Source organism: Acinetobacter sp. AHP123 (assembly GCF_023757925.1).
GTDB lineage: Bacteria > Pseudomonadota > Gammaproteobacteria > Pseudomonadales > Moraxellaceae > Acinetobacter > Acinetobacter oleivorans.
Genome location: NZ_CP092454.1, coordinates 1211102 through 1268772, shown reverse-complemented (window position 1 = coordinate 1268772; position 57671 = coordinate 1211102). Strand labels below are relative to the sequence as shown.

Genomic DNA, 57671 nt, shown 5'->3' with positions numbered 1-57671 from the left:
TTCAGACTGTACGTGGAACAGGCTACCGTTTCTCAACACGTGCAGATTTAGCCGCAGGTTAAGCAAGATTTATGTATGAACCCTACCCCGTCCCCGAACAGGTACGTGAACAAAAACTTTCCCGCTACAGTAGTTTATGGACGTTTGCCAAACAAGATTTACGGCTCTTATTATTTTTTCTAATTATTGCCGGTTTAGTCGGTTTAGGCGTTGGGTATTTCTGGAGCTGTATTTTTATCGCCTTCGTGGTGTTTTTTACACTCCAGTTGCGTTCTTTATATCTGGTCAATGACTGGATTGCGAATAAGCCTTATGACGTTCCTCCAAATCTTAATGGTATTTGGGGGGCATTATTATTTAATGTTTACCGTGCTCAGCGCCAAGAACGAATTGTTCAGGCGGAAATGGTCGGTTTAATTGACCGAGCTCAGTCTTCGTTAGTTGCACTTGCTGAAGCCGTTGTTCTAATTGATGACCAACATCAAATTGAATGGTGGAACCCTGCTGCCGAACGTTTGCTAGGGATCAGCCCTCTCGATCGTGGTCGTAACTTATTAACGATTTTACGTCAGCCGACCTTTATTGAATATTTTAACAATATTGATCAGGCACCCGACGGGATTAAGCTGCACTCAAATTTTGATGATGACCGATATGTACAGGTCAAGCTCACAAGATTTGGTGGAGAAAGTCGCTTATTGGTAGCTTACGACGTGACTCGTATGCACAACCTTGAGCAAATGCGTAAAGATTTCGTCGATAATATTTCGCATGAACTTCGTACACCATTAACTGTACTGAGTGGTTATATCGAGACATTTACCGATCAGGAAGATATTAGTCCGCGCTGGAAACGTGCCTTTGATCAGATGCAATCACAAACCAAACGTATGAATGCTTTGGTCAATGATTTACTGCTGTTATCAAATTTAGAAAATAACAAGAAAATTGCAAAAAATCAGATTATTGAAATGCCGAGTTTAATGAGTCAACTCTTTGATGATGCTCAGGCCTACAATGCCGATTATGGACACACGCTCAATTTACACATTGATAGCCACTGTGACCTAATTGGTTCAGACATGGAAATTGCCAGTGCATTTAGTAACTTAATTACCAATGCCATTAAGTACACGCCAAAAGGTGGAACGATTACGATTGGCTGGCATGATGACGGTGAACATGCGTACTTTAGTGTACAAGACACAGGCATTGGAATTAACCCTAAACATTTACCACGACTAACTGAACGCTTCTATCGTGTTGACAGTGACCGTAGTCGTCAAACAGGTGGTACAGGTTTAGGTCTTGCGATTGTAAAACACGTGCTGATGCAACACGGCGCGTATTTAGATGTGCAGTCTAAAGAAAACGAGGGATCAACATTTACCGCAGTTTTTCCGAAAGAAAGACTATATAACATGACCTAAAATTATCCTTTGTACATATAAAAAAGCCGACTTATGAAAAGTCGGCTTTTTTATATTAGTTAAACCAATTTACTTAAAATTAGAGCAATACGATTTCGTCTGATTTTTTTCTATTACCTTTAAAAAGCTAATGGCAAACGTATTGCTCTGGCGTAATGCATCACGGTGATCTCCGCCATCAATCGTTTGATATATAGTTGGTTTTTTTAATTTACATAGCTGCTGATAATAAGCAGATGTGCCTCTCGGGTCGACTAAATGATCTTTAGAGCCTTGAACAATCATTAATGGCACGGTAGGCACCATATTTTCAATCGACTGTTGTTTCAGATAAGCCAAAAGAGGTTTTAAATCAGCATCAGATCGAAATATGCTAGAAGGAGATTTCTTTAAGTCAGATTGAAGTTCAGATAAACAACGACTGCGCCCTTGAGTCAGTACTGCATTCATTTCTGGACTGACTAAATTTTCAGGAACAATACTTGGTTCTGCTGCTTGTGCTCCTAATAAAACAATCGGGAAAAATGCTGCCACACTAGGTTCTGGGTTCGGATTAGTTTTCACATATTCTGCGATGCCTTCATATTGATAGCCGCCTGGCGCAAGAGCCATTGCCCCTTTTAAATCTAATTCGGGAGCGTCTTTTTGACCATAGGCAGACACTGCAATTGCCGCAGCTCCACCTTGACTGTGCCCCATCACCAACCACTGTTTACTAAAGCTCTTGGGCTTAAGCAAATGTAATGCACGCACTGCATCAACTACCGTATGCAGTTGGCTCTTTGCATTCATGTAAGGATGCCCACCCGGTGTACCTAAACCCTGATAATCAGGTGCAACAACTGCATAGCCACGTGCAAGCCAACCATCTAAAGCTTTAGAAGCAACTTCTTGATATGAATGGACTGGCCCACCAACATAATCACCCGAAGGTGCACAAGTATCGGCTACTCCAGTCGTGCCATGCGCCCAAGCGAGTATCGGCCAGCCATTTTTTGGCGGAGTGCCTTTCGGTAATAAAATAAAAGCCGATGCCACAATGGGCTCGCCCTGAATCCCTCGACTACGATAATTAACTAACAAACGCTGATCAGCATGAGGAAATAAATCCGTCACATCTTGCTGTTCTAGAGACAGTATTGAACCCGGTTTATCGCTCACAATTTGCTTACCCAAATCTGTAATGGGAGCAGCCATAGCAGAACCAGACACCAAACAAGCGCTGCTAAATAAAATTTTTAAAAAAGAATTACTTTTTTTAATCAAGGGATTACTCCTCTATTATTTACATTACATATATTTAAACAATTAATTTATAAAATATAAATTACCATAAAATCTTCTATATTTATATTTAACTCAAAATAATTTACATTTATATTTATCCACCTAAAATTTAATTAAAATATATTTTAAAGAAATGTATTATAAATATCGTTGCAAAAATTAATCCCATTTAATTAATAAAAAAATATATGCTGATATTTTCTTAATTACTATAGCGATTAAAATGTCAAAACAATATAAATTTATACCGTACCTGATTTGTCTTATTCTCGGTTCTCTACCCATCCATAGTTTTGCAGACGTACAAGTGTATGGTCCTGGTGGGCCAGCACCCGCCATGAAAGAAGCAGCTAAACAATTCACCAATAAGACTGGCATAGCAGTCCATGTAACGTCTGGGCCTACTTCTCAATGGTCTGACAAAGCGAAACTAGATGCGGATGTTATCTATAGTGGTTCAGAAGCCATGATGTCTGATTTTGAAAATGCTTTTTCTGAGCAAATTATAAAAGACTCGGTGGAACCTTTATATTTACGCCCCGCGGCCATTTTAGTACGAAAAGGAAATCCTAAAAATATTAAAGGATTTAAAGACCTAGCTAAATCTGGCGTTAAAGTTTTAGTTACTCATGGTGCAGGTCAGGTCGGTATGTGGGAGGATATCGCTGGTAGAACTGGCAATATTCAATTAACCAAATCTGTTCGAAAAAATATTGCCACCTATGCAGCCAATACAGGTATTGCCAAGAAAAACTGGGAAGAAAATAGCAGCTATGATGCTTGGTTAGTTTTTAATATTTGGGGAATTAGTAACCCAGATATTGGGCAAATTATACCTATTGAACCAGAGCTGGTTGTCTATCGTGATACAGGTGTAGCCTTAACCAAACATAGTTTAAAAGATGCTGAAGCTAAACGTTTTGTAGAGTTCTTATCGTCTCAGCAAGGCAATACTATTTTCAAAAAATTTGGTTGGACTAAATAAGTAAAAAAGGGAGCGTAGCTCCCTTTCATTTTTTTAAATCATTCACTCTAGTTCATCTAGAATATATTCATTTCAAATTAAATATATTCCAACCGCATATAAACTTCCCAGTATTAAACAAAAGGCTGAACTGATATACCAAAATAAATCACTATTACCGACAAATTTTGACTTTAACCACGGAAAAGCCAGACCACGGATAAGAAAAACCGCTGCAACAAGCGACAAAATAAGTTTAGTAAATGGTAATACCTGTATTCCCTTTGCTGCAAAGAAAGCATAAGTAGCACATACCGTTAGAATTAACCCCACAGCTATAGCTGTAAAATTAGGATACCAATGCCCTCTTTCGACCATCTGAACAATACTTTTCCCGGCCCCTAAAAACCGAAAACCATTTGCCCCCCAGAACACACAAACAAAATGAAGCAATGCGGCACATAATGTTAATAATGCAGCAATATAAAGTAGAGCGTTCGGAAGTAAGTGCATTAGATTTTATACTAATAAATATGTGTGATATTTATTATACTCAATTATAAAATATATAAAATTTATTAATAGTTGAAATGAATTTAACTTGGTATTTAATATTTTAAATACCAAGCTCAGGTCATCTCAATTATTTACTCTCAAACTCTTTAAAATCAGCTTTTCTAATTTTTGCATGAATCCCTTTGGTTTTATCTACAACTTGTGAAACTTCAAAATCAGTTGCGGCACTTAAATACGCATAAGCCGTTGCTTCATCAATACCGTATTCTTGATTTAAGAAACGAATGGCTTCACGTGTAGACTTTTTCATCGCTTCATCAAGATCTTCATCAAGTCCCAGTGTAATCCAAAACTCAGCATTTTCAGCTAAAGGTTGTTTTAGCTCTTTGCCCGGTATTTTATCTTTACCTGCTTTGAGCAAGGTAAATTTTAGTGTTGCACGTGCTGAAGCTTCGAGTGCAGTTAATGCTACTTCACCATCCCCTTGGGCGAAATGGCTATCACCCGTATAGAATAATGCGCCTTTGACCTGAACAGGATAATAGGCTGTTGAACCTGCACCTAGTTCATTAATATCAATATTTCCACCATACATTGCAGGGGGTACGGAGTGTACAGGCTCAGAAGTATTGGCTGCTACCCCCATAATTCCCATAAAAGGATAAAGCGGGAAACGTATTGATTTACCCGATTCTGTTTTTAATACACCTTCGTATTCACCTTTAGCATTTTTTTCAATTGGTGTGAAAATTGAGACATTTCCATAGCGTTCAGGATGCTCAGCCGATGCATTTTCTTGCTTTGCTTTTTTAGGAAATTCCCCGACTAAAGCACCTTTACCATGTCGATTTGAAATAACACCGTAAGGTACACGCGGCTCAACTTTAAGTACCTCAACTTTCAAAATATCACCGGGCTGTGCGCCTTCAATTGCAACAGGACCTGTCACAATATGTGGCCCATCTTTATGAAAATCATGCTTTAAATTTGACTGCGTAATTGTTTTTGCATCTTCCAAGATTTCATTAGATTTGACACCTTTCGATTGAAAAAACTTTTCAGCATTACGCCCTTGGTCTTCAAGCAAACCTTCATGAGAAACCGTATCAAATGTCACAACACTACCCGACGGAACGGTAAGGACGGGTTTGGCATCCCGATTCGGTAAATAACCCCATGTAATGGTATTTAAAGTAGATGGAACGTAATAATTACCTTTATATTCGCCACTTTGAAGTTGAGTAGGCTGTTTTGAAATTTGATTTAAAACTTTAAAATCATTGGCATGGCTGAGTGAAATACAAAGTACAGATAAAACCGAAGCTGTCAGGCGTTTAACTTTTAACATGATTTCAGAACCCAAAAAATATGAAAATTACAGTAAGGTCCTGAATAGTTAGCAAGCATTGTGCCAAGGCTAAAGTTTGTGCAATATCTAAAAAGCGCTTCATATTTATAAAATTAAATAATTTTTTTAGTTTTAACAACTTATCTTCAAATAAAATTAAAATTACGACTTAAGTCTAACTTAAATATTTCTTTTTATTTTTATTTATTAATTTTCAATCATATTAATATTTTTGCTCTCTTCAGACACATATTTATAGACTAGCTTCTATAACGTCCTATTTCAGATCACTTAATAACAATTATATTTCCATATAATATAAATACAAACATAGTTATATATTTTACGTTTATATAATTTAAATCAAAAAAAACCCTGAATAATTAAAGTCAGGGTTTATTTATCTTATAGGCGTTATATCGTTTACTAAACTGTATGTCCCATACGCTCGCCCATTACAACTACAGACTCAGCTTTAAAACGTTGTTCCCATTCAATCTTATCTTTTTCAAATAAAATAACCGCTGTAGAACCTAAATAAAAACGTCCAAGCTCAGCACCTTTCTCTAGCTTTAACTGATGATGCTGTAATTCAATACGACCTGAAGGTTTCACTTTACCTGTCGCCACAGTTTCAATACCAGCAACAATCATTGCACCCACTAACACAACAGCCATACGGCCAAGTTCAGTATCAAACAAACACACCATGCGTTCATTACGGGCAAATAGTCCCGGTACATTTTCAGCAGTCACCTGATTTACCGAAAATAGCTCACCCGGTACATACAAAGTTTCAGTTAATGTACCTGCAAACGGCATATGAACACGGTGGTAATCGCGTGGAGATAGATAGACTGTCGCGAACTCACCTTCTTGGAATGGCTGAGCAAGTTGTGGGTCGCCAATGAGTTTCTCTACAGAAAAGCTTTGGCCTTTTGCTTGAAATACTTCACCCGCAGTAATTTTACCAATCTGAGAAATAGCACCATCAGCAGGTGAGACAATGCTATCTGCATTTTCGTCAACGAGACGCACGCCATCTTTTAAAGCACGGGTAAAAAAGTCATTAAAAGATTTATATTTCAGTGGATTGCCTTGTTCAGCAATCGATAAATCAATCCCATATTTGGTTTTAAATGCATGAATAACAGCAGTTTTCACAACTGGATTTTCACTCGCAGCAACTTTACCTACCACACGGCTTAATTGATGCTGTGGTACAAGGTTTTGTGCCTTAATAAATAATTCTTTTTTTAATCGAGATGTGAAACTCACGACGGTGATTCTCCAGTAATAATAGGACTATCGAGGCGATTGCCCCATTCACTCCACGCACCATCATAGGCTTTTGCTTCCCAGCCCAAGAGCCTAGCCAAAATATAGGCCAAGCCGGAACGGTGATGTGACTGGCAGTACACAACTACAGGTTGCTGTAAATCGAACCCAAGTTGTTCAAGGCGCTGCCGCGTGCGTTCAAGCGGGTGCAATTTTAGATGATTTTGACGATTAAGTGCAGTACTCCATTCAAAATGGAGCGCATTTGGAATGTGACCGCCGCGTCGCGCTGCTAGACGGATCCCACTATATTCATCACTCGTCCGGCAATCCCACAATTGAACATTTTCTTGTTCTACTTGTTTGCGTAGCTCTTCATAGTTCACACGGAACTGAGCGGCATGCGATAAATCAATCTGAATTAAGTCTTCAACAGGAGAAACTTCTTCGACTTCTGCTGTCGTTGGTAACCCTGCTCCTAACCATGCATGGATACCGCCATTAATTAAACTGGTACGGGTGAATCCTAAGCAATGCAAATTCCAGATTAAACGTCCAGCCCATGCTCCACCCTCATCGTCATAGACCACAACATGATGATTCGGTGAAATATTCAATTTCTCAATCAGTGCTTGCAAACCTGCTTCATCTGGCAAAATGCCAGTGGCTTCTTCGTGTTGAGACACTAACCATTTCGGCTGTAAGTGAATAGCATGTGGAATATGAAGTTGCTCATAAACAGAAGCACGGCTCAAATCTACAATGCGAATATATTCATTGCCTAAATAAGGCACTAATTCTTCTGCTTCTATTAATAAATCGAGTTTAAAATTCGGGAGTGTCATCGTCATGGTTTCTTTTTTTATACCAGCTTAATTTCATATTAGCATAAGCTTATATCTAACAAACTCTGATTTTCTGCAACTCTTTAGCAGAAAATCAGATATCAGCATTCTTACTTTTAAAAATACAAAATAGCGAGACTATTTATTACTTAAACCACTTCTTCAAGTTCTTCGATTTCAAAAACCTGACGTAAATAAGCCAAGAAAGTATCGTTATCAGTCATGGTTTTTCCGGGGCTATCAGAAATTTTCGCAACCGACTGACCATTACATTCGACTAGTTTCAACACAATATTGAGCGGCTTTTGGCCCATATCATTGGTCAAATTGGTTCCAATACCAAAACTCACCTGAAAACGATCTTTAAAGTATTGATGTAATTCCCATGCTTTTGGCAAATTAAGACCATCGCTAAAAGTCAGCATCTTGGTTTTAGTATCAATTTTTAATTTACGATAATGTGCATAGGCCTTATCGCCCCATTCGTAAGGGTCACCACTGTCATGGCGTAAGCCATCAAAGAGTTTCGCAAAATACAAATCAAAATCTCGAAGGAACGCATCCATACCAACAACGTCAGTTAGAGCAATTCCTAAGTCTCCGCGATATTCTTGAACCCACGTCTCTAAAGCCGCTTTTTGAAAGTCACGCAGTCGTACATCAAGTGCCTGAAAAGCTTGTAGGAATTCATGAGCCATGGTCCCAATTGGCGTAATGTTTAACTCTTTTGCAAGCAAGACATTACTTGTACCACGGAACACATTTGGTACTGTTTTATGAAAGGCTGCGACCACATGTTTTTGCCATACGAAGCTATAACGGCGACGTGTACCAAAATCAGAAACTAAGAATGGTGGGTCATTCGGCTTTTGTGTTTTTTCATATTCTTGAATCAATTCAAGTTTGGCTTTTAAACGGCGCTCGCCTTCAGCCCATACTTCATCGGTTTTGATACGGCTAAAATAAAGTTCATTTACAATCGCCAATACAAAAATTTCAAACATCATGGCTTGGACCATCGGACCTTCAATATGAATATCCAAACGACCTTCCGCATCGATGCTAGCTCGAATAAAGCGTCGCTTCAGTTGAAACAGTTCTAAATAATCGACAAAGTCACTTTTGATAAAGCGTAATTTACGTAAATATTGAAGCTCGTCTTCTTTATATTTAAGACTACACAAATAGTCGAGTTGCTCGTTTAAATCATCCAAAATATCTACTAGTGGATAGACAGTATCTTCTAAATTTCTACAGCGGAAATGGTAGACACTATGGGTTTGCGGGAATTTATGCAAAACCACTTGTAACATCGTAAATTTGTACAAGTCTGTATCTAGTAAAGAATGGATAATTGGAGACATAGTCAATGATTATTCGCTTGCTTCTTAGCATTAAAGCATATTTTTATAAATCAATTGCGAGCTTTTAGACCATTGTTGCAATTCCATGAAATTTCCTTTTAAAAATCATTTAATTTAAATTCTGCTAAACTAAACCAATTCAATTAATTGCAGAAATTTGCTTTAACTATGCGCGCTTTAATACAACGAGTTCTTGAAGCCAAAGTGGTGGTTGACGGTGAGACGACTGGTGAAATCCAACACGGACTACTGGTTTTTTTAGGCATTGGCCGTGATGACACTTTAGCAATTGGCCAGAAGCTTATTGATAAGATTTTGAAATATCGCATCTTTGATGATGAACAAGGCAAAATGGGTTGGAATGTCTCTCAAGCAAATGGTGGAATCCTGCTTGTTTCACAATTTACTCTGATGGCTCAAACGCAAAAAGGTTTACGTCCAGATTTTGGTCCAGCCATGCCACCAGCAGATGCCAAAGCGTTATATGAACAGTTGGTTGAATATGCCCATTCACAATTTGAAAAAGTTCAAACCGGCATTTTTGCAGCTGATATGAAGGTTCATCTCATTAATGATGGCCCCGTGACGTTCAATCTAGAAGTCGAAGCGTAGATATAAAAAAAACTCCCATTTGGGAGTTTTTTTATATCTGGCGATTAACGACCAGTTTTCTCTTTAATAAAAGCACGTGCTTGACGTACTTTCTCTTTAACTGGTTTTGGCAACTTAGGTGGAATGAGTCTAGCCACTTGGTTAAACCAAACAAGTAGGCTGAAGTCTCCTTCCATCTTAATACTGCCATTTTGCATGCCTGTCATAAATGCAGTTGGGTCACCTTTAATCAAAGTTTTTACACCCTGTTCGCTATCTGCAAACTGCAAGATAAAGTCAGCTTTTTCAGGTGCACCTGCAACAGTATCGATTTGTCCATTATTAATGATGATCTGACGTGCAACACCTAAGTCCGTACCTATCTGAATACGGAAAGCGCGGTCATGAATCAATTCAATAAACTTAGGGCTAGTACGTGCCAATTGCTTCATACGCAGCACTAAACCTGCTACCAATAAATCTAACGGGTCTGTACTGACATCAACGAGAGGTAACTTGACTACAGGTATAGAAGAAAGTTTCATGAACATTCACGCCTATTGTATTTTTATGAAAACTTTAGAGCAAAACTCAGCAAGGACATACCATTGCTTGTGTTTTGTGCATCAACTGATAATTTTTAGCTGGCAACGCAATCTAGATGAAACGTCAACAGACGCGTCTATCGTAGCATAACTGGCTATTTTTTAATAAATGCTTTGTATAATAAAAATCACGTTTCGTAAATAAAAAAGGCATGCTGTGCATACCTCTTTACCGTTAGATAACAATTTAATTATCGGCTAGAACATTGCTGCTGATCATCTTCATATACTGGCGTGTGTTCTATATATTGGCGATTTGCCAAAGCCTTTTGTGCCTGTTTATCCTCACGTAACAAAACAAATGTAACCATTACCATCGCTAGACTTAGTGCAGTTAAATAACTATATGTGACTGGCATTTCAAAAGTGACTTGAACTCCAAAACGGACCACTTCTAATAGCCCCCAAAAGAACATCCCTGCAAGCATAAAACCAAGCCAACGACGGTAAGGAGAAAAGAAAACAGCAACAAGCGCGACAGCGATCAAGCTGAATCCGGCGATAGCGGCAAAATTCGCTGTTACCATAGAAACCTCCGTCTTAATGAAAACGTCTAAAAAGATTCGGTCTTAAAAACCCGACCTCATTCCAAAAACAACTTTAATTCATAATTTGTGTTGAAGCTTAGGATGCATTATGGATGTTTTTTTTTAGAAAAAAAGACCCGTTTTTTCTTAATGCGACATACTTTGTCGCAACATTCTTTTGTCATTACATTTTTGTAAAATTCAAAAAGTTCGATTCCCTATATGGCATCAATTCTGGCGTGTCATTACAAAAAAATATGCAGTTTTTAAGGACCAAAATAAGTTTTTTTCAGATTTTTTTATTGCCTTTTTTCTGTGCATGATTTGAGCATAACATGCTTGTTTTTATGACTATTCTGCATAAAAAAAGCGCTACTCTGAAGTAGCGCTTAAAGCTTAGCCTTATAGATTAAGCACGGTTTAAATCTTTGTCATGCATACCAAGTAAATATAGAACCCCATCTAAGCCAACGCTTGAAATAGCCTGATTTGCATTTTGACGAACCAAAGGTTTAGCACGATAAGCTACACCAAGCCCTGCAATCGCAAGCATTGGTAAATCGTTTGCGCCATCGCCTACTGCCATCGCTTGCTCTAGAGAAATACCCATTTTATTTGCAAGTTCGCGTAATAACTCAGCTTTACGAGCGCCATCAACAATTGCGCCTTTCACTTCACCTGTTACGAAACCGTCTTGCACATCTAAGATGTTAGCGTGAACTTCATCAATACCAAGTTTGCCTTGTAAATATTCGGCAAAATATTGGAATCCACCAGATAAAATTGCCGTTTTATAACCAAGTGCTTTTAAGGTCGAGATGAGACGCTCTGCACCTTCAGTAATGGTTAAACGCTCTGCAATTTTAGGTAGAACAGCAGCATCTAACCCTTTTAATAATGCAACACGAGCACGGAAACTTTGCTGGAAATCAAGCTCACCTTGCATCGCTCTTTCAGTGATTTCAGCAACTTGAGCGCCTACCCCTGCTTCAATCGCTAACTCATCAATCACTTCTTGTTCAATGAGTGTTGAGTCCATATCAAAACAAACTAAACGACGGTTACGTCGATAAGCATTGTCTTCTTGAACAGCGACATCAATATTTAATTCACTTGAAAGAAGTAAACATGCTGCACGCATGGCTTGTGCATCTAGAGTTGGACCACTGCTTAAACCAAACTGTACACATGCACGACGCGGGAATGCGCTATCCTTTTCAAAGTCGACACGGCCTGATAAACGGGTAACAGTTTCAATGTTAAAGCCTTGGCTAGACACAATTTGTGTAACGGCTTGTAAGTGTGCAGCAGTGAGTTCAGGGGCTAAAGCCGTGACGATATAACGAGTACGGCCACCTTCAGTTACCCATTGATCGTATTCTGCGCCTGTGATTGGTTTAAAGCGCACTGTTAAGCCAATATCATGTGCTAAAATCAGAATTTCTTTCATTGCCAATGCGGTCGCAGTTTCATTATCGGAAGCGACTACAATGCCCAATGTGAGTTGATTATGAATAACAGCCTGACCTACATCCAGTATTTGCAATGAATGTACGGATAGTACTTGCATTAATCGGGTAAACTGGTTTGGTTGGTCTGGTCCTAAAAAGGATATAAGAATGATTTCTCGCATGAATTGACTCTAGTCTGAGTGACAACTATTGTAAGAATCATAATCGAATTTCAATATAATTGCCTTGGAAGTTTAACTTGATTGCGCCTAGACAAGGGCTATTTGCTAGCCTACTGATCGTTAGTTTTGCATTGCATACCTTTTTAATGGTGATTGCAACGACACACCAGCTCAATGAAAACCGTGCGAGTCAAGGTCAGCTCATGACCAGTCAACTCGTTGCAGACAGCTTATCTGAGCTAGAACCTGCCAATACGGTATCTTTAGCTCTGATTGCTAATCGCTATGCGACCAATCCAAGCGTTGCGTCTATTCGCATTCTTGATGCCAACAAACAAGTGCTGGCAACGAGTGGAATTTCAAAAACTCGCCAAGGTGAGATTTTTGCTCGCGATGCTCTGCAAAATGAAAAGAAAGTGGGCTCTATCGAGATTACGCTGATTCAACCAAGCATTGGTGAAATTCTGCGTACTCAATGGCTGGCAATTTTAGCTTCTCTGTTTTTGCATGTTTTATTATGGCTTGCCTATCGCGCGATTGCTCGCCCAACCCGTAGCGAATATTTGGCACGTATTAACGAAGAAAACCGTTTAAAACATGAAATTCAGCAGTTAACTCAGGCATTGGCTCTAGAAAAACAAAATACAGTAACGTTGGTTGCTCAAGCTCAACAACAAGCGAAAGGTAAACCAGCGGCTCGACCACAACCAGAGAAAACAGCAGATTCAGCTGACCAACATATGTTGGCACTCAATATTCAGTTTTATGACCCTAAACAGTTATTAAGCAGTGTTAACCAATCAGTATCTGTTCCGTACTTTAAACTCTGTCAGCTCTTTTTAAACAAGAGTATTGAGTTATGCGTGAAGCATTACCAGTTAAAGTTAGCGGACATTGAAGTCGTAAATGAATTTAATGCAGATGGCGCTACACTTGCGATTTCAACCTCGCATACTCACGCTGTAGAGTGTCTGCTTATGGTTGGAACCGTATTCCAGTTGCTCTCTGACGTTTTATATAAACGTTATCGCGAAGATAAACGCTTTGCGCTGCAAACTCGTAGTGCAACGTGTAATGCTGTAGAAGCGATGCAAATTGATGCGAAAGAAGCTGCTCAACGTTTAGCACAGCATCTTCATGCGAAAGAATCTGCTTTATATCTTGAGAATGATCAACTCAAAGCAATTCAAGACAGCTATCAACTTGTTGCGATGCCAAACCCAAGCAATGTGATGACTCGTCATGCCTTTATGATTAATGGCATGAATGCTGAGTGTGCTGAACTTGCTCAAAATATCCGCACTGAGATTTTAATGGGGAAAAAATCAATCCCACAAAATGATAGTCCAAGCAGTGCAGCTTCATAAAAAATAACTGCGCATATCAGAACCTAGCCTTTTGGCTAGGTTTTTTTTATTTAAATTCATTGTTTTTATTTTAAATTATTCCATTTTCTTATGATTTATTTGTATAAATAAAGCTGGATCTATTCTATCTCGTTGCAAAGTTGGATAAATCAGAATCATAGGCAAAATTCTCTAAACAGCGTAAACTATGCAAAATTTATTAAATAGAAATTGTCTAACGACAAAAAAAGGTGAGAGCGAATGCCGCTGAGTCGTGTTGAAGATCTTGTCGCCGATATTCGTGCAGGCAAAATGGTTATCTTGATGGATGACGAAGATCGCGAAAATGAAGGTGATCTTGTCATTGCAGCAACGCATGTTCGTCCTGAAGATATTAACTTCATGATTACCCATGCACGTGGTCTAGTTTGCTTAACGTTAAGCCGTGAGCGCTGTAAGCAGTTAAACCTTCCGTTGATGGTTGACCAAAACGGTGCTCAGCATAGTACAAACTTTACCTTATCAATCGAAGCCGCTGAAGGTATTACAACTGGTATTTCAGCAGCAGAGCGTGCACATACAATTCAAGCTGCTGTCGCAGCGCATGCAAAGCCAAGTGATATTGTACAACCGGGCCATATTTTCCCGTTAATGGCACAGCCAGGCGGTGTTCTACATCGTGCGGGTCATACCGAAGCGGGCTGTGATTTAACACGCTTAGCAGGTCTTGAACCAGCTTCTGTCATTTGTGAAATCATCAATGAAGATGGCACAATGGCGCGCCGTGCAGATTTAGAAATTTTTGCCGAGAAGCATGGCTTAAAAATTGGTACAATTGCGGACTTGATTCACTACCGCATGACCAATGAGCAAACGGTTGAACGTCTGGATCAAAAAACGATTCAAACAGAATATGGTTCATTTGAACTCTATCGTTATCGTGAGATTGGTAACCCGGACATCCATTTGGCTTTAGTCAAAGGCGAGCCAAAAGAAGGTGTTACAACAGTACGTGTACATGGTTTCAGTCCAATTCGCGATTTACTTAAGCTCAATAAAGCTGATGGTGAACCTGCGTGGAATCTAGACCGTGCACTACAGACAATTGCAGCGAGTGATCGCGGTGTTTTAGTCTGGATCGGGCAAGATCATTTGCAAGACTTGGGACCAGCGTTGGATGATTTAAATAAACCAAAACCGGTGAAATCCAATGCAGCACTTTCACACCAATATCAAACCATTGGTGTAGGCGCTCAAATTTTGCGTGACTTAGGTGTTGAAAAAATGAAGCTTCTTAGCTCACCATTACGTTTCAATGCTTTATCTGGCTTTAATTTAGAAGTAGTGGAATATGTCACTGCTGATCAAATCACAACGAAATAATCGAGGTTGCTATGGCAATTCGCCGTATTGAAGGTTTATTACATCTCGCAAGCGAAGGTCGTTATGCGATTTTAGTGGGTCGTTTCAACAGTTTTGTTGTTGAACACTTATTGGATGGTGCAATCGACACATTAAAACGTCATGGTGTAAATGAAGATAACATTACTGTTATTCATGCTCCTGGCGCATGGGAACTCCCGATTGTTGCTAAAAAATTAGCTACATCAAATCAATTTGATGCAATCATCGCACTTGGCGCAGTTATTCGTGGTAGCACACCACACTTTGACTTCGTTGCTGGTGAATGTGCAAAAGGTTTAGGTGTAGTCGCGTTAGAAAGCAGCTTGCCTGTCATCAATGGTGTCTTAACTACTGATAGCATCGAGCAAGCCATCGAACGTTCAGGTACAAAAGCAGGAAACAAAGGTAGCGAAGCTGCTTTAACTGCAATTGAAATGGTTAATTTATTAAAGGCAATTTAAAGCATGTCTCAAACACTGCAAGCCGCTTATGCAGCAAAACGCAAAGCACGTCGTTTTGCTGTACAAGGTATTTATGAGTGGCAAATGAGTCACAATCCTGTACATGAAATTGAAGCACGTACTCGTGCTGAAAATGCGATGCACAAGGTAGACTTAAATTACTATCACGAACTATTAACGCAAGTGATTGCACTACGCGACGATCTTGATGCATTACTCATTCCGGTACTTGACCGTGAACTTAGTGCACTTGATGGTGTAGAGCTCGCAACCTTACGTTTAGGTGCTTATGAGTTACGTGATCATTTAGAAGTACCTTATCGTGTAGTTCTTGATGAAGCCATTGAACTCGCCAAACACTTTGGTGGAGCAGATAGCCATAAATACATTAATGGCGTTTTAGATCGTTTAAGTTCAACACTACGTAGTGCTGAAAAACAACAAGCAAACTAATAGGTTTGAAGTTGATATGGCTGAGTTTTCTATTATTGACCAATACTTTAACAGACAATCTTACACAGATGTCACCTTAGGTATTGGAGATGACTCAGCCTTAATCACCCCTCCCCAAAATCAACAATTGGTGATCTGTGCAGATACACTAGTTGCTGGTCGTCACTTTCCTCTTAATACCTCAGCGCATGCAATTGGCTGGAAAAGTGTAGCTGTTAATCTTTCAGATATTGCTGCCATGGGTGCTAAACCCCATAGTATTTTACTTGCGTTAAGTCTCCCTACCATTGACCATGAATGGCTCGAAGGATTCAGTCAGGGAATCTATGACTGCTGTAATCAATTTGGTGTTGCTCTCATTGGTGGAGATACGACCCAAGGTCCACATCTGACCATTACTGTCACGGCTATGGGCTGGATTGAAGCTGGACAAGCGGTGTTACGTTCGGGCGCAAAAGTCGGTGACTATGTGTGTGTGAGCGGTCAAGTTGGAGATGCAGCATATGGTTTACAACACCTAGGCCATCCATTACAAAAAAGACTAGACTACCCGACGCCACGTTGTCAGCTTGGACAACAGTTAAAGGGCCTTGCTTCTAGCATGATTGATATTTCTGATGGATTAGCCCAAGATTTAGGCCATATTTTAAAAGCTTCAAAGGTCGGTGCTCGGTTATTTTTAGAAAAGTTACCAATTGATTCAACGCTAGAGAAACTACCAGAACAGCAGCGTTGGCAATATGCGCTAGCTGGTGGTGATGACTACGAATTATGTTTTACAATAACACCGCAAAATTATGAAAAACTTTTGCAAAAACAACTAGACATTAAGTTTACAATGATCGGACAGATCGTTGAGCAAACACAACTAACTTTTGAGCATTTGGGTTCGGATTACCCATTGCAAATTCATGGATACCAACACTTTGCATAAGCCGCCGATTCATTTTAAAGACATGTCTTGGTTCAACCGCTGCATCGTTTTCTGTGGAGTTGGTTTCGGATCTGGTCTCGCACCTAAAGCCCCTGGTACTTTTGGCTCTGCTTTTGCCCTACTCTTCGTTCCGATCTGGTTATCGCTTGGATTTAACTTAAGCTTAATCGCGATGATTATCATGTCCTTGGTCGGGATTTATATCTGTGGTCAAACTGCGAAAGTCATAAATGTACACGATGATGGTCGAATTGTGTGGGATGAATTTGCAGGGCAATCTATTACCTTTCTTCCTCTCATTTACTTACAACAAATGAACTGGATGTGGGTGATCGTCGGCTTCATATTATTTCGAATTTTCGATGTTTGGAAACCTTGGCCTATCCGTGTTATTGATCGTCAAGTGCATGGTGGTTTTGGTATTATGCTTGACGATATTATTGCCGGTGTATGGGCTGCTCTTTGTACACTAATTATTATCCATTTGACTTAATCATTAGAGTTATTCATGTCAACTACCGTCATTATTCTTGCTGCTGGTAAAGGAACGCGTATGCGTTCTCAGCTTCCTAAAGTATTACAACCTTTAGCGGGTCGCCCACTATTAGGGCATGTCATTGAAACAGCAAAACAATTACAAGCTAAAAATATTATTACGATTTATGGTCATGGTGGTGACCGCGTACAACAAACATTTGCTCAAGAAAATGTTCAATGGGTTGAGCAAGCTGAACAACTTGGTACAGGTCATGCAGTACAAATGACCTTACCTGTACTTCCTAAAGAAGGTGTTTCACTGATTTTATCAGGCGATGTACCATGTATTAATGCAAATACGCTACAAAAATTATTAGACGCATCGACCCAAACAGGAATTGGCTTAGTTACGCTCACTGTAGATGATGCTACAGGCTATGGTCGTATTGTGCGTCAAGATGGCAAAATTCAAGCCATTGTTGAACATAAAGATGCAAACGAAGCACAACGCCAAATTAAAGAATTCAATACGGGCATTTACTGTGTTAGCAACGCAAAACTTCATGAGTGGTTGCCTAAACTTTCAAATGAAAATGCACAGGGTGAATATTACCTAACTGACATCGTTGCAATGGCAATTGCAGATGGCTTAGAAGTTGCCTCTGTTGAACCAGAGCTTGCTTTTGAAGTTGAAGGTGTTAATGACCGCATACAACTTGCAGCTTTAGAACGCCAGTTCCAGCAAGAACAAGTCAAAAAGCTCATGCAGCAAGGTGTAATGTTCTTTGACCCTGCACGCTTTGATTTACGTGGTTCTGTAAAAGTTGGACAAGATGTTCGTATTGACATCAATGTTATTATTGAAGGTGAATGTGAGCTTGGTGATTTTGTAGAAATCGGCGCTGGCTGTATTTTAAAGAACACCAAAATTGCAGCAGGCACTAAAGTTCAGGCCTATAGCGTTTTTGATGGCGCAGTTGTAGGTGAAAATGCTCAAATTGGACCATTTGCACGCTTACGCCCAGGCGCTAAATTGGCAAATGAAGTGCATATTGGCAACTTTGTTGAAGTTAAAAACACATCGATTGGACTAGGTAGTAAAGCTAACCATTTCACATACTTAGGTGATGCAGAAATCGGTGCTGAATCAAATATTGGGGCAGGTACTATTACTTGTAATTACGACGGTGCAAATAAACACAAAACCACTATTGGCGATGCCGTTTTTATCGGTTCTAATAGCTCGCTGGTTGCTCCGGTGACCATTGGGAATGGCGCAACAGTTGGTGCGGGTTCTGTGATTACGAAAGATGTAGCCGAACAAAGTCTCTCCTTTGAACGTGCGCAACAAATTTCAAAAGCAAATTATCAACGTCCCCAAAAGGTTAAAAAATAAGAGGATTGAAGTATGTGTGGTATCGTCGGAGGCGTTGCAGAGCGTTGTGTAACCGAGATTTTAATTGAAGGTTTAAAACGTCTTGAATACCGCGGTTATGATTCTGCGGGTGTTGCTTTACTGAATAATCAACAAATTTTACGTGAGCGCCGTGTAGGTAAAGTCATCAATCTTGCAGATGCAGTTGCTGAACACCAACTTACAGGGGCTATCGGCATTGCGCATACCCGTTGGGCAACACACGGTAAACCAACTGAAAATAATGCTCACCCGCATATGTCGGGTAAGGTTGCTGTTGTACATAACGGTATCATTGAAAACTACCAAGAATTAAAAGACGACCTTCAAGCTTTAGGTTATGTTTTTACTTCTCAAACAGATACTGAAGTTGTTGCACACTTAGTTGCTGAAGCACTAAAAAGCACAGATAGCCTTTTAGATGCTGTTGAAACTGTTGTACCTCAGCTTAAAGGTGCTTACGCGCTAGGTATTATCCACAGCGACTACCCAGATGAACTCATTACTGTACGTGAAGGTTCACCTTTAGTGATTGGTGTAGGTATTGGTGAAAACTTTATTAGTTCAGACCAACTTGCACTTTTACCAGTGACTAACCGCTTTATGTACCTAGAAGAAGGCGATATTGCACGTCTTACTCGCACTTCAATTGAAGTATTCGCAAATGGCGAGCGCGTTGAGCGTCCAGTACGAGAGCTTGATGCAACCGTAAGCAGTGCATCAAAAGGTGAATACAAGCACTACATGCTCAAAGAAATTTATGAGCAACCAGAAGCAATCAAGCAAACGATTTCTCAAGCACTTGATGGCAATAGCTTACGTGATGATTTCTTGAAAAATGCTGATGCAGATTTCAACAAAATTCAAAGCGTACAAATCATTGCTTGTGGTACAAGTTACCACTCAGGAATGATTGCGAAATATTGGTTTGAGCAACTGATTGGTGTGCCTTGCCAAGTTGAAATCGCGAGTGAATTCCGCTATCGCACCCCTGTAATTGTTGAAAATACACTTTATATTTGTATTTCACAGTCAGGTGAAACTGCTGATACTTTAGCTGCACTACGTGAAACTCAAAAACGTGCGAAAGCAAACAATATCGATATTCAGACTTTGACTATCTGTAACGTTGCTACGTCTTCAATGGTTCGTGAAACTGATCATCACTTATTGACTCTTGCTGGTCCTGAGATTGGTGTTGCTTCAACTAAAGCGTTCACGACTCAGCTCGCTGCGCTTATGTTGTTAATCTTGAAAATTGGTCAAGTGAAACAACGTATTAGCCCTGCTCTGCTTGAAGAAATTACGCGTGAGCTATGGCACAGCCCGAAAGTTATTCTTGATACGCTTAAACATGATCCAGAAATTTTGCGTTTGTCTGAATTATTCGTTGAAAAAAATCACTGCTTATTCTTAGGCCGTGGTACGAATTATCCAATCGCATTGGAAGGCGCATTAAAGCTTAAAGAAATTTCATATATTCACGCAGAAGGCTATGCTGCTGGTGAGTTAAAACACGGTCCATTAGCACTCGTTGATAGTGAAATGCCAATCGTGATTCTAGCTCCAAATGATGAAATGCTTGATAAGCTCAAATCAAATATGGAAGAAGTTCAGGCACGTGGTGGTGAATTATTTGTTTTCGCTGATGAAAATAGCGGAATCAATGAAAAAGACCGTCAACACGTTGTGCATATTCCAGCAGTAAACGAATGGCTAGCTCCAATTGTTTATAGCGTACCAGTTCAGTTGTTGTCTTATCACGTTGCTGTATTACGTGGTACAGACGTTGACCAGCCACGTAACTTGGCGAAGTCAGTAACTGTAGAGTAATTCAAAAAAGATCATTATTAAGGCATCACCTGCTTAAATAACTGATTGATTAAGCCCGATATGCATTAATTGCATATCGGGCTTTTTTATTGCATTCATATCGCTACACAGCCCCTTTCCCGTGAAAGAAAATAGAGAAAACTCCCCTAGGACCCTATGTCACAATGGACTTTTACTTTTGCGCTGATTTAAAGTTTGAGAGATCATTGCGACACAGAGATAAAGGAGCTAAGCGAACTTAGCCCATTTCATTTTTATCGCAGGGTTGAATGCTGCTGAACAAGTTAGGGGCAAAGTCCTGTGGGAGAACAGGACTTTGCAAACTGGTGTGTTTTAAACGTTGTACGGTCTGAGATGAATACACCTGTTCAAGCTGTTGGCAAATACATTCGCAACTTGCTTGCATGTGTTCACCTGACAAGCAAATTCTTTTAAATTCCTGCTGAGCGTTCGCATCATCATTTGTAATACTGTAAGCACCGACCACAAGGTTTAAAACCAATATAAATTTATGAAGTTTCATATTATTCTCATAATTATTTATATCTTTAGATAAAATAAAAATATGATTCGCTTAAATATTAAAATAATTTATAAATAATAATTAATCCTCCCACAAAAATAGGAAAATAAAATAATTAAGATTTTAAAATAAAAATAATTTATAAATTTAAAATATCAGGTAGCAAAAACCCAAATTTTAAATAAATAAAATAGTTAAATGAGAGAGAAAATGAGTTTGAATAATGGCATGGCCAACTCCTTAAAAATGGAGTCCTACCACCAAATCACCGTCAATTGATTAGGGTGGCAGAACGAAAGAGGGTTAGCAGACTGACCTAGCGACCAGCACGCGCGAACGCGTCCCCCTTCCGCCCTACCATAGAGAAAAAGGGGGCACAAAGGTTCCACATGGGAAATACTCAGAAAGTATAACCCATTCGCTAGGATACGGTCTGCTAAAACCGACTGGCAATGTAGGCCAGCAACGAAATATTAATCGGTATAATAAAGAACGTCAATTTATTTTAATGAAAAAGTTTAAATATAATAATTTAATTAATGTTTATATAATATTTTCCTTATTTTATATTTATAGCTTTTAATTAAATTTAAACTATAAAACTGAGTTATATATATTTAGTTAATAAAATAGATTAATCGTTAAGTAATTTAAAAATATATTGTTATCAAAGCAACCATAACTTTGATAACTCAGCTATTAGAAAGCCTGATATGTCTTTGAAATACTTATTGGACTTTTTTATTACGGTTATAAAGCTCTAAAGCATAGTCTCTGGCTTTTATTAAGTAATTCTAATAAATACAATTAAATCAAGATGTTATATACAAAAACCAACAAAAACACTTGGATTTATATGTGAAAAATTATGGTATAAATCACGCTTCGAAATTTACTTGATAACTATTAATTTCGACAACTACAAAAACTTTCTAATTATAAGGAGTGACTTATCATGGCTAATGGATTCCCAGAAGGAAACTTTAGAATCGTTAACAAAGCGACAGGTGCATGTATCGCAAGTCAATACGGTGGCCAAACCCATGGTTTACAAGATGCAGTAACTGCGCGTGGTGAAACGGGTAAATTAGCTTACTCTCATACAAATGACCGCCTATTTACGGTACATGACAAAGTTAAAAATATAGAAGAAGAGCTTTGGTATTTTGACAGTCACGCAGACAGTTGGGGTTACAGAGTGAATATGCTATACAACAAAGTTACTGATATCCGTTCTAGTTGGGTATTAGGTGCTCATGTTGAAGCAAAGCCAGTTGCCTATAAATTATTAGATAAAGACTTAGAAAACTTTCTTGAGCTTTTACCAAAACAAGATGAACAAACCCTAGCTCACTTAAGAACCAGTGATTTTCTGGATACTGTTCATTTATTACAAACATTTATTGATATTAATGGCGAAGAAACCATTAAATCGGAACTGATTGGTAAACTTGATGATAAAAAGTTAGATGAATATTTAAATAATGCATTGGCTCATGATGCACTTCGTGGCATTGAGCAGAAGTTCCACGAATATGGTTCCTCTCCTTTTCTAGGTTTAAATATTCCTGAACTTGAAGGTTTGTCCGCAAATCCTTTCACTCAGCACAATGAACAACTCTATAAGATCATTCTTGTCTCTATTCAATTAGATATCTTGGATCAAAAAGATTGGAGTTCATATTCACAGTTCAGATTGCATTTAAGACATCAAAATATCAATCGTCTTCTAGAAAATCTTAAAAAAGATAATCTTGAGAAACTACAAAATAAAGTACAGACAGAGTTTAAAAATGTAGAAGACCCTCAAAAAGAAGCAGTAAAAATTATTCAGGAACTTAGCAAAGCCCTCAATTTAAGTACCAATGAAAAAAATATAAATACTGCCAAAAAGATTTTGCAGACAGGCTTAAAGTCAAATGAGTCTTTTGAGCAGCTCCAAACAGCATTAAACAGTACCAATGGCAAAGAATTACAAGCAGTTAATGTGTATGGTGGCGATATTTTCTTACAAGGCGCTGGCCGTCAGTACCAAACTAAGTGGGCATTTGAAGATGGCTATATCTTTGTAGAAGGTAAACCGGATGCAGTACTGACATGCTTAGGTGATACACATGTATATATCAGTCATCGATCTGATGACCCAAGTCAGCATTGGGAATTTAAATAAGTTTAATTTGAGCTAGAACATAAGATGGTAAGAGAAAGCTCTCTTATCATCTTTATAAAATTTATATTGCAATATCTTTTACAGGTAAATGCTTACCTAACAAAGAAAAACTAACATCCGCAACTTCTAACGGGTCTGAACTGGTCCAAATAATATGATTCCCCTCATTTGGACTTTCAGAACTTAAATGATATTGATTGAGCTGCCGAATTAATTGCGCTGTTACAGCTTCCGAAGGCTCAATAATTTGTATATCACGACCTACAATTTCCTGAATCGTGTCTGAAACAAACGGATAGTGGGTGCATCCTAAAATAATCGTATCGACTTTTTGTTCGACCAACGGCGCCAAAATATTTTCTAAATAATCCTTAACTTCCGCTGTATGCGCTTTACCCGTTTCAATTTTTTCGGCCAGACCAATACAAGGCACCAAAGAGACTTTAATATCTTGCGCATACGTTTCAATTAAACTTTTTAAGTTTTTGCCTTTAACCGTGGTTGCAGTTGCCAAGACAGCAATATGCTTACTTTGTGTGATTGCTACTGCTGGTTTTACCGCGGGTTCTATGGCAATAAGTGGCACACTAATTTGCGCTCTAATCGTTTCAATCGCTACAGCGGTCATGGTGTTACAAGCAACCACAATCGCTTTGCACTTCCCGTCATTTATAAGATTTGAAATTAAATGCGTGGTTCGTGAAACAATCCAGTCGCTATCCTTATCTCCATAAGGGACATATTTCGAGTCAGCGAAATAGATAATATCTTCATTCGGAAGCGCCTGCCGAATGTGCTTAAAGAGAGACAGTCCGCCTAAACCAGAATCAATCATTCCAATCGGGTTATTCTTCTGGTCCATTATTTTTCCAATTTAAAATTCTAAAAGAAACTATATTTTTCATTATTATATTATGTTTTCTCACTGTTTTTGAATCAGGTCCAACGAGGACCTGACCTAAATTTCGAATTTTATTTTAAGCTGCCGCTTTTTGTTCCTTAATCCAATTTTTAATACGTGCATCCAATATATTTAAAGGCAATGTGCCTGCATTTAAGATCATGTCATGGAACGCTTTTATATCAAAACGGTCTCCAAGCTCATGTTTCGCGAGCTCTCTTAATTCTAAGATTTTTAGTTGGCCCATCTTGTAGGCTAATGCTTGGGCAGGAATAGCAATATAGCGGTCTGCCTCTGCCTGAATATCAGGTTCATCTAAAGCAGAGTGATCTCTCATGAAATCAATCATTTGCTGACGAGTCCATTTTTTATAATGTACACCTGTGTCCACCACTAGACGACAAGCACGGAACAACTCACTCGATAGTCTTCCATAGTCTGAAAGCGGGTCTTTATAGAAACCAACATCTTTACCCAACTGCTCAGCATAAAGTGCCCATCCTTCAATATAAGCGGTGTGATTCGGCTGCTTTCGGAACATCGGCAAATTTGGCAGGTTTTGGGCAATATCAATCTGCATATGGTGGCCGGGAATTGCCTCATGGTAAGCGGTCGCTTCCATTGATATTTTGGAACGTTCAGAGAAGTCGCCAGTATTTACATATACTTGTCCGGGGCGTGAACCATCAGGTGTGCCTTGGTGATACTCCGCACCTGCCGCTTCTTTTTCTCGATATTGCTCTACAGGCAAAACTTCGACTTTATTTTTGGGCAATAAACCAAAGAGCTTCGGCAACTCTGGTTGCATTTGGGCAATATACCCGCGATAAATCTCTAAAATTTCTTCACGAGATTTTGGGAAAACCGCAGGATTTGTTTTTAAGGATTGTTGGAAACTTTTTAAGTCATTGAAACCTTGTGCTTTAGCAATTTTCAGCATTTCCGCTTCAATACGAGCAACTTCTTTTAACCCAAGCTGATGAATAGTTTCAGGGCTTTCAGGCGTGGTCGTATTGTTTTCTACATAAAAGCGATAGAGCTGATCACCTTTTGGCAAGCTCCATATTCCCTCGTGTTGTCGTCCATAGGGTAAGTAATCTTTCTGAATAAACGTGCCGAGTTTTTGATAGGCAGGCCGAACATTCTGATCTATGGCCTGTAGTATTTCACGGCTTAAACGCTCTTGTTCTGCTTTCGAAATATTGTTTGGAAATTGCTTTAATGGCGAAGCAAACACACTGTCTTTCCCTGCTGGCGTTGCAATGCTATCAATCTGTTTTGCCACCTTTTCAAGTAAATATTTCGGTGGTATCAAGCCATCTTTTTGTCCTTGTTTTGCTAACTGAATACCTTGATCAAGAATAAGAGGAATTTGTTTTAAACGAGCAATATAGTCTTGATATTGTTTAGCATTATTAAATGGAATCGAACTAATAAATCCCGGAAATTGTAAATGTAGTCCCCACATTTGATTGAAAGGCATCTCATAGAGTTTCAAATCATAATTTTTAAGTGTCTCTTTCAACTGATAAATCATTAAATCTTTATTTAATTGATCAGTTGCTGAAAACCCCGTGCTATCAATTGCTTCAAAACGTTTTAAAAAATTTTGAGTACTTTTTTTATCTTTCTCAATCTGATTTTTTGAAGACTCGGTCCAACGATTGTTGTAGCGTAAATCTCCTAAAGTCGTTGCAGTTTCAGGATTATTTTTCAAAGTGTATTCCCACTGTTCTTGTAAAAGCTGGTTTAAAGCTTTCACCCGAACAGAGACATCACTGTTTTGCTTAGATTGTGATTTTTCGATGGTATTTGTATTTATTTCGGGGGGTGTAGCATTAGAAGAATGAGACATCCAAAATAAAACACTGATACAAGCAAAATGTAAGGTTCTGTTTTTCATTTAATTATCCAGAAATATTTAACGAAGGTTAAAATAAAGACAAAACAAATTACGTGCCAAGCAGCATATAAAATAATGTAAAAATCGAGTATTTTTTAACTCAATGATTTTATAAATTAATTTTCTTTTTAATTAAATTATTTATAGTTGCTATCTATATTCCGTAGCTGACTTTAATTTACCAGAAAGTCAAAAAAAGCGCACATGAGCGATCTCAGTGCACTTTTGAATTTCTACATTAAAAATTGTTTCTCAAGAAAACAAATATTGATAAACAATGTACGCAGCCAGTTTTGCTGTTCTATTGTCTAAATCAAATTTTGGATTGCACTCAGCAATATCTAAAAGTTTGATTTTTCCAGTCTCTTGAATATGCTTAAAAATTGCTTCAAAAGTGGCTAAATCAATTCCTTTTACAGCAGGTGCACTGACTCCGGGTGCAACCGCAGCCGCGAAGACATCTAAATCAATCGTAACGTACAAATAGTCTACTTTTTCAATAAAAGCATCAACCGCTGCAAGCACGTTGTTTAGGTTAAAAATATTAACCTCATGATCGCGTAAATATGAACAATTTAGCGCATCGGCTGTATCAAACAAAACTTTAGTATTGGCATGGTTAGCGACCCCAATACATAAATAATTAAATTGTTTTTTATGCTGTTCCGAAAGTCGCGCTGCTTGTAAAAAAGGTGTTCCAGAAGTTGCATGCTCTGCTTCACGCAAATCGAAATGGGCATCGAAATTAATAATGCCTATTTTTTTATCTGGTGCGTGGGCTTGTACATATTGGAACAGACCGCTAAAGCTACCAAAAGCAACTTCATGCCCACCGCCCAATACAATTGGTTTTAAACCATTTTGTAGGCTGGTTGCGACTTGTTCAGCCAACTCAGCTTGGGCTTGCTCTAAATTGTCATATTCGCAGGTCACTGTACCCAAATCGACAATACTGACTGGATGATGAATAGGTAAATTGGCAAGCTGATTACGGATTGCATCTGGAGCATCTGCAGCACCGACTCGACCTTTGTTACGCTTCACGCCTTCATCAGAGCTAAAACCAATCAACGCAAATTCAGCATGTTGGGTTTTATTCATAATATGGTGAATACGTTGGTGTGCTTCACCTTCGCCATCATGGCGACCTTGCCATTTAAATGTGTGATTCATGTGACACCGTTTAAAAAATAACTTCTTGTCCATACTGAATGACTCGCTTAGGCAAATCTCCGCCCAGCCAGTAAACAATTTCAGATGGATGCTCAATATCCCAAGCCACAAAGTCAGCGACTTTACCCTGCTCTAAACTGCCGTGCGTTTGTTCTAAACCGAGCGCTTGTGCAGCATGAATGGTGACACCAGCTAATGCTTGCTCAGGCGTTAAACGGAAGAGCGTACTGCCCATGTTCAGCATTAAACGTACAGAAAGTGCTGGAGATGTACCCGGATTTAAATCACTCGACAGCGCAATACGCACGCCATGTTTAATCAGGCTTTCAATTGGTGGGTATTGTGTTTCACGTAATAGATAAAAAGCGCCCGGTAGTAACACAGCAACCGTACCCGACTCTGCCATGGCTTTGACATCATCTTCGGTCATGTACTCTAAATGGTCGGCTGACAAAGCATGATAACGTGCTGCCAAGCTTGAACCACCTAGCGATGAAAGCTGTTCAGCATGAAGCTTAACGGGTAGACCCAATGATTGTGCTGTTTTAAAAACACGTTCGACCTGAGCAGGTGAAAATGCTAAATGCTCGCAGAATGCATCAACTGCATCGACTAAACCTTCAGCATGCAGTTTAGGCAACATTTCTGTACAGATATGCTCGATATAAGCATCGCTTTGATCTTTGTACTCTGGCGGTAAAGCATGAGCAGCTAAACAGGTACTTTTGACCGTCATTGGTAAAGCTTCACCAATTTGACGGATCACACGCAGCATTTTGCGCTCATTTTCATAATTGAGTCCGTAACCAGACTTAATTTCGATGGTGGTTACACCGTCTTGTTGCATGCAACGAATACGCTTAAGGGCTGATTTCAGTAATTGTTCTTCGCTGGCTTCACGCGTTGCACGTACTGTACTGGCAATACCACCACCGCTTGCTGCAATTTCAGCATAACTTACGCCTTGTAAGCGCTTTTCAAACTCAACACTACGGTTACCACCAAATACACTATGCGTATGACAGTCGATGAAACCTGGGGTTACCCAAGCGCCGTTTAAATCAACTGTTTTGGAATATGTGTCGGTAGGAAGTTGTTGTTGTTTTCCAATCCACTGAATAAGATGCCCTTCTGTGACAATTGCAGCATCTTCAATGTAGGAATATTGCCCATTTTGCATGGTCGCAATGTGGCAATTCTGCCAAAGTTTTTTCATGAGCCTTTCCTCAAAACTGCCCAATAGTTAAACCATTGGGCAGTTCATTTGTTAGCTTTCTATCTCAACATTTTGCTGGATAGGATTACTTTCCTTTCCCAAGTTTTGCTGTGGTTTTACCCATATGCGATAAGCAATAGTTAAGAGTGCAAGCCATGTTATTCCGACATAAATTGCAGGACGTGAATCAGGGAAATAACCCATCATCACTAAAATAAACACCATGAAACCAATCGCGAACGCAGGTGCAACTGGCCAACCCCATACAGGGAAATCAAGTGCTTTAATTTCAGCAGCAGATAATTTACGGCGCATCGCAACTTGCGAAAGCAAAATCATGAGCCATACCCAAACCGTTGCAAAAGTGGCAATTGATGCAATGATCATGAATACATTTTCAGGAATTAGGTAGTTCAACACCACACCAATTAACAGCACGCCAGCCATAACCACAACAGTCATCCAAGGCACACCATTACGCGATAATTTTTGGAAAATGCGAGGTGCTTGACCACGGTTTGCCATACCATAAAGCATACGGCCAGCGCCAAATACATCACTATTAATTGCCGAAATCGCAGCAGTCACCACCACAATATTTAGAATATTCGCAGCAGATTTAATGCCTAAATTTTCAAAAATTTGTACGAATGGGCTACCTTGGCTACCAATTTGATTCCACGGGAAAATCGACATCAAAACAAAAATGGTCAGTACATAGAAAAGTAAAATACGTACTGGAACAGCATTAATTGCTTTTGGCAAAGTGGTTTTCGGGTCTTGTGATTCGCCAGCAGTTAAACCGATAATTTCGATACCACCGAAAGCAAATACAACTACAGATAAACACGCAACTAAGCCTGCAATGCCATGCGGCATAAAGCCATCATAAATCCATAAGTTTTGAATACCCGGTACCACACTGCTATGGTCAGCGTGGAAGCCATAGAACATTAAGCCTATTCCACCTAAAATCATGGCAACAATGGCACTAACTTTAATGATGGAAAGCCAGAATTCGAGTTCACCAAAGACTTTAACGTGAATCAGGTTAATGGCACCCAAGAACATAATCAGAGATAAAATCCAGATCCACCGTGGCACATCGGGATACCAGAACCCCATATAAATACCAAAAGCGGTGACATCGGCAATCGCGACAATCACCATTTCAAAAACATAGGTCCAGCCTGTGGTAAAACCTGCCAAAGGACTAATGTACTGTGATGCATAGTGGCTAAATGAACCGGATACTGGGTTATGGACAGCCATTTCACCCAGTGCGCGCATAACGATATAAATTGCAATCCCTGCAACGATATACGCCAATAATACTGAAGGCCCCGCCATTTTAATGGCGGTAGCCGAACCATAGAAAAGCCCAGTTCCAATTGCTGAGCCCAATGCCAAGAAACGAATATGGCGGGTGTTCAATCCCCGCTGTAGTGTGGAGTTTTGTGACATTATAATCTCCAATCCTTGAGGAAATTTAGTTAGATTCGGCCACTCCATGTGACCGTTTTATCAATCACACTTCAGATAAACTAGGGAGTAGTTTTGGAATAAGTAACTCGTTTAAACAGCCACTCGAAAGTAATTCACTTGCTTGTTCAATATCAGGAGCAAAGAAACGGTCTTCACTGTAGTAAGGAACTTGATCGCGCAAGATTTTACGAGCTTGTTCAAGTTTAGGCGAGCTTTTTAAGCCTTCACGGAAGTCTAGACCCTGACAAGCGCCTAACCATTCGACAGCTAAAATGCCACGGACGTTATCAGCCATATACCAAAGACGTTTACCTGCATTCGGAGCCATTGATACATGGTCTTCCTGATTCGCTGAAGTTGGCAAACTATCAACACTCGCTGGATGTGCAAGTGCTTTGTTATCACTCGCAAGAGCTGCTGCTGTAACTTGAGCAATCATGAAGCCTGAGTTAACGCCACCATTTGCAACCAAGAACGGTGGAAGCTGTGACATGTGGCGATCCATCATCATCGAAATACGACGTTCTGAAAGTGAACCAATTTCTGCGATTGCCAATGCTAAGTTATCTGCCGCCATTGCTACAGGTTCTGCATGGAAGTTACCACCAGAAATCACATCACCTTGTTCTGCAAAAACAAGTGGGTTATCAGATACAGCATTTGCTTCAATTTCTAAAACTTCAGCAGCCTGACGGATTTGAGTTAGACATGCACCCATCACCTGTGGTTGGCAACGTAAAGAATACGGATCTTGAACTTTGCTACAGTCTTCGTGTGAATGTGCAATTTCACTCGAATCCGTCAATAAGTCACGATAAGCCGCCGCCACATCAATTTGACCACGTTGACCACGTACTTCATGAATCCGAGCATCAAACGGTGAGCGTGAACCCAGCATTGCTTCAACACTTAAGCCACCACAAACTGTCGCAGCAGCAAATAAATCTTCAGCTTCAAACAAGCCACGTAAAGCATAAGCAGTCGAAACTTGGGTACCATTTAAAAGTGCCAAGCCTTCTTTTGCTGCTAAAGAAATTGGCTCTAAACCTGCAATTTTTAAAGCTTCAACTGCTGGTAACCATTCACCTTTATAACGCGCCTTACTTTCACCAAGTAAAATCAATGACATGTGTGCAAGTGGTGCCAAGTCACCTGAAGCGCCGACTGAACCTTTAAGAGGAATGTGCGGATAAACTTCAGCATTAATTAAAGCCAACAAAGCATCAATGACTTTACGGCGAATACCTGAGAAGCCACGTGCCAAGCTATTTGCTTTCAATAGAATAATTAAACGAACCATTGCATCATCAAGTGCTTCACCTACACCTGCTGCATGGGAAAGAACCAATGAACGTTGTAACTTTTCTAAATCTTCAGGAGCAATCTTGGTTGAAGCAAGTAAACCAAAACCTGTGTTAATGCCGTAAGCTGTACGCCCTTCATTTACAATCTGTTCTACACAAGCCACGCTTGCGTTGATTGCAGCTGAAGCACTTTCATCTAATTTAACTTTAATCGGGTTGAGGTAAGCTTGACGTAAATCAGCTAAGGTTAATTTTCCCGGTTGGATCAGTAATTCCATGTTGGCTTCCTAATTTTTTGCACTATATTCTGCTGAGACAGTGCTTTTCACAATTGCAAAAAGCACCGCCAGTTCTTCCATGTATTTTTATTGCGTAATCATTGGCAAGTTTAAGCCTTGCTCTTTCGCACAGTTAATCGCAATTTCATAACCGGCATCGGCATGACGCATAACACCTGTTGCAGGGTCATTGGTCAGTACACGAGCAATACGTGCAGCAGCTTCATCTGTACCATCACACACAATCACAACGCCTGAGTGTTGAGAGAAGCCCATACCTACACCACCACCATGGTGTAAAGAAACCCAAGTTGCGCCGCCTGCTGTATTAAGCAAAGCGTTTAATAAAGGCCAGTCTGATACTGCATCTGATCCATCTTGCATTGCTTCAGTTTCACGGTTTGGACTCGCAACTGAACCTGAGTCTAAGTGGTCACGACCAATCACAACTGGAGCTGATAATTCACCGCTACGAACCATTTCGTTAAATGCCAAACCAAGTTTTGCACGTAAGCCTAGACCAACCCAACAAATACGTGCTGGTAAGCCTTGGAAGCTAATACGTTCACGAGCCATGTCTAACCAGTGATGTAAATGTTCATCATCAGGAATTAACTCTTTAACTTTGGCATCTGTTTTATAAATGTCTTCTGGGTCACCAGAAAGCGCTGCCCAACGGAATGGACCAATGCCACGGCAGAACAATGGACGGATATATGCAGGTACGAAGCCAGGGAAATCAAAAGCGTTTTCTACGCCTTCTTCTTTCGCCATTTGACGGATGTTATTACCGTAGTCAAATGTTGGAACACCCATTTTTTGGAAATCGAGCATCGCTTGTACGTGTTTCGCCATCGACTGTTTTGCAGCTTTTACAACAGCTTCTGGTTCAGTTTTGGCACGTTCACGGTATTCATCCCAAGTCCAGCCTACTGGTAAGTAGCCATTGAGTGGATCGTGTGCACTTGTTTGGTCGGTGACCATGTCAGGACGTACACCACGGCGAACAAGCTCAGGTAAAATCTCTGCAGCATTGCCATGAAGTGCAATTGAAATAACCTTGCCTTCTTTCGTGTAACGATCAATACGCGCTAAAGCATCATCTAAATCAGTTGCTTGTTCATCTACATAACGCGTACGTAAACGGAAATCGATACTTGCTTGCTGACATTCGATGTTTAAAGAACAAGCCCCTGCAAGTGTTGCAGCTAAAGGCTGAGCGCCACCCATACCGCCTAAACCAGCAGTAAGAACCCAACGACCGTTTAAATCACCATTGTAATGTTGGCGGCCAGCTTCAACGAAAGTTTCATAAGTACCTTGCACAATGCCTTGGCTACCGATGTAGATCCAAGAACCCGCTGTCATTTGACCGTACATTGCGAGTGCTTTTGCATCTAATTCGTTAAAGTGTTCCCAGTTTGCCCAGTGCGGTACAAGGTTTGAGTTTGCGATTAAAACGCGCGGTGCATCTTTATGAGTTTTAAATACACCAACTGGCTTGCCTGATTGAACTAATAAAGTTTCGTCAGTTTCAAGATTTTTTAAAGTATCTACAATTTTGTCGAAACATTCCCAGTTTCGTGCTGCACGGCCAATACCACCGTATACAACCAACTCTTTCGGGTTTTCTGCAACGTCCGGATCAAGGTTATTCATCAACATACGTAATGGGGCTTCAGTTAACCAACTCTTAGCCGTTAATTCAGTGCCACGTGGTGCACGAATTTCTACATCACGAAATTTTGTTGTCGTTGTTGTCACAGGCGGACTCCTTCCTTTGAGCTTACATCAGCAGAACATCACTTGTTTCTGCATTTGTATAGTAATGTATTAACTTGTATATACATCCATATACTACACAAATATTTTACGACGTGAAGAGGGTTACTCATATTTTTTTAAAAAAATTGAATAAGCTTATGAATTAAATTAATTTATTTTTATTTTATGCATAAAAAAAGCACATATCTTTTCACTCGACATGTGCTTTTAAAGAAGAATTTATTTAGTTTTAACGTTGAATTAACTCAATAACATAACAAGTTTTTTCCCAATTTTTAGGGAAATGAACTGAGGTAATCGCAGTAGTTTTCTCAATTTTTAGTGTCTCGTGAACAGCAAGCTGAACGGAATGATCATCAACATGTACTTGTGTTTCACCACCCTGATTAAAAATAAAAATCAGGTCTGCCGAACTTAAAAAGGTCTGTTCTTCTGTACCCTCTACTCTCTGAAAGCGGGCATGAAACTTTGCAGGATCATAAATTAAATTTAAATCTCGAATTGCACCGTCTACCAGTTCACTTTGAACCTGACTTTCGCCATGAAAAGCAAAAATATGGCCTTGGTTCAGCGTTTTGGCAGGAAGATCATCGACATGCAGCACCAAGCCTTTTCCATCAAGCACACTAATAATTCGCTGCTTATTGGGAAATAGCGAAAATGGCCCAGAAGTGGTCACATCAGCCATCGAAATACGCCAATCGAAATCAGCCTCACCTTGGCTTCGCGCAATTTCTAAAGTGAAACCCGCACCATTTTTCCAAAGCATTTTTGTATATTGATCGGCCCTGATCAATTCAATCATGGGTTAAATTTCCCTTCGAGATAATAGCGGCTACCCGGATAAATCAAACGTGCGCTTGAAATGAGTTGTTTATTTGACCATGTACGGCGGCGAATCAGTAAGCATGGTTCAGCTTTGGTGATCTTCAACCATTTACACTCTTGAGGAGATGCTAAAACTGCCTCAACAATATGCTCACCTTCTGAGACAGGTGCTTTTGCCATGAGGTAAGCATTCGGGGTAATGGTTTTAAAATCTTGTTGTAAATAATCTGGAATGAGCGCTGCATCGACTAAACGATCTTCGACCTGAACAGGTACATCATTTTCATAATGCACAATAATCGAGTGAAATAATCTTTGCCCTTCGCGAGTCTGCATTAACACGCTTTGCTCTGCATTTGCATGAATTTGTTCTAAGACTAAAACTTCAGCGTGGTGCTTATGGTTTCGTGCAATAATCTCATCGGCAATATTATTAATCTGAAAAAGTGCAGTTCGGCCTTGTCCTTCAGCAACGAAAGAACCAACGCCCTGAATTCGAACCAACAACCCTTCAGTCGTTAATTCACGAAGCGCACGGTTTACAGTCATACGGCTACAACCGAGTTGATTAACCAGTTCACTTTCCGAAGGAATTTTTTTATTTACAGCCCATGAACCTTCATAAATTTTTTGTGAAATCAGTTGTTTTACGCGTTGATATAAAGGAACTGGACTATCAGCTTCAATCGAAAGCTCAGCATGTTCTTGTTTTGATGTTCTGGGCATAACAAATACTCAAAAAGGCGGCAGGCAAAAAGGTATTTTAGTTGACATGCTATGTATATACAACCACATACAACATGTTAATTTATGAATTAAATAGATTTTAAAAAGTTTAAAAAATAAACATAGCTCGATAAGAGCTAATTTAAAGTTTTATGTAGAGAAATTCAAATATATAAAGGCTTTATCAATATTTATTTAATAGTTATTTCTGCTATGCCCGTGCTCAACTCAAGGATGTAAAAAGTATCGTCTTTTCTGATTTACGAAATGCTGTTTAAAATTTTTATTTAAAATAACTGATCGATAGTATTCTTCTGCCACACAGTATATTAATAAAACTGGAAGCACATCGAATGCGTAATTATAAAATAGATATTCTTCGAGGAATTTCTATCCTGTTAGTTCTTTTACATCATTTTAATATTCCCTATAAACTTAAAGATACATGGTTAGGTTTTGATTTCTTAGGTGAAGCATTTAGCACAGTCATCGCAAGAAACGGAAATTATGGCGTCACCATGTTTTTTGTGATTTCGGGTTTTTTAATTACCCATCACACTTTAAAACGAGACAAACAATTTTCCGCAATTAACCTCAAGCATTTTTATATCCGACGGGCAGCGCGTATTTTACCGTGTCTGTTATTACTCATTTTAGGTGTAAGCATACTTGGGTCATTTGACTTAAAACCCTTTATGAACCAAGCACCAAATGGTATTGAGGTTTCCTATCCACTAACAATTTTTGCGGCTTTAACCTTCTGGATGAATATCCTGATTATTAAATTTGGTTGGGTCAACTACGCTTTAGGTGTGTTGTGGTCACTCTCTGTAGAAGAAGTTTTTTACTTTGTTTTTCCATTATTGTGCCTGCTCACCCGCAATAATAAGGTCTTTATTGCTGTACTGATTGGAGTAATTTTATACGGGCCTTATTTTAGGTCTCTACATTTTGGAGAAGAAAGCGGCGCCTATTTATATCATTATTTTTCAAGTTTTGATGGTATAGCAATTGGCTGTTTAATCGCTATTTTTTCTCATAAATATCAGCCAAATTGGGCCTATAAAAAACCTCTTTCGTGGTTAATTATTTTGAGCATGGTCGCTCTTTATTTATATGCGCCAATTAAAGAAGTCAGTACATGGGGTATTAGCTTATTTGCTCTTGCCACAGGCTTACTGATTTTATGTTTTCAACATCCTTCCGAAACGCAAGCGCATAACTTATTTACAAAATTTATGGTTTGGTTGGGGCAAAGAAGTTATGAAACTTATTTGTTTCATCTGGTTGTGCTGGGGCTTATGAAAGTTGCTTTTGTTCCAGCCCAAACCGACTCTAGCATCAAAATTATGCTTTTAATTGGCTATCTGATTCTGACCTTTATTATCAGCGCAGCAATTGAAAAATATTATTCCACCCCACTTAACAGCTACATTCGAAAGATTTTCATTAAAGATAAATCATAAAAAAAAGCCCCTTTTAAATAGGGGCTTTTTTAATTAAGCAATCAACATGGTTTCATCATCTTGCTTAAAAGGGTTCGACCAGCTCTGCCAAGCTTGTGGCCCTAAAGCCATTTCTTCATCATTTAATAAACAACGGTCTAAGCGTTCTATTAAAGCTTGCTCATCCATTTGCATACCAATTAGCACCAGCTCCTGACGTGCATCACCTGTTTGAGCATCCCAAACCTTTTTAATTTGTTCGATGCTGTCTAAGTCACTTGGCCAGTCTTCTTCTGCAACGGCCGCCCACCAATAACCTGCCAAGCCATGCCGCGCCATCGCACCTGCTTGTGACCAAGAATAAGCCAATGTCGGTTCAGCAGCCAACCAGAAAAAGCCTTTGGAACGAACGACACCCGGCCATTCAGCCTGTACCAAATCATAAAAACGCTCTGGATGGAAAGGTCGGCGGGCGCGGTAAACAAAGCTACTAATGCCATACTCTTCAGTCTCTGGCGTATGCTCTCCACGTAATTCTTTTAACCATCCCGGTGCTTGTGCAGCTTCAGCAAAATCGAATAATTGTGTATTTAAGATTTTATCTAAAGCGATCTTTCCAAATTGAGCAATTTCAATTCGAGCACGCGGGTTTAGAGTTTTTAAAATTGCAATGAGTTGGTCTTGCTGAGCCTGATCAATCAAGTCAATTTTATTCAGCATAATCACATCACAAAACTCAATCTGATCAATAAGCAAGTCCACCACAGTTCGCTCATCTTGTTCGCCTAAGGACTCACCACGTTGTTGCAGAGAGTCGACTGAACTGTAATCTTTAAGAAAGTTAAAAGCATCGACTACCGTGACCATAGTGTCGAGTCGAGCAAACTCATTGAGTGAGTTTCCATCTTCATCTTCAAAGGTAAAGGTTTCTGCAACAGGCAGCGGTTCAGAAATGCCAGTTGACTCAATCACCAATTGATCAAAGCGTCCTTCATCAGCTAAACGTTTAACCTCAACCAGTAAATCTTCTCGTAACGTACAACAGATACAGCCATTACTCATTTCAACCAGCTTTTCATCTGTTCTTGAAAGCTCCGCCCCACCTTCGCGTACTAATGCCGCATCAATATTCACCTCAGACATATCATTAACAATCACGGCAATACGGCGACCTTCGCGATTATTTAAAATATGGTTGAGTAAGGTGGTCTTTCCTGCACCCAAAAAGCCAGATAAAACAGTGACGGGAAGCTTGGCAAATGAGTTGGCGATTGCAGTGCGCATGGCTTGATCTCTTTGAATAATATTTAAACTGATCATGGCTGGCCATTTAAATATGGCCAGATCACAGGCGTAATCTATTTCTAAACCACAATAATGTTATGTTATAACATAACTGCTGATCAAGTTTTTATTCCAGTTTTATTTAAGCCTATTCATTTAGTCTTTGAAAAAATTGCTTTTATAGTTACTGACAAATCGATGTTCTATAGTGATGGTCAGGCCCCCATGAACGGAATCCTTGGCTATCAATATGGATTTGTCCCGAAGCATAAACACCTAGCCCCATATTAAGTGCTTGACCCTTGGTTTCCCAGAACTGACAAAGTTTAGTTTTGGTTTGTTGAATATTGAACTGGTCTAAATCGGTAGGCTGTTCTGGTCCAATTCGAAAATCAAGCGCTGCATTAAAGACATGTCGAGAAGCATCTGCACCACCCGCACAACGGTTTAAAGATAAAGCTCGATAGGCCGATGTCACTTCAAAATCGTTAATCACACCATCGTCAACCAATGCTTTTAAAATGCTAAGTGTCGGAACGATGTTGGACCAAATCTCTCTTGGTGGCACCGCATACGGCTCAACTCCACATTTTTGCCAATCGCGAGCCGAGCGTAATAACTCATGGTCTGGAACTAAATTGGCAAGCCCTTTTTGCTTAAGAAATTGCTTATAAGCTTGTACAGACTGTCCGTGATCTGCGGTTGCGATCCAAGCCACATAATCTTCGGGTTGCTGCTTTATCCTGACCACTGTTTTTTTAGGCTGCGGCAAAGTGTGGGTGTGTAGAGGAGTTGTTGGCTTGGGCGTTTGAGTACTACACGCTGTAAGAGATAATAAAATTAAACCTAAATAACGTTTCATAAATATGCTCTATCTTCGCCAAAAATGGGAAGACTGCTCATCATTAAATTGAGCAAATGTTATATTATAACAATAATAAAGTCCTTTAATTTCTGTTGCTAAATTTTAAAAATAAAAAAGGACGTATGAGATACGTCCTTTTGATAACTACACTTACGCTGTTATTAAATATCGGCTTCTACAGCAGTTAAAGACTGCTCAGCTTTTAGTTTTCGGCGTTTAAATTGATAAGCCACCATCAAACATAAGATCCAGCCAGGAATCATCATGACCGCAACACGCATATCTGGTGTTAAAGACATCACAATTAAAATGCCCAACATAAACACGATGCATAAATAGTTGCTAAATGGATACATGAAGCTTGGGAACTTCGTTGTTTGCCCTTGGCGTTGCATATATTTGCGGAATTTTAAATGCGTCCATGAAATTACAACCCAGTTAATCACAATGGCTGCAACCACGAGCATCATGAGTAAACCAAATGCTTTTTCAGGGAAAATATAATTTAACAATACACATAAAATAGTCACAGCAGCAGAAAGGATCACTGCATTGGTTGGAATGCCGCGTTTATTAATGTGTGCAAATACTTTTGGCGCATTTCCTTGCTGAGCAAGACCAAGCAACATACGGCTACTGCAATAGCTTGTACCGTTATAAACTGAAACCGCAGCAGTCAAAATCACAAAGTTCAACAACGTTGCGATCCCTTGGCTATCTAAAGAAGCAAATACCATCACAAACGGGCTTCCGCCTTGTGCCATCTGGTTCCATGGGAATAGCGAGAATAAAACAAAAAGTGTCGCAATATAGAAAATCAAAATACGGTAAATAATTTGATTCACAGCTTTAGGTAAAGTTTTATCAGGGTCACGTGCTTCAGCCGCAGTAATACCGAAAAGCTCAATACCACCAAAAGCAAAAATAATGACAGCCATTGCCATGACTAAACCTTCAACACCAAATGGGAAGAAACCACCAAGTGCCCAGAGGTTCGAAATGCTTGCTTGTGGACCTGCCGTGCCTGTTGCAAGTAAATATGAACCAAAACCAATCATTGCAAGAATCGCCAAGATTTTGACAATAGAAAACCAAAATTCCATTTCGCCAAAAAACTTAACATGTAGCAAATTAATGCCATTAATTAAGACAAAGAAGGTTAAAGCAGATGCCCACGTTGGGATTTGCGGCCACCAATATTGAATATAAAGACCAATTGCACTTAGTTCTGCCATACAGACGAGAACATTGAGTACCCAATAGTTCCATCCTGACATGAACCCTGCAAATGGTCCCCAATATTTGTAGGCAAAATGACTAAAAGACCCACTGACTGGCTCTTCAACCACCATTTCACCAAGCTGACGCATCATTAAAAAAGCAATAAATCCTGCAATGGCATAACCGAGGATGACCGATGGACCTGCTAATTTAATCGATTGTGATATACCAAGAAAAAGCCCTGTGCCAATCGCCCCACCCAATGCAATAAGCTGGATGTGCCGATTACTCAAACCATGTTTCAGGTTTCCTTGCTCTTGTGCTGACATATGATTATTCTCATCCGTGTCACGTAATTTTTTTCCAATAAATTACGTATATCATAAATTGATCAAACTTTCATAGATATTCATGAAAAAATAATTGCGTGACTTTTCTCATGACCGCGAATGAAAACAGAAAATACAAGAAATGACAATTATTATGAAATGTGTAATTAAATTATGTATTGCGTAATTTGATGAATTCAGTATTATAGAGACATGAAGCAATTGGTTGTGCTCGGTCTATATCAAACTCATAAGACAGATGATCTAAGCAAAGGTTAAAAACTTATTGAGTAGCTCAGTCCTAGACCGAACTTTTATTTGTATAAGACCCGAGATAAAGACAAGGACGCGAAAATGGAACAAAAACTAAACTCTTTTATTGAAGTTTCACCTCAATCAGATTTCACTATTCATAATTTGCCTTATGGTATTTTTAGCAAAACAGCTGATGGCGAGCGTCAGGTCGGTGTAGCTATTGGTGATTGGGTGATTGATCTCGCTGCTCTTGAAAAGCACGGTCTTTTAAAACTCTCAGAGCAAGACACATACTTTAATCAACCGACACTGAATAAATTTATCGAGTCTGGCAAAGCCAACTGGTCAAAAGTTCGTAAGACACTACAGTCTCTTCTTTCAGTTGAAAATTTAACACTTCAAGAAAATGAAGCATTACGCCAAGAAGTTTTAGTTAAGCAAGACAGCGTTACTTTGCATTTACCTCTTCAGGTGCCTGGTTATACCGATTTCTATTCTTCTAAAGAACATGCAACCAATGTGGGCTGTATGTTCCGCGACCCTAAAAATGCTTTACTGCCAAACTGGACTGAATTGCCCGTTGGTTATAACGGTCGTGCTAGCTCTGTTGTAGTCAGTGGCACTCAAGTTGTGCGTCCATCTGGACAAATTAAACTTCCAAATGAAGAGCGCCCAGTTTTTTCTGCATCGCGTAAACTCGATTTTGAACTTGAAACAGCATTTGTTATTGGTAAACCAACGGCGCTTGGTCAACCGATCTCGATTGAAAATGCGTGGGACCATATTTTTGGAATGGTATTACTCAATGACTGGTCAGCACGCGATATCCAGCAATGGGAGTATGTGCCTCTAGGTCCATTCAATTCAAAATCATTTGCCAGTGCTATCTCACCTTGGGTGGTAACACTTGAAGCACTTGAGCCATTTAAAGTTGAAGGTCCAAAACAAGAGCCGAAACCTTTAGCTTATTTACAAGAAAATATCGCCAACAGTTACGACATTAATTTGAGTGTTGAAATTCAAAGCCCGAAATCGGCACAAAGCGACGTAATCTGCAAAACCAATTTCAAATATATGTATTGGTCTATGTCTCAGCAGCTCACTCACCACACCATTGGCGGCTGTAACGTTCAAGTTGGCGATTTAATGGGTTCGGGTACGATTTCAGGTTCTACACCTGACTCTTATGGCAGTTTGCTTGAGCTTACATGGAACACCACCAAGCCTTTAACACTTGCTAACGGCGAAACTCGTGGTTTCTTACAAGACGGCGATACGCTCATCATGAAAGGCCACTGTGAGAAAAATGGTATTCGCATTGGCTTCGGTGAAGTTCGAAATACGGTTCTTCCTGCATTAACTTTCGACTTTGCAGAAACTTCGGAGCCAGACTATGAAGCTGTATAGTTACTTTCGTAGCTCTGCAGCCTACAGAGTACGGATTGGTCTAAATATTAAAGGTTTAGCTTATGAGACTGTTCCAGTTCATCTGGTAAAAAATGAACAGCAAAGCGAAGACTATTTAAAGTTAAACCGTAGTGCTCTGGTTCCGACATTAATTGACGGCGATTTAACCTTGTCTCAATCGTTAGGTATTTTGGAATATCTAGATGAAAAATATCCAGAAACCAAACTACTTCCAAATGATGTGAAAGAGAGAGCTAAAATCCGTGCTTTTGCACAGGCAATCGCTTGTGATATTCACCCGTTAAACAACTTACGCGTACTGAAATATTTAAAAAAAGACTTAAATGTTTCGGACGAACAAAAAAATTATTGGTATCAGCACTGGATTATTGAAGGCTTTCAAAATCTCGAACAGCTACTTCAAGATTCAAACGGACAATTTTGCTTTGGAAACGAAGCAACAATTGCTGATTGCTGTCTGATTCCACAGGTTTACAACGCGAAACGCTTCAAGATTGATTTATCTGCGTTTCCAAAAATTGAATCGATTTATCACCATTGTTTGTCTATCCCAGCCTTCTATAACGCGGCACCAGAACAACAACCAGATTGGGAATAGTAAAAAGGAGTTTTAATATGACATTTGCCATTAAAAAAATACATCACGTTGCATATCGTTGTAAGGATGCGAAAGAAACTGTTGAGTGGTATAAAAAAATGCTCAACATGGACTTCATTTTAGCTTTTGCTGAAGACCATGTGCCTTCAACTAAAGCCTTTGACCCTTACATGCATTTATTCTTAGATGCCGGACAAGGCAATGTTTTGGCTTTCTTTGAATTACCAACTCAACCAGACATGGGTCGAGACGAAAATACCCCACAATGGGTACAACATATTGCTTTTGAAGTTGAAGACTTAAATGCTTTGATGGCTGCGAAGCAACATTTAGAAGAAAATGGCGTCAAGGTTTTGGGCGTAACCAACCATGGCATTTTCCACTCAATTTATTTCTTCGATCCAAATGGCCATCGTTTAGAACTGACTTATAACGATGTGCATGCTGAAGAAAAAATTGCAAAAATTACAGAAGAAATGAAAGCTGAAATGCTAGAGGAATGGAGCAAAACCAAACGTGCTCCGCACCACACTCATTTCTTACATGAAGCAGAGTTAGGAACCTAATTTAAAAAGAGCAATAAAAAGTCGGCATTGGTTAGAATTGTTTGAATGAACGGTTCTGTATCAATGCCGATTTATATTATTTAAAACTACTAATTTTTTTAGAAAATCGCGCTATAAATAAGAGTGTCGGGATTTTAGAAAATTGTTGATTATTAAACATGCCAATTTCGCTAATAGAAAAAGGTGATTTCTATTTCTTACTAGGCTCAGGCATGATGTAAATCGCAGCAATTTCAATTTATATTTTGAACATCGCTGTTTAACAGCTGAAGTAACTTTATTAAGGGTATTTAAATGATTGAAGAAAAAGTATCTGGGGGGGTTCAATCACTTGAAGTCGGTTTATCTGTACTAAACGCCCTTTTAGAGCACAATCAACCTATTATTCTCAAAGATCTATCGAGCAAGCTAGAAATGCATCCAGCCAAAGTGCATCGCTATCTGGTCAGCCTTATTCGCATGGAATATGCAAAACAACTTGATGATGGGCAATATGCTTTAGGTGATCAGGCGTGGCGCTTAGGTCTCAACTGTGTTCAGCATAGCGACACACTACAGCTGGTACAGCATTTAATTTACGACCTACAAAACAAAATTGGTTGCGGTATACAAATTAGTAAATGGTCACCGAAAGGTCCTGTAGTTGTTCAATCAATTGAATCAAACCACCCTATTTCGATTGTCACTAAAGTTGGCTCGATTATGCCTTTAGTCAATTCTGCTGCGGGACGTTTATTTGCTTCTTATCTTCCAGAGCATTTTGTTCGCCCCTTAATGGAAACAGAATGGCAAAAACATCAAGAGCTTGGTCTAAACATCGCACCACAAAACTGGGAAGCGTTTACAGAGCTTAAAGAAACCATTCGCCAGCAAGAAATGTCGGCAGCAAAAGGTGACTTACTGACAGGAATTAATGCGGTGGGTTTACCTGTGTTTAACTCAAACCAAAGCATTGAGTTTTGTATTGTCGCACTGGATAGCGAAATGTTTTTACCAGTCGACCCACACAGTAAAACGATTGAAATCTTGAAAAATGAAGTGAAGCTCATCAATCAATATATTAAAAGCCGCTAATCAACAGCAATAAAAAAACCAAGAGATCAAACTCTTGGTTTTTTTAGATCAGGAATAAAGCTCAGCTTATTTAGCTTCTAGGACACCACGGCGAATCTGGTCACGTTCAATCGACTCAAATAATGCCTTGAAGTTACCTTCACCAAAACCATCATCATCTTTACGTTGAATAAATTCAAAGAAGACTGGACCAATCATGTTTTCAGAGAAAATTTGCAATAACAGTTTCTTCTGACCATCTTTAGTATTGCCATCTAGCAAAATACCACGCTGTTTTAACTCTTCAGTTGGCTCACCATGCTCAGGTAAACGTTCTGGTAGCATTTCATAATATGTATTTGGCGGCGGTGTCATAAATTTCAGACCGAGGCCTTTTAACTTATCCCAAGTCGAAATTAAGTCATCACAAATAAACGCGATATGTTGAATACCTTCACCATTAAAGTCAGATAGAAATTCTGCAATTTGGCCGTTTCCTTTGTCTGAGTCTTCATTTAATGGAATACGGATCTTGCCGTCTGGTGCTGTTAATGCTTTAGACGTTAAACCTGTATATTCGCCCTTAATATCAAAGTAGCGAATTTCTTGGAAGTTAAAGATTTTTTCATAGAAGTTTGCCCAATACTCCATACGGCCTTTGTAGACATTATGAGTTAAATGGTCAATTTCATTTAAGCCTGCACCTACTGGGTGTCTTTGAGCATCATCAAAGAAAGTAAAGTCGTTTTCATAAATATCACGGTCAACTAAGAAGATCGGCATGCCACCAATACCTTTAATTGCCGGAATGTTAAGCTCCATTGGCCCAACTTTTGAATACATTGGTTCAGCGCCAAGCTCTACTGCTTTTTGGAAAGCTTTTGCTGCATCACGTGTTTTGAAACCCATCGCACAAGCAGATGGACCATGTTCATTAAAGAAGAATGACGCATAAGATTCTGGCTGATAATTCAGGATAATATTGATATTTCCTTGACGCCATAAGTACGCTTCTTTCGATTTATGCTTGGCTACTTTTGAAAAGCCGATTGTTTCAAAAATTGGATCTAATTCATTTTCTTTTGAAACAAACTCAATAAATGCAAAACCGCATAATTCTAATGGGTTCTCTAAAATATCCATCTAGTTTCCCTCTGGTGATTACCTGTTCCGTTTATCTCTATTGCTGATGAACTCAGCTCCTTTCTCTATAGAATACGTAATCATTGGGTGAGTATTTGAACCGTCAAAATGCCTTAACCCAACGCATCCTATGAGAAAAAAACGAATCATTAAAACGAAGATATGATGAGCGTAGAGCCTTTGATGATTAATTTCCGTTCCATGTGGTGTTTGTTTTCCATACACACTGTCCTTTGTTATCTAAAAGTACGATTGAGATTTTTCAATAAACCCTTAAAAATCGTCTTTTCCTAAAAATCATTTATAGATTTATGGAGACCAACATCCTTGTTGGATCTCCATTGGCCATTTACCTTGAATTAGATGCTACTAAAAACAATCAAATTATGCAATACATAACTTAATTATGAATTGCATAATTTTGGTAATATTAAATTAAGTAATTTTAAAATTAATGGTCAGTTTTCAAATTTTGTTTATGATTTCTACAATAAGCCCTACCATCCATTTGATTTAGGAAAACTTATGATCTTAGTCAGTGCCTGTTTAATTGGTGAACCTGTTCGATATGATGGTAAATCTTGTCCAAATACTTTACTTAAGCAGCTATTACTCAATAAAAAAGCCCAATCATTATGCCCAGAGTTATTAGGAGGTTTTACGACTCCCCGCTTGCCCGCAGAAATTGTGGGAGGAACAGGTCAAGATGTACTTGATGGCAAAGCAAAAATTACCGACTCATCTGGTTTAGATGTAACAGCGCTATATTTAAAAGGTGCATACCGCACTTTAGAAATTGCACAGCAAATAAAAGCAAGCTGTGTGGTTTTAAAAGAAAATAGCCCTTCTTGTGGCAGTCAAAAAATTTATAACGGGACTTTTCAAGGTGAAAAAATTGTGGGAACTGGGATTACCACAGCACTATTGCAGCGCCATGGCTTTAAAGTAATTTCTGAAAATGAGATTGAAGATTGGTTAGTAACCCATCCTCTTTAATGGTTGTCTGCTCAATCAAAACCCTCTTAATTGCTTTCTAAAATGGAAACAAAAGGCACTCAATAGACAAGCTACTAAATAACTCAGAGCGGCCATCCACCAAAAACCATAAATTCCCATCGCAGAAATCGAGATATCCTGCCAATGCAACCCTTTATAGGCCATCCACCAACCACCGCCCAATCCGCAGCCTAGTACTACGACCAAGAAAATTAGCATCGGTAAAATCGACACATCCCAACAGCGTAACAAAGAGGTCAATAACGTCATTAAGCCATCTAGAAAGTGAGACAGACACACAATCAACAACAACGATGCTGCCAAAATCTGCACGGCCCAATCATCTGAATAGAACGTGACAATTAAGTCCCGCTCTAACCATAAGCCCAAGGACAGACTGCCACTCACTGCCATAATCACCCATACACTTTGTCTGGCAATTTTGTTTGCTTCTTCCATGTTGCCGCTGCCCATAGATCGGGACACCAAAATGCTATAAGCCGAGGCAATTGATGAAGGGAAAATAAACATGAAGCCGCCAGTACTCGCGACAATTTGATGGGCTGCTGACACCACACTCCCAAAAGGTAAAATCAGAATAGCAACCGAACAAAATGCAACGACGTCCATCAACGCCATGATTGCTGTCGGTATCCCTATTTTTAAAATCATCCGCAGACTCTGTCGGCTATCTTCAACCGAACGTTCTGGATGTTCAATAAAGATGTATCCTTTCTCTAGGAAAAACAGGTAATAAACAGCCAACATAAACCACCGTACAATGAGAGTGGCTAACAAAGCCCCTATCGCACCGAGTGGTGGAATTGAAAATAAAGCGACACCATAAATTAAAAGATAGGACAAAATAATTTTAAGAATGAAGAAAATGCTATCTGATAGTAAAACCTTATGCGCATTTTCAGTGACCTGAGACAAAGCTGTAAATAAACGCATCAGTAAATGTGCAGGTAAAATAAATACCAAAGCCCAAATACAGTTTTTAGTAATTGAAATGACATGTTCAGATGCACCAAATAATTTTGGTAAATCACGGAACAAGTAAAGCAAGCCAATACTCACCAATGCCGAACATAACATCAGCCAAATGCCTTGAATAAAAATTTGACGAATATGGGGTATGTCATGGCAACCATAAGCTTCCGAGAGCTTGAGGATCACACCTTGCAGAACACCCATCCCAATGACATAAATCACTGTATATAAAGATAAGGTCACCGATAATGCGGCGACATGGTCATTACTAAAATGCCCTACATAAGCAATATCAATCAATCCACTTAAAACTAGAATTAAATTGCTTGAGAGCATGGGAATAAATAATTTAAAAATCTGATTCATCTAGGAAATACCTTATTTTTCTTTGCGATTTATACTCATATTCACGTTATTTTTAGTGCATCAATCCAAAGCAAAAGACATACCAGTTATAAATTCAGCTCCCGTAAAATATGCTTTAAATAAGAAGGCCAAACTATTCGTTTGGCCTTCTTATTTAATGTATGTTGTGTTTATACAGTTAGTCTTGTTTGTGTTTACTTGCCCAATAAGTCGCAAGTGCAGGACCAGAAATATTGTGCCAAAGACTGAAAATCGCGCTTGGTACTGCTGTAATTGGAGAAGCAGCAAAATGTACTGCTGCGAGCGCAACACCTAAACCTGAGTTTTGCATTCCTACTTCTACGGCAATTGCTTTACTGTCTGCATAAGGCAATTTAAAGAATCGCGCTGCTGCAAAACCTAATAAATATCCGAATCCATTATGTAAGATCACTACAGCTAAAATGAGCAAACCCGACTGTAGAATGGCCGCTTTGCTTCCACCAATAATGGCTGCCACAATCGCTACAATTGCAATCACTGAAACTAATGGCATGACTTGAATATAGGATTCGACCTGACGCTTGAGCCATGTTCTTAAAATCAGACCAACCACAATAGGAAGCAACACCACCTGCAAAATCGAAATAAACATCGAAGCTGCATCAATCTTTAACCATTGACTCGCGAGCAAATAAAAAATCGCTGGTGTTAACACTGGCGCTAAAAGCGTTGATACCGATGTACAAGCGACCGATAAAGCCACGTTACCTTTGGCCATGTAGGTAATCACGTTTGAAGCAGTTCCACCGGGACAACACCCCACTAAAATAACCCCAACGGCAATTTCAGGCGGTAAGTTAAATAATTTACATAGAACATATGCTAAACCGGGCATCACCACAAACTGGGCAACCACCCCAATCAACACAGCTTTAGGGCTTTGCAATACACCTTTAAAGTCGTCTACAGTCATGGTCATTCCCATGCCGAGCATAATAATGCCCAAAATCCATGGAATGTAAGCTTTAAGCCAAACAAAAAATTCAGGCTGCCATAGCGCTAGTGCTGCAAAAACAATGACCCATAAGGCAAAAGTTTTTTGAATAAATTGGGTAAAGCGCAGTAATGCAGACATATTTCCTATCCCTAAAAATTAAAATACTAGACCAATAGACTTAGCGCCCACTCAACAGATCAGTCGATTGAATACGGACAACTCCTTGTTGCTGCATGGTTTGCCACGCGTGTTCTAACGAGCCATTCAGATCAATAGCTTTACAAGCATCTTCAACCACTAAAGTTTTAAAACCTTGTTTAACTGCATCCAAGGCAGTCCATGCCACACAAAAGTCCGTGGCAATTCCGACCACATAAACCGTATCAATACCGCGTTCTTTTAAGTAACCCGTTAAACCCGTCATTGTGGCGTGGTCTGCTTCCATAAAAGCCGAGTAGCTATCAATATGAGCATGAAAACCCTTTCGAATAATCAGTTGAGCAGTCGGAATATTTAAATTCGGATGAAATTCGGCATCGTGAGTACCCTGCACACAATGCTTAGGCCAAAGCACTTGTGGCCCATAGTCGAGTTCAATGGTTTCAAATGGCTGCTTACCCGAATGATTTTGTGCAAAAGAGATATGATTATCGGGATGCCAATCTTGCGTCAGAACAATATTTTCAAAACAATCAGCAAGTTGGTTAATCGTTGGAATAATTGTATCGGCATCGGTAACTGCTAAGTTTCCACCCGGTGTAAAACCATTTTGCACATCAACTACGATTAAAACCGCATTTTGTGGTTGTTTATTCATATTCATGTCATCTTCAATCCCAACCGGGAAAATTGCATTCTATCTTGCCATAAAAAAAGTACATATTAAGTAAGGTCCAGTCGAATCAGGCTCTATTGTTATATTTACTGGCCTCTCTCAGCTGACAATAATGAAAACATCCTATCTTTTCCTCAAGTTTACCTCGCGATTATCCGTTAGGCGTATTGTTCTTATGCGTCTGATCAGTCATAATTTGCATAATTGTCATTCAACAATCTGTTATTGTTAGAACTGGACAATCAAAATACTGCAACCATCCCACATTTTGTTTTTCTTACTTCAGATTCGGATGGATAAATAGGATATTTTTAAAAATGACTCAGCAAGCACAGACCATTCAAGGCTCAATCGTCGCAATCGTCACACCAATGTTGAAAGACGGCGGTGTAGATTGGAAGGGTCTTGAGAAGCTGGTTGAGTGGCACATAGAACAAGGTACAAACAGTATTGTAGCCGTCGGTACAACCGGCGAAGCCTCAACATTGAGCATGGAAGAGCACACACAGGTTATTAAAGAAATTATTCGTGTAGCCAATAAACGTATTCCAATTATTGCCGGTACTGGTGCAAACTCAACCCGTGAAGCAATCGAATTAACTAAAGCTGCGAAAGATCTTGGCGCGGATGCAGCTTTACTTGTGACGCCATACTATAACAAGCCAACTCAAGAAGGCCTATTCCAACACTATAAAGCGATTGCTGAAGCCGTAGAACTACCTCTTATTCTTTATAACGTACCAGGCCGTACTGGTGTAGATCTTGCAAACGATACAGCTGTACGTTTAGCAGAGATCCCTAATATTGTTGGTATTAAAGATGCGACAGGTGATGTACCTCGCGGTAAAGCATTAATCGAAGCTTTAAATGGCAAGATGGCTGTCTACTCAGGTGACGACGAAACTGCTTGGGAACTCATGCTTCTTGGCGCTGACGGTAATATTTCGGTTACTGCAAATGTTGCACCTAAAGCAATGAGTGAAGTATGCGCTGTTGCGATTGCCAAAGATGAACAACAAGCGAAGACGATTAACAATAAGATTGCAAATTTACACAATATTCTATTTTGCGAATCAAACCCAATTCCTGTGAAATGGGCACTACATGAGATGGGACTGATTGATACTGGTATTCGTTTACCACTCACTCCTCTCGCTGAGCAATATCGCGAACCTCTCCGCAATGCCCTAAAAGATGCGGGAATTATTTAATAAGAGCAATTTATGATGCAATTACGTCTTGGTTTAGTCCTTGCAGTTTCAGCCTTAAGTTTAGCTGGTTGTGGTCGCTTCGCAATTAATAATCACTCTTTAGATTATAAAAATGCCAAGCAACTTGCCCCGCTTGAGTATCCTGCCGATGCAACTGTACGACCAGCGACACCTTTGTATCCTGCACCAACTGTTGACCAGCTCGCTATCGAGCACGCGCCGAAGTTTGAAAACCAGCGTGGTAACCGTTTTGCATTGCCACGCCCTGAACAAACTCAAGGTAACAATGCAACAGCAGATGCATCTGCTCAAACGACTACCGCGCTTGGACGTCCTCAGCTTGTGACCGACGGTAATAAAAACCCATTATTAAAAGTTGATGGGAATACGACCGAGATCTGGCAATACACCAAAGCGACATTAAGTACTTTAAATTACAACATCATCGCTCAAGGCAGTAATCAGGCGACGATTAAAGTAAATGACAATACTTATGTGCTTAAACTTACTGGTGTAGGTTCAAGTCATACTCTTGCTCTATTTAATGTAGACAACACTTTTGCAAGCCCAGATGTGGCTGCTGAAGTGTTAAACCAGATTTACCAAAATTGGCCAGCCTAGTCGTTTACTAGGCATTTTTTTTAAAAGGTTCCCTCATGTTAAAACAAACCTTGCTCTATACTGGTAAAGCAAAATCTGTATATGAAACAGACAATGCCGACCATCTGATTTTAGTCTTTCGTGATGATGCCTCTGCGTTCAACGGCGAAAAAATCGAACAACTAGATCGTAAAGGCAAGGTGAACAACCTTTTTAACGCCTTCATTATGGAAAAACTTGCTGCTGCGGGTATTGAAACGCATTTTGAAAAATTGCTTTCTCCAACTGAAGTGCTTGTTAAAAAACTTCAAATGATTCCTGTTGAATGTGTAATTCGTAACTACGCAGCTGGTTCTCTATGCCGTCGCTTAGGTGTAGAAGAAGGTAAAGAGTTAACTCCTCCTACATTTGAATTGTTCTATAAAGATGACGGTCTAGGCGACCCAATGGTTAACGAATCTCAAGCAATTGCTTTAGGTTGGGCGACTGCTGAACAATTAGAACAAATGAAAGTGTTAACTTACCAAGTAAACGATGTATTAAAAGCATTATTTGCTGAAGGCAACATGATCTTGGTGGACTTCAAGCTTGAATTCGGTGTTTTCCATGACCGTATCGTGCTTGGTGATGAATTCTCTCCAGACGGCTGCCGTCTATGGGATAAAGACTCTAAGAAGAAACTCGACAAAGACCGTTTCCGTCAAGGTTTAGGCGGTGTTGTTGAAGCTTATGAAGAAGTTGCTGCTCGTTTAGGCGTAGATTTATCTGCTCTCTAATCGTTCAAACTTCATGAAAAACCGGGCTTTAGCCCGGTTTTTTTATATTTAATTATTTGAGATATTAAAAAGTAGACAGATTTGTATATTTAATTAAATTATGACTTGCACAATCTAAAAACAAAGCACTAAAATCTAAAAAAACATTAAGCACTTCACAATAATTAAATTTCAAAACTAGGGTAAAGCTATGGAAATATCTAAGCTTGAAAAGAGATTAACGAATCATCCAATCCTTTTTGGTGAAAATCCTTTGGTCTTATTAACTAACTTTAGCAATTCCGCCTTAAAACAAGGCTGGAGTCAGGCAGAAGTCGAATCTGTTATTTCTAAAGCCTCCCAAGGTGACTATATGGCACTAATCCGTACATTAAGGGCTTATACATTTCTTTAATCTTATTGCTGATAATCTGCTGCCACTTCACATTCAATTTATAAAAAGACACATAAAGCTGTTAGGAATCGACTGGATTTATCCCAAGTACTGCCTTATCAATAAATAAAAATAAGAAATATAAATTATTTATTCAGTGAGGAGTAAACCTGATGGATCATGAAATAGAGGAAAAAAAGGTCGAGAAAACCTTAAGCTGGCGTGAAAAAATGGCAGTTGAAGAACATGAAAAACTGTCACCCCGTTTGGTCTATGAAATTATCCGCCGTGATGGTGCCGAAGAGCTGGATCGTCCAACGGCTGCACTGATCTTTTCAGGGATTGCTGCGGGTTTAGTCATCAGTTTTTCATTTGTATTTAAAGCTATTATTGCTTCTTATCTCCCCACTGATGCTGTTTGGACCGATTTAATCACCAATATCGGTTATACCATTGGGTTCCTGATCGCTATTTTGGGTCACATGCAACTCTTTACAGAGAATACCATCACCACTGTTGTGCCCTTATTTAAACCCTTTACCTCCGATAAATTACGAGCAGTGGGCCGCTTATGGGGGATTGTGATTCTCTGCAATATTATTGGGACAGCGTTGGCGAGTTTATTTTTCTTAACTACTCACCTGTTTACTCCAGATATTGACAAAGCACTGGATGAACTCGCCCATCATGTCGGTTCCTTTTCTGCAACCCAGAATATGCTCAAAGGTATTATGTCAGGGCTGTTAATTGCTGCCTTGGTCTGGATGTTACCCTCAGTTAGTAATAAGTTCCTGCTCATCTTTTTCATGACGTATCTGATAGGACTGGGTGACTTTACCCATGTAGTGGTAGGTTCTACAGAAATGTCCTATCTCGTCTGGCAAGGAGAGGCTTCTATTCATGACTATCTGTTTACTTTCCTCGTCCCCACCACTATTGGCAATATTATTGGCGGCACAGGTGTATTTACACTACTGATTTATGGTCAAGTGACTGAAGAACTAGAGCAGAAGCATAAATAAACTATTGTTCCTGCTGCCATCTGCGTTGCTGTAAGCGCTCACCTTCAACCTCACGCTTGTTTCTTGCAGATTCATAGAGTTTGGTTCCCTTTAACTCTGGCGGCAAATAGTCTTGCAACACAAAGTGCTCAGGATAATCGTGAGGATAGAGATAATTAATCCCATAGCCTTGTTGCTTCATCAGCTTGGTTGGTGCGTTTCTCAAATGCAAAGGTACAGGTAAATTTGCCGTTTTTTCAGCAAGTTCTAAGGCCTTATTAATCGCTAAATAAGTACTATTACTCTTTGCACTCGTTGCTAAATAAACCGCAGTTTGACCCAAAATAATTCGAGCCTCAGGCATCCCCACCGCTTGTACAGAGCGGAAACACTCTCCTGCTAGCAATAGCGCATTAGGGTTAGAGTTTCCAATGTCTTCTGAGGCTGCAATCAGCATACGTCTTGCAATAAAAACCGGATCTTCTCCGCCTTTGAGCATACGTGCCATCCAATACAGGGTTGCATCTGGATCACTACCACGAATTGATTTAATAAAGGCAGAAACGAGGTCGTAATGCTGCTCACCCGATTTGTCATAACGCGCAATATTTTGCTGAGCGACTTTCACCACTACCGCATTGGTAATCGTGTTTTCAACTTCTGGCTCAAAGGTACTTGCGATCAGATCGAGTAAATTAAGCGCTTTACGAGCATCGCCCGCTGCAAACTGAATGAGAGCATCATATTCTTCAACATGAATATAACGCTCCTTTAAGAATTTGTCGGCTTGAAGTGCATTATTAAGGAGTGTCTGAATTGCCTCACTGTCTAAACTATTTAAGGTATAGACCTGACAGCGAGATAAAAGCGCACTATTCACCTCAAAAGATGGGTTTTCAGTCGTCGCGCCAATTAAGGTAATTTTGCCTTTTTCAACTGCACCCAATAATGCATCTTGCTGTGATTTATTAAAGCGGTGAATTTCGTCAATAAAAACCACAGGTGTCAGTAAATCACCACTTTCTGCAATCACTTCACGTAATTCTTTTACGCCCGTATTCAGCGCAGATAAGCTCACAAATGGGCGATCTATTGCTTGTGCCAAAAGCAGAGCAATTGTTGTTTTACCAACGCCTGGTGGCCCCCAAAAAATAATAGAAGGCAAATGCCCCTGATCAATCATTTGACGTAAGGGCGCCTGTTCACCTAATAAATGATCTTGCCCAATAATTTCAGACAAGTCTCTCGGGCGCAGGCGTTCAGGAAGTGGAATATGGGTGTCTGACATCTCAAATTGCTTTATCGTCTTTTCACTATAGTCTATTGTGTCTCACAGAAATCTACAATTTGAATCTATGAGACACTTCCGTTATTTACAGGCTGGTTCGTATTAAGAGGGTTTCTTACTTAGCTTCAGTAAACGCGCATTTGAGCCGTCTTCAATGACCCAAATCGAGCCATCTTGTGCTTCATGTAATCCACGAATACGTTTTTTCATATCTAATCTTTGCACTTCTTTCACGGGTTTATGCTCTAAATCCACCACAATAATTGCTTCTGAAGATAGCCCACCAATTAACGCCTTATTTTTCCATGCAGGAAATTGTTGTCCTCGATAAATGATTAGGCTCGACGGAGAGATTACGGGAGTCCAGTCAATTTCTGGTGCTTTAAATTCTGGACGAGTGTGATGGTCTGGAATAGGTTGGCCCGAATAATGGTCTCCATTTGAAACGATTGGATAACCATAATTTTCACCTTTTACGATGATATTAAGCTCATCACCACCTTTAGGCCCCATTTCCACCACCCAGAGCTGTCCTTGGCGGTCAAAAGCCATACCTAATGGATTTCGGTGTCCAAGCGACCATATTTCAGCAGTGACCCCACCTTGCTTATAAAAAGGGTTATCTAAAACTGCCGAACCATCCTCATTTAAACGCAAGATTTTACCCAAGTTACTTTTCATGTTTTGAGCAGGGTCAAACTTTTGTCTCTCACCTGAACTAACCCAAAGCTTACCGTCTGCCCCAAAAAGCATGCGATGTCCATAATGGCCTTGTCCTGAAACTTTAGGTACTTGCTGCCAAATCTGCTTTATATCGGTAAGTTTTGGCTGATTGGGGTTAGATAAATCTAATTTCGCACGCGAAATCACTGCCCCAGATCCGCCTTGCCCTTTTGTAGCGTAGCTGAGATAAACCCAATGATTCTTAGCAAAGTCAGGATGCAAAATGACATCTCCTAAACCGCCCTGTCCGCCATAATTAACCGCTGGAATGCCTTGTACATCTAAGATTTGTTTATTTTTAGGGTTAAAAATTTTTAATTTACCTTGCCGTTCAGTGACTAATAAACGCTGATCAGGTAAGCTGGTCAAAGCCCAAGGTTCATTGAATTGGGCAAATATTTCAGTTTGATAAGATTGTTTGGTTAAGGCAGTCTGCTCTGTTTTTGCAGACGTATTTTGTTCAAGATTTTTTGAATTTGTATTATTAGACCCACAAGCCATCAACAAAAAAAAGCTACTACATAATAAGGGGGTTGCTAATCGTCTCATCACTCTTATCTCCTTTTGTTTTTATTGTTATATAACGGAGATGAGCAAAAAATTTACGATAAAATGTTACTTTATAATACGTTGTAATTAAAAATGCCCATCACGAGCATATTAACGCACCCATCGTACGACATAATCTTCAAGATCATCTTCATGGACATCAACTTCAGAAAGACAACGTCCAGCAACTGACTTTTTCGCCTTAACGACGCTTTGTCTCGAACCTGTATTTAAATAATGCCAAGAAGGTAGATTTTTACCTTCATTCAAGCGCTTATAGGCACAGCTCGATGGTAACCAATGAATTGTTTTTAAAGACTCTGGGGTTAATTGCAAACAGTCAGGCACTTGCTGCTGACGATTTGGATAATCGGTACAACGTCCTGTATCACAATCGAGTAACTTACAGGCCACTTTGGTATAAGCCACCTCATGGGTATCTTCATCTTCAAGCTTGATCAAACAGCACAAACCACACCCATCGCATAAAGCTTCCCACTCAATTTGAGTGAGTTGCTCTAATGGATAGTTTTTCCAGAAGAGTGGTCGAAGTGAGGTCTCGGTAGACATAATGTTTTAGCAGCTGATGAGATGAAACAGTGAATAAGTATAACATTGAAGTCGTCTGTACGAAAAAAGAAGCTGTATTCCTAGCATCACAAAATGATTGTTTAATATACATTTCAACCACATAAACGACACATTCGGTGCAAAAAACAAGCTATATAGTTAAACAACAATGAAAAAATAAGGAGAACAGCATATGTTCCGTTGGGCTATAATTTTTGCAGTGATTGCACTCATTGCCAGTCTATTAGGGTTTGGTGGTGTTGCAGGACTATCTAAAGACTTTGCCGTGATTTTATTAGTTGTGGCTGTAATTCTCGCTGTAATTGGGTTCATTTCCCGAGGCAGAACGTAACTTAATTATGATGACTTAAAAAGAAGGAACTGGTTTCCTTCTTTTTTATTGCGTGAAGATTTCTATCTTTTGTTTTGATGTAGATTCTTACACAGTTATTTATATTACTTTTATCTTTTTATGCTTTAATCAAGCGTGTTTAAATCTCTTTAAATTTCAGGATTAAGGTTATGAGTACAGCAATTAAAACCCGTGAAATTCAATATACTGCACCAGATGGAAGCCATTTAATTGGTTACTTTGCGGCTCCAGATAGTGAAACACCTGTTGCGGGTGTAATTGTTGGTCCTGAGTGGTGGGGTCGTAACGAATATACTGAACAACGTGCACGCGAGCTTGCTGAACATGGCTATGCTGCGCTTGCAATTGATATGTATGGCGATAAAAAAGTAACTTCGACTGCCGCTCAAGCCTATGAATGGATGATGCAGACATTTGAAAATTTAGATACGGTTACCGATCGTGCCAATGCAGCGCTTCAAACTCTAGCGGCCCAACCAGAAGTAAACAGTGAAAAAATTGCTGCAATTGGCTTCTGCTATGGTGGCAAAGTCGTGTTAGACCTTGCTCGCTCAGGTGCACCACTTAAATCAATTATAACGTTCCATGCTACATTAGCTCCGAAAGCACCTGCTCAAAAAGGCAGCATTCAGGGTGAAGTTTTAGTACTACATGGTGAACTAGACAGCATGGTCACCTTAGAAGATGTTGCTAATTTTGAAAAAGAGATGCAAGCTGCTGAGGTTAAACACGAAGTAGTGGTTTTAGAAGGTGCTAAACATGGCTTTAGTAACCCGCTTGCAGATGAAAAAGCTAAAGCGAACGGTGTAGACCTTGGCTACAATAGCGAAGCGGAAAAACAGGGCCTTG

General features: G+C 39.5%; 54 protein-coding genes and 1 pseudogene (2 of these 55 running past the window's edge). 26 read left to right on the top strand and 29 right to left on the bottom strand.

What is annotated here, in order from left to right; genetic code table 11:
- On the top strand, positions 1–62 hold the end of the coding sequence (gene phoB, locus MJX77_RS06035; RefSeq protein ID WP_000650776.1) for a phosphate regulon transcriptional regulator PhoB. Its footprint begins 649 nt before the window's first position; the window shows 62 of its 711 coding nt (coding positions 650–711); its start codon lies off the left edge, out of view; the stop codon is at positions 60–62.
- A gap of 9 nt (positions 63–71) precedes the next feature.
- The gene (gene phoR, locus MJX77_RS06030) at positions 72–1430 is read left to right on the top strand and encodes a phosphate regulon sensor histidine kinase PhoR (RefSeq protein WP_005300516.1); all 1359 of its coding nucleotides are present in this window, start codon (positions 72–74) and stop codon (positions 1428–1430) included.
- Positions 1431–1499: 69 nt separating this feature from the next.
- Here the strand turns inward: phoR and MJX77_RS06025 are convergent, their stop codons facing one another.
- Positions 1500–2696: an alpha/beta fold hydrolase gene (locus MJX77_RS06025; protein WP_252060800.1), complete on the bottom strand. Its 1197-nt coding sequence runs from the start codon at positions 2694–2696 to the stop codon at positions 1500–1502.
- Positions 2697–2940: 244 nt separating this feature from the next.
- Between MJX77_RS06025 and MJX77_RS06020 the strand changes: the two genes are divergently transcribed.
- Positions 2941–3702: an AcfC family putative adhesin gene (locus MJX77_RS06020; RefSeq protein WP_252060798.1), complete on the top strand. Its 762-nt coding sequence runs from the start codon at positions 2941–2943 to the stop codon at positions 3700–3702.
- A 72-nt stretch (positions 3703–3774) separates the two neighbouring features.
- On the opposite strand, the gene MJX77_RS06015 is transcribed toward MJX77_RS06020, so the two are convergent.
- The 5 genes from MJX77_RS06015 to pncB form a co-directional block, all read right to left on the bottom strand.
- Positions 3775–4194, bottom strand: a complete 420-nt coding sequence (locus tag MJX77_RS06015) for a hypothetical protein (RefSeq protein WP_252060796.1) — start codon at positions 4192–4194, stop codon at positions 3775–3777.
- Between the two features lie 130 nt (positions 4195–4324).
- Complete coding sequence (locus MJX77_RS06010) at positions 4325–5545, bottom strand: acetamidase/formamidase family protein (RefSeq protein WP_252060795.1); 1221 nt, start codon at positions 5543–5545, stop codon at positions 4325–4327.
- Positions 5546–5971: 426 nt separating this feature from the next.
- The gene (gene asd / locus MJX77_RS06005) at positions 5972–6823 is read right to left on the bottom strand and encodes an archaetidylserine decarboxylase (RefSeq protein ID WP_252060793.1); all 852 of its coding nucleotides are present in this window, start codon (positions 6821–6823) and stop codon (positions 5972–5974) included.
- Positions 6820–7668, bottom strand: a complete 849-nt coding sequence (locus MJX77_RS06000; protein WP_191900284.1) for a sulfurtransferase — start codon at positions 7666–7668, stop codon at positions 6820–6822. Before MJX77_RS06000 ends, asd begins: the two co-directional genes overlap by 4 nt.
- A 149-nt stretch (positions 7669–7817) precedes the next feature.
- Positions 7818–9032, bottom strand: coding sequence for a nicotinate phosphoribosyltransferase (gene pncB, locus MJX77_RS05995; RefSeq protein ID WP_005300500.1), 1215 nt, complete (start codon positions 9030–9032; stop codon positions 7818–7820).
- Between the two features lie 168 nt (positions 9033–9200).
- On the opposite strand from pncB, the gene dtd reads away from it, so the two are divergent.
- Positions 9201–9644 carry a D-aminoacyl-tRNA deacylase gene (gene dtd / locus MJX77_RS05990; protein WP_005300497.1) on the top strand — a complete coding sequence of 148 codons (444 nt, stop codon included), beginning with the start codon at positions 9201–9203 and terminating at the stop codon, positions 9642–9644.
- A 44-nt stretch (positions 9645–9688) separates the two neighbouring features.
- On the opposite strand, the gene MJX77_RS05985 is transcribed toward dtd, so the two are convergent.
- The 3 genes from MJX77_RS05985 to serB form a co-directional block, all read right to left on the bottom strand.
- The gene (locus MJX77_RS05985) at positions 9689–10168 is read right to left on the bottom strand and encodes a hypothetical protein (RefSeq protein ID WP_013196563.1); all 480 of its coding nucleotides are present in this window, start codon (positions 10166–10168) and stop codon (positions 9689–9691) included.
- Between the two features lie 251 nt (positions 10169–10419).
- The gene (gene aciT, locus MJX77_RS05980) at positions 10420–10755 is read right to left on the bottom strand and encodes a ciprofloxacin tolerance protein AciT (protein WP_004704819.1); all 336 of its coding nucleotides are present in this window, start codon (positions 10753–10755) and stop codon (positions 10420–10422) included.
- A gap of 409 nt (positions 10756–11164) precedes the next feature.
- The gene (serB, locus tag MJX77_RS05975; RefSeq protein ID WP_004790139.1) at positions 11165–12388 is read right to left on the bottom strand and encodes a phosphoserine phosphatase SerB; all 1224 of its coding nucleotides are present in this window, start codon (positions 12386–12388) and stop codon (positions 11165–11167) included.
- Positions 12389–12447: 59 nt separating this feature from the next.
- On the opposite strand from serB, the gene MJX77_RS05970 reads away from it, so the two are divergent.
- The 8 genes from MJX77_RS05970 (at position 12448) to glmS (ending at position 20710) form a co-directional block, all read left to right on the top strand.
- A complete protein-coding gene (locus MJX77_RS05970; RefSeq protein ID WP_107880420.1) occupies positions 12448–13755 on the top strand; it encodes a hypothetical protein in 1308 nt (435 codons plus the stop codon).
- 240 nt (positions 13756–13995) lie between these two features.
- Positions 13996–15117 carry a bifunctional 3,4-dihydroxy-2-butanone-4-phosphate synthase/GTP cyclohydrolase II gene (gene ribBA / locus MJX77_RS05965; RefSeq protein ID WP_003654193.1) on the top strand — a complete coding sequence of 374 codons (1122 nt, stop codon included), beginning with the start codon at positions 13996–13998 and terminating at the stop codon, positions 15115–15117.
- An 11-nt stretch (positions 15118–15128) separates the two neighbouring features.
- Positions 15129–15599 (top strand): 6,7-dimethyl-8-ribityllumazine synthase, encoded by a 471-nt coding sequence (ribH, locus tag MJX77_RS05960; RefSeq protein ID WP_002119264.1) that lies wholly within the window; start codon positions 15129–15131, stop codon positions 15597–15599.
- Positions 15600–15602: 3 nt separating this feature from the next.
- Complete coding sequence (gene nusB / locus MJX77_RS05955) at positions 15603–16052, top strand: transcription antitermination factor NusB (RefSeq protein WP_004790142.1); 450 nt, start codon at positions 15603–15605, stop codon at positions 16050–16052.
- 16 nt (positions 16053–16068) lie between these two features.
- On the top strand, positions 16069–16986 hold the full coding sequence (gene thiL / locus MJX77_RS05950; RefSeq protein WP_013196560.1) for a thiamine-phosphate kinase: 918 nt from the start codon (positions 16069–16071) through the stop codon (positions 16984–16986).
- Positions 16964–17479, top strand: a complete 516-nt coding sequence (locus tag MJX77_RS05945; RefSeq protein ID WP_005044357.1) for a phosphatidylglycerophosphatase A family protein — start codon at positions 16964–16966, stop codon at positions 17477–17479. The genes thiL and MJX77_RS05945 overlap by 23 nt, the downstream gene beginning before the upstream one ends.
- Before the next feature lie 15 nt (positions 17480–17494).
- Positions 17495–18859: a bifunctional UDP-N-acetylglucosamine diphosphorylase/glucosamine-1-phosphate N-acetyltransferase GlmU gene (glmU, locus tag MJX77_RS05940; protein ID WP_252060791.1), complete on the top strand. Its 1365-nt coding sequence runs from the start codon at positions 17495–17497 to the stop codon at positions 18857–18859.
- 12 nt (positions 18860–18871) lie between these two features.
- The gene (glmS, locus tag MJX77_RS05935) at positions 18872–20710 is read left to right on the top strand and encodes a glutamine--fructose-6-phosphate transaminase (isomerizing) (protein WP_174731887.1); all 1839 of its coding nucleotides are present in this window, start codon (positions 18872–18874) and stop codon (positions 20708–20710) included.
- A 228-nt stretch (positions 20711–20938) separates the two neighbouring features.
- Here glmS and MJX77_RS05930 read toward each other — a convergent pair.
- Positions 20939–21233, bottom strand: a pseudogene (locus tag MJX77_RS05930) (hypothetical protein).
- A gap of 955 nt (positions 21234–22188) precedes the next feature.
- On the opposite strand from MJX77_RS05930, the gene MJX77_RS05925 reads away from it, so the two are divergent.
- Entirely contained in the window at positions 22189–23403 is a 1215-nt protein-coding gene (locus tag MJX77_RS05925; protein ID WP_252060789.1) for a hypothetical protein, read from the top strand.
- 61 nt (positions 23404–23464) lie between these two features.
- On the opposite strand, the gene murI is transcribed toward MJX77_RS05925, so the two are convergent.
- From murI to hutC, 9 genes are all read right to left on the bottom strand, one after another.
- A complete protein-coding gene (gene murI, locus MJX77_RS05920; protein ID WP_252060787.1) occupies positions 23465–24265 on the bottom strand; it encodes a glutamate racemase in 801 nt (266 codons plus the stop codon).
- A gap of 115 nt (positions 24266–24380) precedes the next feature.
- A complete protein-coding gene (locus MJX77_RS05915; protein WP_252060785.1) occupies positions 24381–26207 on the bottom strand; it encodes a DUF885 domain-containing protein in 1827 nt (608 codons plus the stop codon).
- A 252-nt stretch (positions 26208–26459) separates the two neighbouring features.
- Entirely contained in the window at positions 26460–27380 is a 921-nt protein-coding gene (gene hutG / locus MJX77_RS05910; RefSeq protein ID WP_252060783.1) for a formimidoylglutamase, read from the bottom strand.
- A 10-nt stretch (positions 27381–27390) separates the two neighbouring features.
- Entirely contained in the window at positions 27391–28596 is a 1206-nt protein-coding gene (gene hutI, locus MJX77_RS05905) for an imidazolonepropionase (RefSeq protein WP_252060781.1), read from the bottom strand.
- Positions 28597–28647: 51 nt separating this feature from the next.
- Positions 28648–30060 (bottom strand): amino acid permease, encoded by a 1413-nt coding sequence (locus MJX77_RS05900; RefSeq protein ID WP_107880410.1) that lies wholly within the window; start codon positions 30058–30060, stop codon positions 28648–28650.
- A gap of 64 nt (positions 30061–30124) precedes the next feature.
- Positions 30125–31663, bottom strand: a complete 1539-nt coding sequence (gene hutH, locus MJX77_RS05895; RefSeq protein ID WP_005300454.1) for a histidine ammonia-lyase — start codon at positions 31661–31663, stop codon at positions 30125–30127.
- Positions 31664–31750: 87 nt separating this feature from the next.
- Positions 31751–33427: a urocanate hydratase gene (hutU, locus tag MJX77_RS05890; RefSeq protein WP_005300451.1), complete on the bottom strand. Its 1677-nt coding sequence runs from the start codon at positions 33425–33427 to the stop codon at positions 31751–31753.
- A 250-nt stretch (positions 33428–33677) separates the two neighbouring features.
- Positions 33678–34253, bottom strand: coding sequence for a HutD/Ves family protein (locus MJX77_RS05885; protein WP_252060779.1), 576 nt, complete (start codon positions 34251–34253; stop codon positions 33678–33680).
- Entirely contained in the window at positions 34250–35002 is a 753-nt protein-coding gene (hutC, locus tag MJX77_RS05880; RefSeq protein WP_252060778.1) for a histidine utilization transcriptional repressor HutC, read from the bottom strand. The genes MJX77_RS05885 and hutC overlap by 4 nt, the downstream gene beginning before the upstream one ends.
- A gap of 353 nt (positions 35003–35355) precedes the next feature.
- On the opposite strand from hutC, the gene MJX77_RS05875 reads away from it, so the two are divergent.
- On the top strand, positions 35356–36468 hold the full coding sequence (locus MJX77_RS05875; RefSeq protein ID WP_252060776.1) for an acyltransferase family protein: 1113 nt from the start codon (positions 35356–35358) through the stop codon (positions 36466–36468).
- A 33-nt stretch (positions 36469–36501) separates the two neighbouring features.
- Here MJX77_RS05875 and zigA read toward each other — a convergent pair whose 3' ends face one another.
- The 3 genes from zigA to MJX77_RS05860 all read right to left on the bottom strand — a co-directional run bounded on the left by zigA (position 36502) and on the right by MJX77_RS05860 (position 40146).
- Complete coding sequence (gene zigA, locus MJX77_RS05870; protein WP_252060774.1) at positions 36502–37767, bottom strand: zinc metallochaperone GTPase ZigA; 1266 nt, start codon at positions 37765–37767, stop codon at positions 36502–36504.
- A gap of 148 nt (positions 37768–37915) precedes the next feature.
- Complete coding sequence (gene zrlA, locus MJX77_RS05865) at positions 37916–38593, bottom strand: D-Ala-D-Ala carboxypeptidase ZrlA (RefSeq protein WP_252060772.1); 678 nt, start codon at positions 38591–38593, stop codon at positions 37916–37918.
- 164 nt (positions 38594–38757) lie between these two features.
- Positions 38758–40146: an amino acid permease gene (locus MJX77_RS05860; RefSeq protein WP_005300436.1), complete on the bottom strand. Its 1389-nt coding sequence runs from the start codon at positions 40144–40146 to the stop codon at positions 38758–38760.
- 354 nt (positions 40147–40500) lie between these two features.
- Between MJX77_RS05860 and fahA the strand changes: the two genes are divergently transcribed.
- The 4 genes from fahA (at position 40501) to MJX77_RS05840 (ending at position 44067) form a co-directional block, all read left to right on the top strand.
- Positions 40501–41808 (top strand): fumarylacetoacetase, encoded by a 1308-nt coding sequence (gene fahA / locus MJX77_RS05855; RefSeq protein WP_049837571.1) that lies wholly within the window; start codon positions 40501–40503, stop codon positions 41806–41808.
- Positions 41795–42427: a maleylacetoacetate isomerase gene (maiA, locus tag MJX77_RS05850; RefSeq protein ID WP_252060770.1), complete on the top strand. Its 633-nt coding sequence runs from the start codon at positions 41795–41797 to the stop codon at positions 42425–42427. The genes fahA and maiA overlap by 14 nt, the downstream gene beginning before the upstream one ends.
- A gap of 17 nt (positions 42428–42444) precedes the next feature.
- On the top strand, positions 42445–42993 hold the full coding sequence (locus MJX77_RS05845) for a VOC family protein (protein ID WP_004790185.1): 549 nt from the start codon (positions 42445–42447) through the stop codon (positions 42991–42993).
- 294 nt (positions 42994–43287) lie between these two features.
- On the top strand, positions 43288–44067 hold the full coding sequence (locus MJX77_RS05840) for an IclR family transcriptional regulator (RefSeq protein WP_005300427.1): 780 nt from the start codon (positions 43288–43290) through the stop codon (positions 44065–44067).
- A 66-nt stretch (positions 44068–44133) separates the two neighbouring features.
- On the opposite strand, the gene hppD is transcribed toward MJX77_RS05840, so the two are convergent.
- Complete coding sequence (hppD, locus tag MJX77_RS05835; protein ID WP_005300424.1) at positions 44134–45189, bottom strand: 4-hydroxyphenylpyruvate dioxygenase; 1056 nt, start codon at positions 45187–45189, stop codon at positions 44134–44136.
- A gap of 525 nt (positions 45190–45714) precedes the next feature.
- On the opposite strand from hppD, the gene MJX77_RS05830 reads away from it, so the two are divergent.
- Positions 45715–46185: a 2-thiouracil desulfurase family protein gene (locus tag MJX77_RS05830; RefSeq protein WP_252060769.1), complete on the top strand. Its 471-nt coding sequence runs from the start codon at positions 45715–45717 to the stop codon at positions 46183–46185.
- A 15-nt stretch (positions 46186–46200) separates the two neighbouring features.
- On the opposite strand, the gene MJX77_RS05825 is transcribed toward MJX77_RS05830, so the two are convergent.
- From MJX77_RS05825 to pncA, 3 genes are all read right to left on the bottom strand, one after another.
- Positions 46201–47544, bottom strand: coding sequence for an MATE family efflux transporter (locus MJX77_RS05825; RefSeq protein WP_252060766.1), 1344 nt, complete (start codon positions 47542–47544; stop codon positions 46201–46203).
- 178 nt (positions 47545–47722) lie between these two features.
- Positions 47723–48661, bottom strand: a complete 939-nt coding sequence (locus tag MJX77_RS05820; RefSeq protein ID WP_250374992.1) for a bile acid:sodium symporter family protein — start codon at positions 48659–48661, stop codon at positions 47723–47725.
- A gap of 40 nt (positions 48662–48701) precedes the next feature.
- A complete protein-coding gene (gene pncA / locus MJX77_RS05815; protein ID WP_252060763.1) occupies positions 48702–49346 on the bottom strand; it encodes a bifunctional nicotinamidase/pyrazinamidase in 645 nt (214 codons plus the stop codon).
- A gap of 329 nt (positions 49347–49675) precedes the next feature.
- On the opposite strand from pncA, the gene dapA reads away from it, so the two are divergent.
- From dapA to MJX77_RS05790, 5 genes are all read left to right on the top strand, one after another.
- Positions 49676–50569 carry a 4-hydroxy-tetrahydrodipicolinate synthase gene (gene dapA, locus MJX77_RS05810; protein WP_005300412.1) on the top strand — a complete coding sequence of 298 codons (894 nt, stop codon included), beginning with the start codon at positions 49676–49678 and terminating at the stop codon, positions 50567–50569.
- 15 nt (positions 50570–50584) lie between these two features.
- Positions 50585–51190 (top strand): lipoprotein-34 precursor (NlpB), encoded by a 606-nt coding sequence (locus tag MJX77_RS05805; RefSeq protein WP_081399090.1) that lies wholly within the window; start codon positions 50585–50587, stop codon positions 51188–51190.
- Between the two features lie 35 nt (positions 51191–51225).
- Positions 51226–51945, top strand: coding sequence for a phosphoribosylaminoimidazolesuccinocarboxamide synthase (purC, locus tag MJX77_RS05800; RefSeq protein ID WP_004790203.1), 720 nt, complete (start codon positions 51226–51228; stop codon positions 51943–51945).
- A 190-nt stretch (positions 51946–52135) separates the two neighbouring features.
- Positions 52136–52339, top strand: coding sequence for a hypothetical protein (locus MJX77_RS05795; RefSeq protein ID WP_013196537.1), 204 nt, complete (start codon positions 52136–52138; stop codon positions 52337–52339).
- Between the two features lie 152 nt (positions 52340–52491).
- On the top strand, positions 52492–53340 hold the full coding sequence (locus MJX77_RS05790) for a formate/nitrite transporter family protein (RefSeq protein ID WP_252060760.1): 849 nt from the start codon (positions 52492–52494) through the stop codon (positions 53338–53340).
- Between the two features lies 1 nt (position 53341).
- Here MJX77_RS05790 and MJX77_RS05785 read toward each other — a convergent pair whose 3' ends face one another.
- The 3 genes from MJX77_RS05785 to MJX77_RS05775 form a co-directional block, all read right to left on the bottom strand.
- Positions 53342–54607: a replication-associated recombination protein A gene (locus tag MJX77_RS05785; protein ID WP_151988793.1), complete on the bottom strand. Its 1266-nt coding sequence runs from the start codon at positions 54605–54607 to the stop codon at positions 53342–53344.
- A 102-nt stretch (positions 54608–54709) separates the two neighbouring features.
- A complete protein-coding gene (locus tag MJX77_RS05780; protein WP_252060759.1) occupies positions 54710–55882 on the bottom strand; it encodes a PQQ-dependent sugar dehydrogenase in 1173 nt (390 codons plus the stop codon).
- 108 nt (positions 55883–55990) lie between these two features.
- Positions 55991–56449, bottom strand: a complete 459-nt coding sequence (locus MJX77_RS05775; protein WP_252060757.1) for a YcgN family cysteine cluster protein — start codon at positions 56447–56449, stop codon at positions 55991–55993.
- A 193-nt stretch (positions 56450–56642) separates the two neighbouring features.
- On the opposite strand from MJX77_RS05775, the gene MJX77_RS05770 reads away from it, so the two are divergent.
- Together MJX77_RS05770 and MJX77_RS05765 are read left to right on the top strand one after the other, a co-directional pair.
- Positions 56643–56801, top strand: coding sequence for a DUF1328 domain-containing protein (locus MJX77_RS05770; RefSeq protein ID WP_002053759.1), 159 nt, complete (start codon positions 56643–56645; stop codon positions 56799–56801).
- A 170-nt stretch (positions 56802–56971) separates the two neighbouring features.
- Positions 56972–57671, top strand: partial view of a dienelactone hydrolase family protein gene (locus tag MJX77_RS05765; protein ID WP_252060755.1) — the 5' portion only. The gene runs 38 nt beyond the window's last position; the window shows 700 of its 738 coding nt (coding positions 1–700); it begins with the start codon at positions 56972–56974; its stop codon lies off the right edge, out of view.

Coding starts and splice junctions, on each gene's coding strand:
- MJX77_RS05795 (WP_013196537.1), top strand. CDS start 52,136: ATGGAAATATCTAAGCTTGAAAAGAGATTAACGAATCATCCAATCCTT.
- thiL (WP_013196560.1), top strand. CDS start 16,069: ATGGCTGAGTTTTCTATTATTGACCAATACTTTAACAGACAATCTTAC.
- murI (WP_252060787.1), bottom strand. CDS start 24,265: ATGGACCAGAAGAATAACCCGATTGGAATGATTGATTCTGGTTTAGGC.
- MJX77_RS06020 (WP_252060798.1), top strand. CDS start 2,941: ATGTCAAAACAATATAAATTTATACCGTACCTGATTTGTCTTATTCTC.
- MJX77_RS05925 (WP_252060789.1), top strand. CDS start 22,189: ATGGCTAATGGATTCCCAGAAGGAAACTTTAGAATCGTTAACAAAGCG.
- pncA (WP_252060763.1), bottom strand. CDS start 49,346: ATGAATATGAATAAACAACCACAAAATGCGGTTTTAATCGTAGTTGAT.
- zigA (WP_252060774.1), bottom strand. CDS start 37,767: ATGATCAGTTTAAATATTATTCAAAGAGATCAAGCCATGCGCACTGCA.
- MJX77_RS06010 (WP_252060795.1), bottom strand. CDS start 5,545: ATGTTAAAAGTTAAACGCCTGACAGCTTCGGTTTTATCTGTACTTTGT.
- glmU (WP_252060791.1), top strand. CDS start 17,495: ATGTCAACTACCGTCATTATTCTTGCTGCTGGTAAAGGAACGCGTATG.
- MJX77_RS05805 (WP_081399090.1), top strand. CDS start 50,585: ATGCAATTACGTCTTGGTTTAGTCCTTGCAGTTTCAGCCTTAAGTTTA.
- aciT (WP_004704819.1), bottom strand. CDS start 10,755: ATGGTAACAGCGAATTTTGCCGCTATCGCCGGATTCAGCTTGATCGCT.
- MJX77_RS05860 (WP_005300436.1), bottom strand. CDS start 40,146: ATGTCAGCACAAGAGCAAGGAAACCTGAAACATGGTTTGAGTAATCGG.
- dtd (WP_005300497.1), top strand. CDS start 9,201: ATGCGCGCTTTAATACAACGAGTTCTTGAAGCCAAAGTGGTGGTTGAC.
- MJX77_RS05785 (WP_151988793.1), bottom strand. CDS start 54,607: ATGTCAGACACCCATATTCCACTTCCTGAACGCCTGCGCCCGAGAGAC.
- glmS (WP_174731887.1), top strand. CDS start 18,872: ATGTGTGGTATCGTCGGAGGCGTTGCAGAGCGTTGTGTAACCGAGATT.
- hutI (WP_252060781.1), bottom strand. CDS start 28,596: ATGAAAAAACTTTGGCAGAATTGCCACATTGCGACCATGCAAAATGGG.
- MJX77_RS06000 (WP_191900284.1), bottom strand. CDS start 7,668: ATGACACTCCCGAATTTTAAACTCGATTTATTAATAGAAGCAGAAGAA.
- hutH (WP_005300454.1), bottom strand. CDS start 31,663: ATGGAATTACTGATCCAACCGGGAAAATTAACCTTAGCTGATTTACGT.
- MJX77_RS05985 (WP_013196563.1), bottom strand. CDS start 10,168: ATGAAACTTTCTTCTATACCTGTAGTCAAGTTACCTCTCGTTGATGTC.
- nusB (WP_004790142.1), top strand. CDS start 15,603: ATGTCTCAAACACTGCAAGCCGCTTATGCAGCAAAACGCAAAGCACGT.
- MJX77_RS05840 (WP_005300427.1), top strand. CDS start 43,288: ATGATTGAAGAAAAAGTATCTGGGGGGGTTCAATCACTTGAAGTCGGT.
- MJX77_RS05915 (WP_252060785.1), bottom strand. CDS start 26,207: ATGAAAAACAGAACCTTACATTTTGCTTGTATCAGTGTTTTATTTTGG.
- MJX77_RS05885 (WP_252060779.1), bottom strand. CDS start 34,253: ATGATTGAATTGATCAGGGCCGATCAATATACAAAAATGCTTTGGAAA.
- fahA (WP_049837571.1), top strand. CDS start 40,501: ATGGAACAAAAACTAAACTCTTTTATTGAAGTTTCACCTCAATCAGAT.
- maiA (WP_252060770.1), top strand. CDS start 41,795: ATGAAGCTGTATAGTTACTTTCGTAGCTCTGCAGCCTACAGAGTACGG.
- MJX77_RS05770 (WP_002053759.1), top strand. CDS start 56,643: ATGTTCCGTTGGGCTATAATTTTTGCAGTGATTGCACTCATTGCCAGT.
- MJX77_RS05825 (WP_252060766.1), bottom strand. CDS start 47,544: ATGAATCAGATTTTTAAATTATTTATTCCCATGCTCTCAAGCAATTTA.
- MJX77_RS05900 (WP_107880410.1), bottom strand. CDS start 30,060: ATGTCACAAAACTCCACACTACAGCGGGGATTGAACACCCGCCATATT.
- hutG (WP_252060783.1), bottom strand. CDS start 27,380: ATGAATCACACATTTAAATGGCAAGGTCGCCATGATGGCGAAGGTGAA.
- purC (WP_004790203.1), top strand. CDS start 51,226: ATGTTAAAACAAACCTTGCTCTATACTGGTAAAGCAAAATCTGTATAT.
- ribBA (WP_003654193.1), top strand. CDS start 13,996: ATGCCGCTGAGTCGTGTTGAAGATCTTGTCGCCGATATTCGTGCAGGC.
- MJX77_RS05830 (WP_252060769.1), top strand. CDS start 45,715: ATGATCTTAGTCAGTGCCTGTTTAATTGGTGAACCTGTTCGATATGAT.
- hutC (WP_252060778.1), bottom strand. CDS start 35,002: ATGCCCAGAACATCAAAACAAGAACATGCTGAGCTTTCGATTGAAGCT.
- MJX77_RS05820 (WP_250374992.1), bottom strand. CDS start 48,661: ATGTCTGCATTACTGCGCTTTACCCAATTTATTCAAAAAACTTTTGCC.
- ribH (WP_002119264.1), top strand. CDS start 15,129: ATGGCAATTCGCCGTATTGAAGGTTTATTACATCTCGCAAGCGAAGGT.
- MJX77_RS05775 (WP_252060757.1), bottom strand. CDS start 56,449: ATGTCTACCGAGACCTCACTTCGACCACTCTTCTGGAAAAACTATCCA.
- serB (WP_004790139.1), bottom strand. CDS start 12,388: ATGCGAGAAATCATTCTTATATCCTTTTTAGGACCAGACCAACCAAAC.
- MJX77_RS05945 (WP_005044357.1), top strand. CDS start 16,964: ATGGATACCAACACTTTGCATAAGCCGCCGATTCATTTTAAAGACATG.
- MJX77_RS05845 (WP_004790185.1), top strand. CDS start 42,445: ATGACATTTGCCATTAAAAAAATACATCACGTTGCATATCGTTGTAAG.
- phoR (WP_005300516.1), top strand. CDS start 72: ATGTATGAACCCTACCCCGTCCCCGAACAGGTACGTGAACAAAAACTT.
- pncB (WP_005300500.1), bottom strand. CDS start 9,032: ATGTCTCCAATTATCCATTCTTTACTAGATACAGACTTGTACAAATTT.
- MJX77_RS05790 (WP_252060760.1), top strand. CDS start 52,492: ATGGATCATGAAATAGAGGAAAAAAAGGTCGAGAAAACCTTAAGCTGG.
- dapA (WP_005300412.1), top strand. CDS start 49,676: ATGACTCAGCAAGCACAGACCATTCAAGGCTCAATCGTCGCAATCGTC.
- hppD (WP_005300424.1), bottom strand. CDS start 45,189: ATGGATATTTTAGAGAACCCATTAGAATTATGCGGTTTTGCATTTATT.
- zrlA (WP_252060772.1), bottom strand. CDS start 38,593: ATGAAACGTTATTTAGGTTTAATTTTATTATCTCTTACAGCGTGTAGT.
- MJX77_RS06015 (WP_252060796.1), bottom strand. CDS start 4,194: ATGCACTTACTTCCGAACGCTCTACTTTATATTGCTGCATTATTAACA.
- MJX77_RS05875 (WP_252060776.1), top strand. CDS start 35,356: ATGCGTAATTATAAAATAGATATTCTTCGAGGAATTTCTATCCTGTTA.